The following is a 57,671-nucleotide window of genomic DNA, read 5'->3' as shown; positions in this document are numbered from 1 at the left end:
TAATCTTTAATGACTCAAACAACAATTTATCAATATCTTTAAAGTCTCCTTCCTTCATTTTTGAATAAGCCATATTGTCTAGTAACATTGCATATGATTTTGGATAGTTAAGTTTTAAATCCTGTAATGCCAAGCCTTTTTCATAGAAGAGTATTGCTTGTTTATAATTTTTTTGCTTTTCATAGACTCTTCCTATGTTATTGAAACATGATATTCTTGACTTTAGTAATTTATCCTTTGGATAATCTTCTTTTTCAAGCCTTTGCAATTGATTTAAAGCCAGATCAAAATATTTTAAAGATTCTTCAAAATTGTTTAATTCTTTTAATGAAAGAGCAAGTAAAGTGTAACTCTCGTAAACTAATCTGGTATTGTTCGTTTTTGAAAGAAATTTCAGAGCATTTATAGCTCCAATTTCGCTTTCTGTGAAGTTACCGGAGTCAAATAAAATACCAGCTTTGTATAATGCTGTTCTTCCTGAATTCAATGTGTCTTTTACGTTTCTGTAGAGTTTTTCAGACTGACTATAATAGCTAAATGAACTGTCTAATTGCGCTTTATCTTCATAGTATTCTCCCAAAAAATACAATGACTTAGCCATATGGAAGGTATCTTTTTGCTTTAAAGCAAACTCTTTAACTTTCAGCGTTAATTTTAGATATTTGTTATATTTATTTAACTCATAATACTTATTGGCAACTTTAAAAAGTAAATTTCTATTTATTGAATCATTTTTATGTTTTAGTAAATATAGAGATACAGTGTCTAATGTTTTTTCTTTATAATTGCCTATCGACGATGATAAATCGTAATTTTTTAAAAGTATTTTGACTCGATTTTCAGAGGCAATATTTTCTTTTTTCTTCTGGCAGGATATGATTAGTAAAAATAAATTTATAAAAAAGATTATTCTAAGTATTGTTTTCAATTTCTAAAAGGGATAATTGTTATTTATTTCATCAAAAATAAATATTAAAAGCCAGATAATTTTTATTATCTGGCTTTTAGCTAATAATTAGCCTTTAGTTTTATCTCGATCATCTATTAATGGAGGAGGAGGGGAAGCGATCTCATCAGTAGCCGATACAGAAATTTTATTGTAATTGTTTGAATTTTCTTTTTTATCAGATTCAAGACTGTCTGTTGTACATGATGACATTAAGATTATAGCCGAAATACAGCCCATTGCAATTAATAGCTTTTTCATAAAAAGTGTTTAAAAAATTAGAAAAATTTTATACTGGTACGAATCCAAAATGGAGTACCTTTTTTTAAGAAAAGCTGGGAAATAGCTGTTCTGAAATATTGAAAGTGACACTGCAAAAAAGCAGATTTTCCCCATTCTCAATATTTATTTAGAAGCTTCTGTTTAATGATAACGAGGGCAAATTAACAAGTAAAAACTTGTTTGTTTTTATAATTTCAAAGGGTTATAGTGAACCGATCTGCTAGAATAGTTTTAGTATGAATCTAAAGGGTGAAACCCTTTGTTTTGAATAATAATTTGAATATATTGCGTAGGGAAGAGTCTGGAAAGAGTGCTTTGAAGCGAACTAAATATTGATTTTCCGGATTATGGCATCCACATTATCCCTGTATGTTAGTGAGAAAGGGAGGATTTCATTATAATTGACATAACATTTTGATTTGCTAAAATGAATCCGTGAAACATGATTAATATTAACGATATAACTTTTATGAATTCTTAGAAAATAGAATGGTAAGGTCTCTTCAAAATGTTTTAATGTTTTATACGCATTTACTGTTTTATTGTTGAACAATTTAATATCTGTAGTATTATTGTCCGCTTTTAAAAACACAATATCTTGTAAAGCAACAAATTGATAGTCACTATATGATTTGAGACAAATAGTAGAATATAAAGTGGAAGGGTTTCTTTTCTCGAATTTAAAAAGACTTTTTCCTAATTCATGTAATTGTAAAGGTGCTATTATATAATCAGAGAATCCAGCCTGTAAGGCATTAAGCGCATAGTCGGGAGCTGAAGCTATGGCAATGAAATAGGGTATAGTTTCTGCGTACAGGAAAAAGTCATTTATAGTTTTAAGAAAAAAGTCAGTGTCAGTATTTTGAATGGGAATTTGTGTAATGACAAGTTGTGGTTTTAATTTTATAATTTGATTTATGGCAGTTTGACTATCTTTGACAATTCCCACACAAAAATAATTTGGAAAATTCTCGAAGAGTTCTAAAGTTTCCCTAATTTTAGTAGTATCATCATTAATAATGAGAAAAGGAAAACGCATATCGTAGATCTAAAGTAATAGTATTGCAAGCTAGACAAGTACCTTATTTTTTTGTTGCAGAAAAACTGCCTATTTTGTTAAAGTTAAATAATCCAATCCATGAATGTTTTTTTAGTAGATGATCATCCAATGACTGTAGAGGGCTATAGTAATGCTCTTTTAGCAATTCCTTTTGGATTGTGTAACCCCATTTTTACAAAAGCGTATAATTGTGAAGAGGCTTATGCTACTTTGTTAAGAAGACTATCTCTAAACGAATTATTTGATGTAGCCATTATTGATAAAGGCTTACCGGGTTATGATGCAAAATCTATCTTATCTGGCAGTGATTTAGCTATTTTTATACGAGAAAAAATGCCTAATTGTAAAATCATTATGATTACTGCCCACACTGAAGTTATCATAGTTTATGATATAGTTAAAAAAGTCCGCCCGGAAGGACTTATCATAAAAAATGATATTACACCTGAAAAGTTGCAGCAAGCAGTAATAGCTATCATTGCAGGAGAGCAATATTATAGCACAATTGTAAAAAAGTGCATCAATGAAATATGGAAAAAGGAATTAATGATTGAAGACTACAACCGTCAAATACTACTTTATTTGTCAAAAGGATTTAAAATAAAAGAGTTGGAAAGTATTATCCACCTTACTACAAGCACCATTCAAAAACGGATTATCCGCATGAAAAAGGCTTTTGATGTTGCGGACGATACTGGTCTGGTAAAAGAAGCCATAAAACAGGGATTTATTTAAAAGCTTTTCTTTTAATTTTTAACATATTTTACTCAAAAACAACCTTCTTTGTTAAAGGTCGTTGTCGTTGTAACTGTATTTCAATTCTAAGTTAGATTTTCGGCACGGAATTATCTTACATTCGTTTTCATAAATGAATCCAAGTGCACTTGGAAAATTTATCAAAAATGATTTGGGAGTGATTTTAAAAAAAATATTTATTAATTAACTAAAAAGAACAAGATGAAAAAAATTAGTTTAAAAGACGTTAAAAACAGTCTTAAAAGAGATGAAATGAGAGCTATAACTGGTGGTTGTGGTTATTCTTGCGGAGGAACAAGTAGTTGTAGACAATGGTCTAATGGCCAGGGAATACCTTATTGTTCTAGTGGCACATTGACTGCTTGTTAGGGTAAGATTTAAAAATTACTGTTAACTGACTAATATTTATTTTCAATGTAGGTAAAGCTATTTCCTCCGGTAGAAAAAATTAGTCGGTTAATAGTGATTATTATTTAAGAATATTAAAAAAAAATTGTTGATTCTAAGGGAAATTATCAATCTGTTAAAGAATAAATAAAGTTAATGAGTATGTTAAAAAATATATATTTTATGAAAAATAAAAATTTTTTGTTTGTAATTGCGCTTTTAGTTTCTACTATAGCTTTTGGTCAAAATGAATTGAAGGTGGGTTACAGGGCACCAAACATTAATATAACAGATTATATTTTAAATACTCCTATTGACAAAGATTTCTCAAACAAACTAATATTATTGGAGTTTTGGGCTACTTGGTGTGGACCATGTTTAGAAGAAGTTCCTAATTTGAATATTTTGCAAAAGAAATTTGAATTCAAAAAAGATTTTGTATTCATATCAATTACTGATGAAAAGCCTGATAAAGTATTAAGGACTTTAAAGAGAATTCCTTTTAATTCAATTGTGGTAAGTGATCAAACAGGAAAAACATTTAAAAATTTTATAGGAGATAAAGATGGTAGCTATAGTATTCCAGCTACCATTTTAATTGATACTAAAGGAATAGTTAAATGGATTGGTACCCCACATGACCTTAATGATTCGATTTTAGAGAAATTTATTAATAACAAAGAATTAAGTGGTTCCGATTATCCAAATATTGATGAACAGTCAGGCCCTATATTTATTAAATCAGGAGAAGAAAAAATCACAGATATCGCTTACAAAATGATATATGATGAAGCATCAATGTATTCCTTTACTTTATTAAATGGAAAAAAAAACGAATTTAGTATGAATGTAAATACTTTAAGAGAGCAAGGCTTGTATTTTGATTTAAACAAAAATTTGATTTCAATTATATCAAATTTATCTAATATTTCCGAGTCGCAAATCATATTACCGGAGAATTTAAAAGAACAAAACTATAGCTTGTTTTATAAAAACAAAAATTTTAACACTGAAAAAGAATCTAAACAAGACGTTAAAATGAACCTCATAAAATCTTTACACCTTACTGAAAACGTGATCCTTAAAAAAACTGATGTTTATGTTTTTAAAGTACAAAACAAAAATAAACTTGAAGAAATTATAAATGAAACAGAAGTAAAAAATGGGTTTAATGGTACCCATTTCCTTTTTTCAAATCTTGGTATGGATGATGCTATAAAAAGTATTGGTCTTTACTATAAAGTAATAGTAAAAAATAAAACTAACCTTAATGGGAAGTATGATTTTATCTTAAAAAATAATTCGTTAGAGGATATGAAAAAAGATTTAGAGATTTATGGTTTATCACTTGAAAAACTTACTGAAGATATTGAATTTTATAAATATGAATAATTTGCATCACTGTAAAATTTACAAAACTGTTGAATATTTTAGGTTTTAATTCCTAAAATCTTCAGGTTACTAATAATCAATAAATATTTACAAATAATATTAGCGTTTTAATTTCAAAAATCATTACTGTCAACTAGAAAAATGTGATCAATTTCTGTAATTTGACAATGCACAATTAGTGATTATGCTAAACAAGTTATTAATTTAAATTATTTTCTCTGAAATTTTTATTTATGATCGAAAATTATAATTACCTCTACCAATATTTGCATAAAGAAAAAATTAATATTGATAAAAAAGAATTTGAGTTTCAAATAAAATTTCATCCTGACTATCCATCTTTTTTGGCTCTTGTAGATACTTTGTCCTTCCTGAATATAGATAATGATGCTATCCGTTTACCTAGTTCCGAAATCGAATTGCTGCCCGAGCGTTTTATGGCTTTTCTTAAAGAAGAAAATAACATACCACGACTTTCGTTTATTGAAAAAAAGGGGAAGGAATATATTCAAATACAAGATAAAACAACTTTTATCATGTCTCAACAAGAAATTGAAGCAAGATGGGAAAGCATAGTACTTTTGGTCGAAAAATCAGAAGTAGAGAGAACTAAATCTAGCAATAAATTATCATGGATATTTGCTTTATCTTTTTTAATAACTTTTACATTGGTTTTGTTTGGGCTAGAGGGAAGCTTGCAAACCAAATTATTTTTTTTATTTCCTATATTAGGAATGTTGTTTTCTATTGCAGCTTTAAAAGATTTATTTGATACACAACAAAATGAATTATTAAATAGCTTTTGCAATATGACAAGCTCTACAAGTTGCTCTGCGGTAGTAGGCTCTGTTAAGTGGAAAATTTTTGAAATAATTAATTTTAGTGACCTGAGTTTAGTTTTTTTTACCTCTCAATTTCTGGGATTTCTAGTTTTCTTGTTTTCTGGAGATGTGATCGGTTACTTTATAATTCAGAAAATTGTGCTTTTATCGTCAATTCCTGTGTTGTTATTGTCAGTTTATTATCAAAGATTTATTGAGAATAAATGGTGTCCAATATGTTTGGCTATTATCGCAGTTATTTTTTTAGAATTGGGTTATGTAATTATTTTTCAAAATTCATATTTTGCTATTTCTTCCCAGATAATAGTTGTTTTTGCATTCATTTTTGTGTCAATTGTATTTACTTGGTTGGCTTTCAAGAAATTACTTATTAGGCAAAAAGATTTGAAAGAAGGTCAACTAAAAGCGATTCGTTTTGAACGAAATTATTCGATATTCAAAAATTCCTTATTGGCAAAACAAAAGGTTCAACTACCAAAAAGTTTAATACTACTTGGTAATAAAGAAAGTAATACTATAATTACACTTATTTCAAGTCCTTTTTGTGGACATTGTAAAGGTTCTCATGAAATTATTGAGGGAATTTTAGAAAAACATCACAACAATATTTTGATACAAGTAATTCTAAAAACAAATCTTGAAACAGAGAGTGAAGAAGGAAAAGAATTGTGCAGAAACTTGATGTTCATATATAAGTATCATGGCGAAGAAGCTTTTTTGACGGCTTTAAGAAGCTGGTTTGATAACATAAGTCTTAATGAATGGTTTGATTTGTATCGTACAAATTTAACATTGGAATTTGATATAATGTTTGATAATCAACACAAATGGTGTGAAGAAAATGAATATAATTTCACACCATCTATTTTTGTTAATGGATACGAATATCCAAAAGTTTACGATAGAAGTAATTTGCCTTTTTATATTAATGAATTGGTCGAAGATAAATTTTAAGATGAAAAAAATAATAATTCTTACGTTTTATTTTGGTGAATCGCCGTGGTACCTAGATTATTTTATTCAGTCGTGTATTGCCAATAAGGATGTTGATTTTGTTTTTTTTACAGATATAAAAGGAATAGCGGTAAATCATCAAAACATTAAAATTATTGAAATTAGTTTTAATGATTTTAAATTGATAATTGGGAATCATTTTAGTTTTGATCTAGATATTGAGCAGCCGATTAAATTATGTGACATACGCCCGTCTTTTGGCGAAGTTTTTCCTTCTCTAATGCAAAGTATTATAGATGTTAGGATTCAAAATCAGACATTCATTTTATCTATTTAGTCCTTTTTTATTAAGAAAATTATCTTTAAACTAATTATATGATGTAGCCATTATTGATTAAAGTTTTACTGGGTTATGGTGCAAAATCTATCTTATAAGGCAGTGATTTAACCATTTTGATACGAGAAATGATGCTTAATGTAAAATTATTATAATTAAGACGCATACCGTAGCTAAAATTGTTTTTGATATAGTTAAGAAAGTCCGACCTAAAGGACTTATAATAAAAAATGACATTACGCCTGAAAAATTACAGCAAGCTGTGTATGAAATACTGCTGGACAATCAATACCAAAGTCCAACAGTTAAAAGCTGTATAAATGAAATATGGAAAAAAGAAATAATGATTGAAGATGCCAATCGTCAAATTCTTTTGTATTTATCAAAAGGATTCAAAATAAAGGAGTTGGATGGTATCATATGTCTAACAACAAGCGCTATCCAAAAGCGCATTATCCGTATGAAAAAAGTCTTTGAGGTAACAGATGACACGGGTCTGGTTAAAGAAGCCATCTAACAAGGGTTTATTTAAAAATTCATTTTTTAACATAGTTTACTTAAAAAGAACACCTTTTGTTAAAGATTAATATATTTCTATTTTGCTTTATCATTTATACATAAATTCGCTTTCGAAAGACTTTTGCTTTTAATAAAAACAATTGCATAGATAAGTAGAAACTAGATTATGAATTAAAAGAAAAAACAATTAGCATATTTTGAAATCACAAATTACCAATAAATATTTAAAGTTATCAAACTATACCATTGATATAGAAAATTTTGAATTGCAACTCCAAACACACCCGGATTACCCAAGTATTAAGTCTATTACAGACACTTTTGATTATTTTAATATTGAAAATTTAGTTGCAAAAGTACCTAAGGAGGCGTTAGAAAAATTGCCTAAATATTTTATTGCACTATTAAAAAAAGATCATGATTCAAAACTGTTTTTAGCTGAAAAAAAGAAAAACAGGATGACAGTAACTGACGAAAATTTAAATAAGCAAACGTTGAATTTTGATGATTTTAAAGAAAGTTGGGACGGAACAATTATAGCCATTGAAGATAATAAACTGGAGAGTGATATATCGAGTTCATCTAATTTTAAAAAAATAGGTTTTTTAGTTTTTAGCATTATTACGTTAATCAATTTATTTAACTTTGATAAGATTGAAGTGTTTATTTACAATACCCTTTCATTAGTTGGATTTTTCATCAGTTATTTTATTGTTGAAGAAGCATTTGGCATTCACAATAAAACTGTAGCTAAAGTTTGCGAGACCGTTTCAAAAGCCAATGGTTGTAGCGGTGTTATCAATCATAAAAAGGGTAAATTATTCAATACAATTTCTTTAAGTGATGCTTCGATTGTTTATTTCATAATTAATCTTTTAACGCTCATTGGTACTGGATTTAGTTTTAGTGTGCTCTTCTGTATCTCAGTTTTTAGTATTCCAATTGTTTTAATTACACTTTATTATCAGGCATTTATTTTAAAACAATGGTGCGCTTTATGTTTGGGCATTTCAATTGTTTTGATAATGCAATTTCTTGTTTTGTGGGTAGCTTTTGAAGGATTATATTTTGACATTAATTTCCTATTGAAATACTTATTTACTACTTTTTTGGTTGTTACTGTTTGGTACAATCTAAAACGACTATGGGCCCAAAACTCAAAATTAGCTTCGGTGGAAATAGAATTTTTAAAGTTCAAACGCAATAAAGAGTTGTTTGATACTTTGCTAATAAAGCAAGAACTAATTAACAACAAATTAATTGCAAAAGAAAATAAAATTGTTTTTGGTTCAGACAATCCTTTATTGACTATAGATGCAGTTACTAACCCGTTATGTGGTTTTTGTGTTGCGTCATTTCAAACATATTTTAAACTACTAAAGACTCACAAAGATGTTCAAATAAATTTTGTATTTAACGTACCTTTTGAAGACATTAACAATACTGCCACTCAAATTGTAGTTACTGTATTGGATATATATTTGAACAACAGTAAAGAAAGAGCTTTAGATGCATTAAATGATTGGTATGAAGAAAGGTCATTCAATAAATGGCAAGGCTATTATAAAATATCGAAAAATATTGATGACAACATATTGACTATACTAAAAGAACATCAAAATTGGTTACAAATAAATAGCATAAAACATACCCCTGCTACTTTTGTAGATAATTACTATTTCCCAGCAGAATATAATATAAATGATTTGTTGCTGTTCGTGGACGATATGTTATTGGAACCGAAAGAAATCGTTTTAGAAACAATATAAAAAACACCAAACGCGCTAGCTACGTACAAAATATTCTTGCAAGAATAGACACAAACTCAAGTGTCTTTAAATGTTTGAGCAAAATTAATTACAAATTTTTTATTTTATGTTAAAAAACATTTTAAATTTAGAAGGTGTTGCTGTTTTAAGTAAAGTGCAACAAAAAAGCATTAACGGTGGAGTGGATGCTAGTTTAGAAGCAGATTCTGGAAGTTGCTGTGTTACGGTTGTTGGAAATGTATCTACAGATAGGCAATGCGGTATGAGTAAAAGTGAAGCCATTTCAGAGGCAAACACAGTTGCAAGTTGGGGTGGAGTTCGCGCATACTGGTGTTGTGCATCATGTTAATTAAATAAGGATTGAGCCTATCACATTGGTAGGCTCTATTAAAACCAAAATAATATGCGTAAAGTATCTGTATTGAATAAGGTAAAAATGATGGCAAATATATTCTTAAATATTAAATTGATACCCATACTTGTCTTTTTATCAGTCACTTCTTTAGATCTAGTATATAGTCAAAATATAGTCGTTAAATATGTCGGTTCTTCGAGTAATTCAATTAATCTAAGATATAATTACAGGGAATTAAGCGATAATTATACAGTTTTGAATAAGGACAATAGATATTTAGTTATAAAGTCTAATAAAGAACAAACCATAATGTGTGATGATGCAATAAGAAGCACATTAATATATGCACAGCCCAACGACACAATTGAAATAGATCTAAATAAAAAAGGCTTGATTACTTATAGCAGCAAAAATTCGGTTTATCGAAAAATCGAGTCTGAATTTATAAATTCCTGCTATGAAAAATACGGGCCAGCTAAAGATCTCTTGTCCAAAAAAAGATGGCTTCTGAACCATAAACAAATTAATCCAGGTGACTTTTTGGATGAAAATTATTATCAGGAAATACAATTATTAGATAAGTACCACAAAGACGATCTCATTTCAAATCAATTTTATAAGTATTTTAAGTCTTTATATTGGAGTTTATCAATTATAAATAAAATTCAAAATCCAAAAAAAGTACACGGTACATTTTTAGAAATAAACAACAGTTTGAAGAATTCGGACTATTTGACAAATATTCCCGAATACCGCATAGTTTTGTTAAACTACACACTTAGTTTGATGAAAAAATTAAAGATTAAGAATGATTTATTTAATACCCTTCAGTTTATTTCAGCAAAATTTTCTAATCAAAGTGTTATAGATTGTCTATTATATAACAGAATGAAATTTTGTTTGCTTTATCAGAATGTAAAAATTGATAAAAAGTCTATAGCGCTATTTCAAAATAAATGCAAAAACACGCTGTTCGTTGAAGAAATAAGTAAGGATCTAAGTACGGATAAAAAGTCTGTGATTTTGAATGATATTTTAAAAAAATACGATGGAAAGCTAGTTTTCGTAGATTTCTGGGCATCTTGGTGTGCGCCATGTAGAGCAGAGTTTCCTTATGAAAAAAAGCTCATGGAGATGTACCCTAAATTATCATTTGCATTTATTTCTACTGATAAAAGCAGGACCTCATGGGAAAAAGCTTCGCAAGAATATCCCGATATACTTAATCAGGATAATAATTTTTTTTTAGGGACAACATCAGGAGATGCATTGCTAAAAGAAATTAATGTTTCAAGTATACCTCGTTATATTTTGGTTAGCAAGGAAGGTAAAATTATTAACGCTGATGCACCACGCCCTTCAAATCCAAAGCTTAAAATTCTCATTGAGGAATCTTTAAACAAATAGTAAATTAAAAACACCTATCTTTTGGGCTACACAAATTAAAAAAAACAATTACAGATGTATATCTTTTAAATAATTTAAAACAAATTCAGTATCAATGATGTTCTGTCTCAATATAAAGGCAAAGTTTTTTATATTACTTTTTGGGCAAGCTGTCCCCCCATGTCTTTCTGCTATGCCTTCATGAAGAAAGTTAAGAGAAGAATATAAAAACAAAAATGTTGTTTTATATACTTATATATTGATAATGATTTCGAGAAATGGCAAATTACATCTAAAAAAGAAGAGTTGTCTTTTAGTAAAAAAAAAAATATTAGCCCTGAATTACCCATACGCATTATTTAATAAAGAACTCCAATTGAAAACAATTCCAATATATTTTATTTATTATAAAGAAGGAAAATTAACTCCTAAAAATGCATTTAGTCCAGATAGTAATGAAATTAGACTTGAATTAAACAAATATTTGAAAGAATAATTTATGTCTAAAATTTTCCCGAACTATAAACAAGCCGACTATAAAGACTGTGGTCCTACCTGCCTGAAAATTATTGCTAAGTATTACGGCAAAGCAATAAATATTCAAGCTCTAAGAGATTTCAGTGAAACCACTCGCGAAGGCAGTAATTTGTTATTTATAAGCGATGCAGCCGAAAAAATAGGATTCAGAACATTGGGCGTAAAACTTAATGCAGTAAGATTAAATGAAGTGCCATTGCCTTGCATATTGCATTGGAATAAAGAGCATTACGTGGTTTTGTATAAAATAAAAAAAGGCAGTTATTATATTTCAGATCCTGGATTTGGATTAATAGAATACAACCAGAAAGATTTTGTGAAATTCTGGATTGGAAATAATGCCAATGAAACTACCGAGGAAGGCATTGCTTTATTAATTGAAGCTACACCAAAATTCTTTCAATCTGAATTCGATGCAGCAGACAAAAAAGGATTAGGTTTTGGATTATTGTCTCAATATGTATTGCGATACAAATCATTTTTAATGCAGTTAAGTGTTGGTTTGCTTGCCAGTAGTCTGTTGCAGCTTATTTTTCCTTTTCTTACGCAGAGTATTGTAGATGTTGGGATTCAAAATCAAAATATTCATTTTATTTATTTAATTCTGTTTGCGCAATTATTTCTTTTTGCGGGAAGAACGGGATTGGAACTCATACGAAGCTGGATATTGCTCCATCTTTCGACACGAATCAACATCTCCCTGATTTCAGATTTCTTCATTAAATTAATGAACTTGCCCATTTCGTTCTTCGATGTGCGAATGACAGGCGATATCATGCAACGAATCAACGATCATCATCGTGTAGAACGCATACTTACCACTTCATCATTAAACGTATTGTTCTCGGTGATCAATATGTTTATTATGGGAGGAGTTTTAGCATATTACAACCTTCAGATTTTCTTCGTGTTTTTTACCGGAAGCTTATTGTATTTCGGTTGGATTACTATGTTTTTAAAAAGAAGAGAGGCACTGGATTACAAACGATTTTCCGAAGTTTCCCAAGAACAAAGCAAAGTTATGGAACTCATCAACGGGATGCAGGAAATAAAATTGCATAATGCCGAGAAGCAAAAACGTTGGGGATGGGAATACGTCCAAGCGAGATTATTCCGGGTTTCTATAAAAGGTCTGGTTCTGGAGCAGACACAAACCATTGGATCGTCTGTAATTAACGAACTAAAAAATATTTTCATAATTTTCCTTTCGGCAAAATTGGTTATCGATGGTCAAATTACTTTAGGTATGATGATGGCAATAAGTTCAATAGTTGGTAGTTTGAACGGTCCTATTGCACAACTTATCGAATTTGTTCGGGAGGTGCAAGATGCTAAAATATCACTAGCTAGACTATCTGAGATTCATGAAAAAGAAGATGAAGCACAGCAAGAAGTGCATCAAACTCATGAGATTCCAAAGGATAGTGATATTGTAATTGAAAATCTTTCTTATCGTTATTTGGGGTCAGATATTCCAGTACTGGAAAATTTGAATTTGACTATTCCTGCTCATAAAGTAACAGCAATTGTAGGAGTTAGTGGTAGCGGAAAAACTACCTTGATGAAACTGTTGCTTAAATTTTACGAGCCAGATAAAGGAGAAGTTAACATTGGCAATACACAACTTAAAAACATTGCCCAAAAGGCTTGGCGCGCTAATATTGGTGCAGTTATGCAAGAAGGTTTTATTTTTAATGATACCATTGCTAATAATATTGCCGTTGGAGTTGATAGTATCAATAAAGAGCGATTGGTTTATGCTGCCGATGTTGCTAATATAAAAGAATATATTTCGGGTGTGCCATTAGGCTACAACACAAAAATTGGTTCTGAAGGCTTGGGGATGAGTACGGGGCAAAAACAAAGACTATTGATTGCCAGAGCGGTGTATAAGAATCCTGAAATGTTATTTTTTGATGAAGCGACTTCCGCATTGGATGCAAATAATGAAAAAGAAATTATGGGGAAATTAGATATTTTCTTTAAAAATAAAACCGTGGTAGTGATTGCGCATCGATTAAGCACAGTAATGAATGCAGATCAAATTGTTGTTTTGGATAAAGGAAAGATTATTGAAATGGGAAGCCATTCTGCTTTAGTTGAACAAAAAGGAAATTATTTTGAATTGGTTAGAAATCAATTGCAATTAGGAAATTAATAATATGACTGAAAATAATACGACATTCGAATTGAGAAGCGAAGAGGTTCAAGATATTCTTACACGTGTTCCGCATTGGATGATCCGTTGGGGAACAGTTTTGATTTTTGGAATTATCTTGATGCTTTTTTTTGTTTCTTGGTTTGTTAAATATCCGGACGTTATAACAACACAAGTTACGATAACCACAAATATTCCCCCTGAAAAGTTGGTAGCGAAAACTTCTGGTAGAATTGAAGCAATTTTAATAACTGACAAGACCAAAGTCATAGCAAATACACCTTTGGCGATAATAGAAAATCCTGCTAATTATAAAGATGTTTATGTATTGAAAAATATCATGGATACAATAAATATTAATTCCAAAAAAAGTAATTTTCCTTTTGGGTTATTAAGAAATGCACAATTGGGTGATATTGAGAGTGCTTTTTCAACCTTTCATGCAGCCTACATTGCTGATGAACTTAATTCGGATTTGCATCCTTACCAAATTGAAAATAAGGCTAATAATTCAGAAAGTATTCAGATTAGAGTGCGTTTAGACCTTTTAAAACAGCAAAAGAACATAAACGAATCTGAATTGCAGCTTCAGATGAATGATGTGAATCGCTTTGAAATTTTATTTAATAAAGGAGTAGTGTCTGCACAAGATTTTGAAAATAAGAAATTAGGATATCTTCAAGCTGAGAAGAATTATAAAAGCCTTTTGAGTAGTATTTCACAATTAAAATCATCCTTAATTAGTAATAACAGAAATAGCGAAGGCACTAAAATTAGCGGAACTAAAGAGGAAGTTAATTTAAAAAATAACAAAATTCAATCTTTTTATCAACTAAAGAAAGTAATAAAAGACTGGGAATTGACTTATGTATTAAAGTCATCTGTCGCAGGTAAAGTTTCATTTTTACAAATTTGGACAGAGAATCAAACTATAAATGCGGGTGACAAGGTTTTTTCTATAATTCCTGCAATAGAAAAAGGATATGTTGGGAAATTGAAAGCACCTGCGTTGAATTCAGGAAAAATAAAAATAGGTCAAGATGTTAATATTCGATTGGCTAATTTTCCTGATAGCCAATTCGGTACGTTGAATGGTAAAATCGATAATATTTCATTAACGCCAGATAAGGATGGAAATCTACTAATTGATGTATCCTTGCCGCAAAAACTAGAAACTTCCTATCATAAAATAATTCCGTTTCAGCAAGAAATGAGTGGGAGTGCTGAAATTGTTACAGAAGATTTGCGTTTGGTCGAACGATTATTATATCAGTTTCGTGATGTTTTTAAGAGGTAGCTAACTCTATAATTTTAAATCTGATTTTTTTTTTGTATTTGGTTTATCTAGCAAAACTAATGTTTCTTTTCAATTTTAATAAGGACAGTATATTAAGATATTTTTATTACTACTATTCGAATTTAACATAGTTTACCTATAAAAGACATCATTTGTTAAAGGTTAGTGATGAAGTTTTTTTATTCTTTTTTGAGTCGCTATTTTCGAATAATTAATTTAAAATTAATTATTTATGAATAAAATTATCTTTCTTATAGCTATAATTATGGCATTTTTTTTTATTGAAGTTATCAAATTAAATATCACACAAACTAAAAGCCTTTCTCTATTTCAACAAGAATTTCGTAAGGGAAGAATAGCTTGCTGAATCAATAAATTTATTTTATTACAGAAGTGATTGTAAAAAGTTATCTAGAAATTGTAGATAGCTGGTTTTGTCTGAATATGTACAACCCTCGATGTAGCTGTCGGCGGTTTTTTTATGTTTAGTACTTTACATTTAAAATTTTAACATTTTTTACTGTAAAACTACCTCATTTGTTAAAGTAGATTGGAGTTGTTTTTTTATTGTTTTTCAAGTGGTTACTTTCGTTTCTGAATTCATAATACTTCATAGTAAAACATCACTAAAAATAACTTAAAATGAAAAAAATTATCTACATAATGCTATTGTTAAGTGTTACTTTCAGTAAAGCCCAAAACAACAAAATTACGTTTGATTATGATGCAGCCGGTAATCAAATAAAAAGGGATCTGTGTTTAAATTGTACAAACGCCAATTATAAAACCACAAACTCAAAAGAAGTAACTGCCCTCAAAGAAGAAGATTTACAAAAATTTTTTCCTGAAGATGTCATCTCCTATTATCCCAATCCCGTAAAAGAAGAATTGTATCTTAAATGGGAACTTATAGAAGGCAATCTAGTTACTTCTATACAGGTATATGGTTTGAGTGGGCAATTGCTAAAGTCATATTCTGGACTAGAGAAAAATAATGCTCAAAACATTCCTTTTCAAACATACCCATCAGGAACATATTTAATTGTTTTGTCTTACACCTACGGGGAACAAAAAAACATTAAAATCATTAAGCAATAGCATATCAAGAATTTTTACTTTAACCTACTATTTGTGGGATTCTCTTTTTTTGTTTCTGTACAAGATTTAGAAGGAACACCTGTGCAAGGTTTGAAGCCTATAAAAAGAACGACAAATCCACTAGAAAAAATATCGAATACTACGGGAGTCGAGTTAATCAAACCGCTAAAATACTGCCTGCTTCGGCTATAACTCCGACAGGAACATCTACTGAAGTAGGAATAACCGAAGGACAACTATCAGTTTCACTCACCGGAGGAGCCAGCTACAGCATTCCTAGTGCGGTGCCATCAGGAATCAGTGAGGTTGTTCCACAAGTAATTTTAACTTACAACAGTCAAGGAGGCATTTTGCTTTGAAACGTTAGTATATTAGGTCTCCATTTAAGAGAATTCTATTCTGTTTGTAATTATTTAATTTGAACCCTAGTTTAGGGCAGTTCTTTCTTAATTTTCCCTATAAAATAGGAGGTAGGCATCCCGGTTTTGGTCAAAAAAGCATTAGCAAAACGTTGTGTACTGCTGAAACCCGCTTCTTCAGCTAATGCCTTGTTAGTATAATTCCTTATTTTTTTATCTGTTTTTAGTAATGAAATTAGATATTCAATCTTTAGATCATTCAGATAATCTACAAATTTTTTTCCTCTATAATGGTAGATTATCTTCGATAGATATTTAGTGTTAGATTCAAAAGCTGCGGTAAGTTTTACTAATGTTAAATCTTTTTCCAGAAATTTTTTATCCTTTTCAAATTTTTCCAGTTGTTTCAAAAGTAATGACACGGTATCTTCATTGATATCGCGTAATCCTTTCTTTATATTTTTGTTTTCAACTTTAGGAACCTGGCTTTTTTTCATAAGCTCGTCAAATTTTTGTTTATACAAACGTTTGTTTCTAATATGTCTATAGATGAGTAAAAGGAGGACAAAAAATAAAATTGTGATGATTGTCATAAATATGTAGTCATTGTACTTTCTTTTATCGAGTTGGTTTGTAATATGTATTTTTTCCGAAAGAATTTCTTTAGTATCATATTCTTTATGAATTTTACCGGATAAGTATTCGTATTTATAGTCCAAAATACTGTCCGCTTTAAGTAACTTTTCAATGTAATGCAGTTGGGCGTTCAGATTATTTTGAGACTTATAATACTTTATTATTAATTCGTAGTTTTCCAGGAGATCAGGGCGAATATAACTTTTAGCATCAAAAATCCCATCTACTTTTCTAAAGTACGGTAAGGCTATTTTAGGTTTTTTAAGTGCCCAGTAACTTTTTCCAATATAAAAATAGCCTACAGATTCATTTGCGAAATCTTCGTTCTCCCGAATGGCAGGTAGCGAATAGGTTATTTTTTTAATAGCCGTTGCATAATTGTTTTTGAAATATTGATTTACCCCTTCTGAGTGAAAAAAATAGGACTCCATCTCAAGATTGTCCAGTCTTTTTCCTTCTGCAATACCTTCCTCATTTGCTTCTGAGCACAGACCATAGTTACCAATTTTGTTGTAACATAGCCCCAATAGATGGATGGAATTTAGGTATGCTCTACTATTTTTATCCTTAAAATAAGTGATGCACTCCTTAAAGAGTGATATCGCTTCATCATAAAATCTGAGATAGTATTTTATATTGGCAATATTATATTTCGCTTTATACAGTAAATAACTATCGTTAGTTTGAGAAATGAAAGTATTGGCAAGAAGGTAATTGTCTAATGCATAATTATGTTTTTTCTGAGCATAGTATACAATTCCTTTCGAAAGATACGAAGAGCCAATTAAAGCGTTATCCTTTGATTTTTTTGCTGTATAAATCATGCTGTCCGCATACACAAGTTTTAAATGATCAGGGGAGTAGTGAACGTAATTTTTATAACCGTTCACGATTTCTTCTGTATTCTTTTCAAATAGAGCTTTAGATAAAAATGATTTAAGATATAGTGATTGCTTCACCTTGTTTTTTTCTAAATCTTCAACGCGCTCAAATAGATAATCGTAACTTTTATTTCGAAGTGTATCGGGGATTATAAATGAATTTTGTTGCGCAAAAATCGCCTTCCCTAAGCATAGAAATAGGAGTAATAGATATTTTTTAATCATAGGTTAAGTAAAATGGAGAACAATTTTTCTCTACAAAATCATTTTTCGGCATGGGACAATGCTTTACAAAAATGTCTTGGATGCTTTTGCAAGAAATTACCTCAAATATAAGCTAAACAATTGATAATGATGAATTTTTAACAGAAAACAGGTTGTGGATTTCATGAAAATCCATACGGTAAATCGTGGAAACCCACAAGCAATGTGTTGCGAGGTCGAAATTCGACTTCTAGATTTGCCTTGAATTCAAAAGCAAAAATATTTAGCATCGTGCTAGATTAAAGTTCTGCTTACCCGGGTGAAATGAACTGACGAATAAAGTACTCAGTGCCATTTAACACATTTAAATCATGAAAAATATTTCATTATGCTTCGTTATTTTACCATTACTAATTATTTCCTGTACTTCTGACAGTATTGATGTTATTGACCGTTCAGAGAATAAAGTTATCACTAAGAAATCAGAGAAATCGGCCCGTAGAGAACAGAACGTGACCCCAGATAATCCAGCAAACGATTATGATATGGTCGGTAAGTTACACAATGAGCTATTGGATACTTATTTTGCGGGTAACTATCAGTACAGTACGATTCCTCAAATCAGTGAGCAGATAGAAGTTATAACTGCAGCGAATAATAATCCTGCTCTTTTAAATTTAGGAACAAATATACCCTTGAATCTTGAAGAGATGCAAGCGATTGTAAACAATCCCGAGGCTACACTGGAGCAAATTATTGCAAACTCATCTATGACAACTGATGCAAAAATTAGTCTTTCTAGTTTTATGGACGCTATAATTTTATGGAAAAATGAGGAATACGGAACAATTTACCAATCCATAATTTCTTTTGAATCAAGCGTGATTGATAATTCTCAATTTAACATCGAGGACAAGAGGATAATCTTAACGTCATCTTCCATAGTAAGGCATTCGCTTTACTATGCTAAGGAGCGTAAAGATAAAGATTGGGAAACCTCTGTAGGAAACCGTATCGGTGGAGTGAGCGGCGCTATTGATCAATCGCTTACGTCGGTTAAAAAGGCATTAATAATAGGTATTAGTCAAAATAATGTTGTAACAGATTAGTAATGGATAGAATGCTATTGATTGAAAAGAAAATAATAGACTCATTTTGTGTTTTCCTCATAATTTTCAATTTAGTAGACCTTTATTTCATCGTAGACTTATTGAGCTACGATGAAATAATTGGTTACCTCACAAACGGAGAGGAGAAAAGCTGCAGTCCACGGAATTTAGCATTTCTGTTTTTTTTGACTACTGTTTCAAATTTATTGTTTATAACAGTCGTGTTGTTAGTGAAACAATTTTCTAAAAATGCGATAAAATAGATGAAGTAAAATATAAGGTAATCGTAGCAATCTATATATAGTGTAATAATCTAGCAAAAATATTATTTTGGTATATAAAAATTCAAAATATAGACCCTCAGGATTGGATGTTCACATTGAAGAAATGCTGACCTCTAACATTCAATTTCAGGAATTACTTAAAGAGGACTGCTTTTCTATACTGATTGTAAACTCGGGTTCTTTAGGTATTCTGATAAGAGATGCAGCGATTCATCTAGACGTAAATGAACTTATTTTGATTCCACAAAAGAGTTATTGTAAAATTTTGAGTTCGAGTAATCAATTTCGGATTTCCTTGGTATCATTTAGTGCTGCATTTATTTTTGAAAATAGTATCAGACGACCATTTGTCGGGTATTTTGAATTTTTTGTTACAAAAGCGCCCACTAAGGTTTTTCTCAAAAGTAAAGATGTACTACTATTGCTTGATCTTTTTAAATTGATAGATAGTAAACGAAGAAGTTCAGACAAACATATTTTTAAAAATGAAGTACTGCTTTTTAGTTTTAATCTTTTGCTATATGAATTAGCAGCGCTGTATTTCAGGTACTCCCGAGAAATTAAAATAAAGTATTCCAGAAAAGAAATAATTGTCATGCAATTTTTTAGCAGTTTAGAAATTAATTGTAGGCAGCAACATAGTGTAAAATTCTATGCCGAATCTTTATTTATTACAACAGGTCACCTTACTAAAATGGTTAAGGAAGTAACTGAAAAAACTACTAAACAATTTATTGAGGAAGCTCTTGTTTTAGAGGCAAAGATCTTGCTCCAAAACGAAGATTTAACCATTTTACATATTATGGAAGAATTACAATTTAGCAATGTTTCATTTTTTAGCAATTTTTTTAAAAAATATACTTCCATTTCCCCAACAGAATATCGTTTAAAGTTCAATATCTATTGAATGGTATGAAATATAGGTTCTAAATATTTTATAGATATTAATTAGAGTGCTTTTGATAATAAGTCAAAAGTGCTATTTAGTAAATAAAAGTAAGAAGTATGAATCAGACATATCTTTTAGAATGGCTAGATTTACTGGTAACTTGTACCCTAAATCCAAGTAAAACGGATGTTAATGCATTAACAGAAGTACAGTCAAAAGCGATTATTGAAAAAACAATAGAGCAAACATTATTTATTCAGTCCCAATTCAAGATTAAAGTTTTCTCACTTAATAAGGAAAAACAAATTAAGATTATCGTTGAGAATTATCATTCCTCCTTAATAATTTTCTTAGATAATGCTATTGAAAGAAGTCATCATGTGGATTTTGAAAGATTTGATTTGAAGCAAGTAATACATACATTAATTTCATGTTTTGATGAATTGTTGTCATTTTTAGAAACACGATTCTCCAGTTATTTAAGCTTAGATATGCTAGTACCGGCGACCTATTTGGTTGTATCAAAAAAGAAACTCAGACATAAAATTGATAAATTGCAAAATAGTGCAACTTTTACAGTGAACAATCAAAAGGCTACGGGAATACTTTTTAATAATTTGTACTCTTTTGTGAACTCCAAAAGAAATAAAAAAGTCACCTTCCGACAAGTGCTTTACCGGAAGCAATTGATCAAAGAATTGGAGTTACTAAACTTTCTTGATAATAAAGACCTCAACAGTTCTAAATTAGATGAGATTCTAATTTATATGAACTTTAATAGCAGGTCATTCATAAACTATTTTACGCAGTGCGTGGTTGACAAAATAAACTGTTTCGACAGTCTAACCGGAAAAATGGAAAATCTGTTATTGTATTTTAAGGAATTCAATCAGATTCATGGAAAGGACGGGGTAATTTTAAATTCGCATCATCAAGATTTAAAAACAGTCCTCAGTGATTGGTTTAAACATGAAATAATTTATTTGGAGAAGAAGTTCCTTTTTCCGGCTGCTACGCTACGAGATATAGATAAGAATCAACATAACTATGTTGCAATTGATGCGACTAAAGACAAAGTTTTATGTAAGCTCTCCACAGACCAAACGGCATTGATATTACGGGCTTCTAATGAATTAAATATTCTCATTGCCAAATCAATGAATCATGTATTTAAAACAATAGTCCCTTTCTTATCAACGCCTCACAAGGTAGACCTTTCTTACGACGCTATGCGCAGTAAATCATATGTGGCAGAAGATCGAGATAAGAAAATCGTAATTGAAACATTAGAACGCATGATTACGCGAATAAAAGAATATTAATTGATACCAATACATTTAAAATTTACAAGATGAAAAAGCTTAGTTACATTTTAATTATTGCAATCATCACAGTGATTGGTTGTACTACTGAAACTTTAAAAGACAAAACGGTTATCGAACTTATTAGAAAAGAGTATCACTATCCTCGGATTATAGATTATGATATTTATTGTAGTGATCCGGAACATGCTCAAAAGGTACTCAAGTCTGGACTTGAAGAAAAAGGAATGGTCACCGTGAAGCGTACTCAAGAACTAAAGGATATTGGAAGCCCTCTAATCTACTTTACAGATGCAGCAAAGCCTTATTTCTTAATTACTTCTGAAGATGATAAAAAAAGTGACATTCAAAAAGTAAAGATTGCAGATGAGGAATTTGGTAAAATTGAGGATATTAAAATTTGGAATTCAGGCAAAATGGCAATTGTAACGTTTAGTTCGGTGCGAAAGAATACTATTTTTGGGGAATTATTGAGGAAAGCTTCACCAATTATAAAGCAACATAAAGCCTATTTTTTGTTAACACAAAACGGATGGCAGATTATGGATCAGTCGGATGTTGATTTATTGCTCCTTAACTACTGATTTAGATTATTTCTAGAAGATGGAGTAGACGAAGATAAGTTTTCTTTTTCGTTGCATATTTGTTTCCATTAAATTAGTTCTTAAACCTCCATATCGGAGGTTTTTTTTATTTCATGTATTTTTTTATTTTTTTTTACTTGATTTTGCTGAGGGTACAGTGGGAACAACAGGGGTACAACAAAAAGTTGGACTTGTGAGGTTTTGTATCCTATCGTTTCTTTGGACTGTAATGATGAACATCCCGGATTTGGAATACGTTTCAATTATCCGAGTAGTAAGAACTAATGTAGAACGATAAAAATGAAGAGCGTATGTTTACAAACATTTCATGGGGCAATTATGTATTTGTAGTTTTACTATTAATAGCAAGTTGGTATTTATTTGTTGGATTGCAATTTTACTTTGCAGAAGTTAAAAGTATCGTAGCAGGCAAACGGAAGTTTCAATTCCGAATTTTTTCGGAGGTTCCATCTAATTTCGGATATCAGGATTCTTATGATAGCCTTCCATCGCAATCTCAAGCAACAGAATTCGACCAAACGTTTCAGGATGTAGAGAATCTAGTAGAAAAATTGAAAAACCTTGCAGGAGATGCATTGCGAAGAAAACTACCCAAAAAGGAATTCATGTATTATCTGAGTTTGGTTTTCAATGAATTTCCGACTGTAAAAAACTCGCCTTTTCGATCTTCAATATGCGAACTAGTAGTCTCGGAATGTGACAAACTGGAATTGATTCATGTAACGCAACAGGAAGTGGAAGTGTTATGGGATACATAAATTAAAATTCTATTGCGGAGGAATTACCCCTGTTTGCTCTTATGCGGTATGGCTTTATGTGACAGGAAAAAGAGTTCATTAACAGCGGTATTCCTCTGCTTTTTAGTACTTAAAATAAAACTTTAAAAATGATATCTTATGAAAAATCGAGGGAGGGAATTAAAGAAGTTTAGAGTAGCAAAAATACGATTTGTTTTTGTTGTGCTGCTATTGTTTGTTGGTTATGCTGCTGCTCATGCTCAAGATGGGGTTGCTGGTATTAACGAAGCCAATGAAAAGGTAAGAAGCTATTTTGATGCAGGAACAGAACTAATGTATGCCGTTGGTGCGCTACTGGGTTTAATTGGCGCTGTAAAGGTCTATCAAAAATGGAATGCTGGTGATCCTGACACTGGAAAAGTGGCCGCCGCCTGGTTTGGAAGTTGTGTTTTTTTAGTAGTGGTAGCTACGGTTATCAAATCTTTCTTTGGGGTTTAGTAGAATGAGTATGTTACCTCAATGTATTAAAGAAGGAACTATTTAACGAAATAACAGCATGGAAAACAGTGTATATCAAATCAATAAAGGCATTAATCAGAGCATTGAATTCAAAGGTCTTAAAGCACAATATATCTGGTATTTAGGCGGGGGTGTTATTGCTTTACTGTGCCTGTTTGCTGTGTTGTACATCATTGGTTTACCATCGTTGCTCTGTGTCGGTATCGTTGGTACTTCAGGAACAGTATTGGTTCTCAAAGTGTATAGGATGAGTCATAAATACGGTGAACATGGAATGATGAAAGCTTTAGCTAAAAGGCAGGTGCCAAAAGTGGTCAGAACGCAAAGCAGGAAAATTTTCAAAATGGAAAAATAAAATTATTTCAAAAATTACGAATTGGTAAATAGAGATGAAGATGGAAAAGAGGATAGATGATATTTTACCGATTATGGATGTGGAACACGATTGTATTCTATCCAAACAGGGTGATGTAACCGTTGTGTTTAAGGCTGAGTTACCAGAGATATTCACCTTGTCCAACCAAGAGTATGAGGCGTTTCACCAAGCTTGGCTTAAGGCTGTCAAATTGCTTCCAAAGTTTTGCGTGTTTCATAAGCAAGACTGGTTTATTGATAGCAAGTATCAAGCAGATTTTACAAATGAGGACACAAGTTTCCTTACTCGTAGTAGTGAGCGGTTTTTTAACGAGCGCCCTTTTTTGGATCATTCGTGCTACATTTTACTGACTAAAAAACCAGCAGGAAGGAAAACATCCAGTTCTTTATTCTCTAATTTAGTTAGGAGTTCGATTGTTCCTGAAGTAACATTAAAAGCGCAGTTGCGACAGGAGTTTATAGATAATACGGGACAATTTAGACGAATCTTAGAAGATAGTGGTTTCATAAAATTAACCCGTCTGGGAAATGACGAACTCAGAAGTCAGCGCCGAAAGATTGGCGTGATCGAGCGTTACTGTTCGCTTTCTGAAAAGGAAGACTCTTTTGTTTATAAAGATATCGTTTTCCATGACGGTCTGCAGGTTGGTGATAAACATTGTCAAATGTATACGCTAGGAGATGCAGCGGATCTTCCGGCTCTCTGTGGTTCGAGAATCAACTACGATCGATACTCTACAGACAAGACCAAATTCAGTATCGGCTTTGCATCCACATTAGGACAGTTGCTTTCCTGCAATCATATCTACAACCAGTATATTTTCATTGAGAATGCTCAAAAAACACTGCAGAAGCTAGAGAGTAAAAGATTGCGCTTGCAGTCCTTATCGGCATACAGCAGGGAAAATTTGATTGCTCGCGATGCGACCAATGATTTTTTAAATGAAGCAATCGGTCAGCAACGCTTACCCGTTAAGGCGCACTTTAATGTCTTAGCATGGACAGCGGATAGAGAAGAACTGAAGACTATAAAAAATAAAGTTTCATCAGCATTGGCGCAAATAGACTCCGCCGCTAAGCAGGAAACAGTTGGAGCCGCTCAAATATATTGGGCAGGAATTCCGGGTAATGCAGCTGATTTTCCAATGAATGACACTTTTGATACGTTTGCGGAACAGGCGGTGTGCTTCCTGAATATGGAAACCGGATACCGTTCCTCACTCAGCCCAACTGGAATTCGTTTGGGCGACCGTTTGACTGGGAAGCCAGTACATGTTGATATCAGCGATGAGCCCATACAAATGGGAATTTGCACCAATAGAAACAAGTTTATACTTGGACCTTCGGGAAGTGGAAAATCATTTTTCACCAACCATATGGTGAGAAGTTATTACGAACAAGGAACTCATATTGTAATCGTGGATGTTGGACACAGTTATAAGGGATTGTGTGACATGGTGGATGGGTATTATTTCACTTATGATGAAAAGAATCCTATCCGTTTCAATCCTTTTTACATTAGTGAAGGCGATACGCTGGATACAGAGAAAAAGGAAAGTATTAAAACCTTATTGCTGGCGCTGTGGAAAAAAGACAATGAAACTTTTAACCGAAGCGAATATGTAGCCCTGTCCAATGCGTTACAATTGTATTATGAAAAATTGGAGGCAGACAAAGCACTTTTTCCGTGTTTTGATAGTTTTTACGAATTCTTAAAAACTGATTTTGTTACAGTACTAGAAGTAGATAAGGTGAAGGAAAAAGATTTTGATGTAACTAATTTTCTATATGTGTTGCGTCCGTATTACAAAGGCGGAGAGTTTGATTACCTGCTCAATGCCACTGAAAATTTGGAGCTAATGAAAGAGCGTTTTATTGTGTTCGAATTAGATAACATCAAGGATCATCCGATACTATTTCCAGTGGTTACCATTATTATCATGGAGGTGTTTATCAGTAAAATGCGCAAGCTTAAGGGGATTCGAAAAATGATATTAATAGAAGAAGCTTGGAAAGCTATTGCTAAAGAAGGTATGGCTGAGTATATAAAGTATTTATTTAAGACCGTTAGAAAATTTTACGGAGAAGCTATAGTGGTTACACAGGAAGTAGAGGACATTATTTCATCGCCGGTGGTCAAGCAGGCAATCATTAATAACAGCGATTGCAAAATATTGCTGGACCAAAGTAAATACCAAAATAAATTCGACCAAATTCAGGAACTTTTGGGACTTACGGAGAAAGAAAAAGCATTAGTACTTTCGGTCAACAAAGCAAATGATCCAGATAAAAAATACAAAGAAGTTTTTATTTCGTTGGGAGGCATGCTCTCTAAAGTCTATCGGACAGAAGTATCCCTTGAAGAGTATTTAGCGTATACAACTGAAGAAACAGAAAAAATGAAAGTGCAAGCTTATGCCAAGAAATTCGATGGTGATATAAAAAAAGGGATTGCGGCACTGGCGAATGATTTGCGTCAAAGACAATGACAGAAAAAACGAAGTTGCAGTTTTAAATACTTGACAAACACTAAAATTACTACTTATGAAAGCAAAGAAAAATATGATGGTGGGTTTACTTTGTCTATTGCTCCTTAGTACTCCTGCTAGACCAGCAACAACGTTGGCAGCTATTCCAATAATTGGAATAATAAAAGATGCCGTAGCCATAGTGATAAAAGCAATTGATCTCCGCATCCAGCGCTTACAAAACAAAACGATTTGGTTGCAGAATGCCCAAAAGAAATTGGAAAATGTCTTGTCCAAAGTGAAACTGGATGAGATTTCCAATTGGACACAAAAACAAAAAGAGTTGTATAAAGAGTACTACGATGAACTCGCAAAGGTCAAATCTATTATTACTTACTATCAGCGAATAAGAGACATCACCCAAAAGCAGATCCGACTTGTTGCTGAATATGAAAGAGCTTGGAAACTGTTTCAGCAGGACAATCATTTTACGACCGATGAATTGGCATACATACAAAAAGTATATTCTGGGATTTTGAATGAAAGTATGAATAATATTGATCAGATATTTTCAGTTGTAGACTCTTTTACCTTGCAAATGAGTGATGCTAAAAGACTTGAAATCATCAATACAGCATCCGATCAGATTGATGGGACTTATGATGACCTATCTCGGTTTAACAGGCAAAACATACAATTGAGCCTTCAAAGAGCAAAATCAAATAACGATGTGAATGCCATTAGGAAATTCTACGGTATTCACAATTAAAAAACTAAAGTCATGAAAAAGATAACGGTTTTGATATTCCTTATGGGACTTTTTAATGGAAACTTGCAGGCACAGGCAAAACAAAGAGAAGAACTTTTAAAGCAAATTGCAGCCTTTAAAGTGTATATCGAATATGCTCAAAAAGGGTATTCCATCGCAAAGAAAGGGCTTAACGTGATAGGTGATTTCAAACGAGGGGAACTGGATCTTCATCTTAATTATTTCAATTCTCTAAAGGCAATTAATCCAAAGATAAATAACTATGCCAGAGTTGCTCAGATCATTTCACTTCAAGTAAAGATTCTGAAGAGTTATGGTCGCACCATGAGCTATGTGAATCAAAACGATTTATTTCACGGTGACGAAGTGGCGTATGTTAAGAGGGTATTGGATGGACTGCTTAAAGACTGCAATGCGACAGTGGATGAACTTACAGCAGTACTGACAAAAGGTAAGCTGGAGCTGAAAGATGATGAGCGATTGGAGCGGATTGATGTACTGTATCGCAACATGCTGGACAGTCAAAGCTTTTGTGAGGATTTCAGCAATCAAACCAGAATGATGGGTTTCTCCAGGAGCGCTGAATATAAAGATGTAAAAACCAGCCATGCGTTGCAGGGCGTAAAAGACAATATACCATGAAACGACAACTGATCGTACTGATCATACTGGCGGGACTGCTGTTTCCCAGTCGAGCTGCTGCTCAATCTCAAGAAATGCAACAGCTAATTCTGAATATCGAAAAGCTAGCTCAATTCAAACAGATTCTGACTGATATGAAAAAAGGCTATCAAATTCTGAACGGAGGCTATAACATTGTTAAGGATTTGTCGAAAGGAAACTTTAGTCTGCATGAAACATTCCTTGATGCGCTGATGCAGGTCAGTCCTACCGTTCGAAAGTATAAGCGGGTAGGAGATATCATCCTATATCAAGTGCTGTTAGTAAAAGAATACAAAGCTGCATTTAACCGATTCAGGAATAGTGGTAATTTCAATCCAGAAGAGATTGCTTATCTCGAAAAGGTCTATTCTAAGCTATTCAAAGAGAGCATAAGAAATCTGGATGAGTTGACCTCGGTCATTTCTGCCAATACCCTGCGAATGTCAGATGATGAAAGACTTGCCACTATTGACAAGGTATATGCAGACATGCAGGAGAAGCTCTCTTTTCTACGAAATTTTAACAACAGTACTTCCGTATTAGGCATTCAACGAACTAAAGAGCGCAATGACATCAATGCAATGCGTAGCATCTACAAAGTAAATAATTAAATACAAATTGTTATGATGAAGAGGAGCAAGGTTATACTATCTGTAGCCGCAGGGTTGGTGTTGCCAGTAACCAGCCATGCACAAGGAATGGCGGATGACATGAGCAGCTTGCATAGTGTACTGGACCAATTGTATGACGAAATGGTGCCTCTCTACAGCAACCTTATCGGAGTCGGGCAGGGAATAGCAGGATTTGGAGCCATTTGGTACATCGCCTCCCGGGTTTGGAGGCATATTGCAAGTGCTGAACCCATCGATTTTTATCCGCTTTTCCGTCCATTTGTGATCGGATTCTGCATAATGATTTTTCCTTCGGTGTTGGATTTGATTAATGGAGTGATGAAACCCACGGTTACAGCAACCGCATCTATGGTGGAAGGCTCTAATAAGGCTATTGGGCTGCTGCTTAGAAAAAAAGAAGAAGCGATCAGAGAAACGGACTCCTGGAAAATGTATGTGGGAGCAGATGGCAGTGGCGATCGAGACACATGGTACAAATACACGTATGATGATGCCAATCCTTCTGAGGAAGGAATTATGGAAGGAATTGGAAATGATATGAAATTTGCTATGTCTAAGGCCTCGTTCAATTTTCGTAATTCAGTAAAGGAATGGATGAGTGAAGTATTAATGGTGCTTTTTGTAGCTGCTTCACTTTGTATTGACACCCTTAGAACGTTTCAGCTTGTGGTACTCTCTATTTTGGGACCGTTGGTTTTTGGTATATCCGTTTTTGATGGTTTTCAGCACACACTGACGGTTTGGCTGGCTCGGTATATAAATATCTATTTGTGGCTTCCCGTGGCGAATATTTTTGGCAGTATCATAGGAAAAATTCAAGAAAAGATGCTTCAACTGGATATTACACAAGCGAGCGAGTATGGAGATACTTTTTTTAGTAAAACAGATATGGCCTATCTGGTGTTTATGATTATTGGCATTATCGGGTATTTCACCGTTCCCTCCGTAGCTAATTATATAGTGCATGCAGGTGGTGGCGGGGCATTAGGTCAAAAAGTGACCAGTATGTTCAACAACTCGGCAAATTCTGCAGTTAACAGCGCGTCTTCAGGTGCGGGAATGGTGATGGATGCTATGGGTAATGCTGCTGGACGAACGTCTCAAAGTCTATCTGAATCTAGTGGCTCCTCACCGTACTTCAAAGATAAAGACAGTTATATGGGAAATAAATTAAAAGGCAATTCCTAACCTCTAAAAAACGGATTATGTTTAGCAAAATGAAAAATATTGATACCGCCTTTCGGCATGTTCGAGGCTTTACTATCGTGGTGGTAGTCGGAAGTATTATAATGAGCTGTTTTGCTCTGTATAAGAGTTTCGGTATGGTGGCTCAAATGCAGGGTAAAGTTTATATACTGGCCAATGGTAAAGCATTAGAAGCGTATGCTTCGGATAGAAAAGACAATATACCGGTAGAGGCAAAAGATCATGTAACAACCTTTCACAAGTTATTCTTCACCCTAGATCCCGATGACAAAGTCATAAAAATCAATGTAACCAAAGCGCTGTACCTCGCAGATGACAGCGCAAAACGGATTTACGATGATCTAAAAGAGAATGGGTATTATTCCGGTATTATTTCCGGAAATATCAGTCAAACATTGCACGTGGATAGTGTTACTGTAGACATCAATAAGTATCCCTATTATTTCCGATGTTATGCTACTCAGAATATCATTAGAACAACCAGTATTGCACACCGTAGTCTTATTACAGAAGGGAATCTTCGGAATGTATCGAGGAGTGACAATAATCCGCATGGCTTTTTAGTCGAGCGATGGAATACAATTGAAAATCGAGATTTGAGTACTGAGAACCGAAAATAAAAACAGTTCTGCTATGCGTTACAAATTTAAAAATGGGACTACAAAAGACCCTCTTCAAAAGGATCGTGTTACAAGCAAACTACTGCAACAATTTGATGAGGCCAATCTTCGACTTCAATATAGGTTTGCTCATTGGTTGGAACGCAAGACTGTGACCTGGTCCCGTAAAAGTTGGATTTTAATTTTAATTCTTTTTACAATATTAACCAGTGGAAGCAGTGTTTATGTAGTTATAAAAAGCCTTTCACAAAGTGAGGTTAAAGCCATCCGTGTTATACCAATTACAAAATTGGTAAATAGTAGGCAAGCCGATAGTAAAAGGGACCTGCTAAAAGGGTCAATCAGTTCATCTGAATTTGAAAAGATAGTTCGCTTTCGCAGGTATTTGGACAGTTTGTTGCGCAGCCCAACTGGACAAAAAATAAAGGATAGCGTCATCCAATACCGACCGGGCTTACTGGACAGTCTAACAATCGTAGAAAAGTATTATCAATCACAATTTAAAAAATAATAGCATGGAAGCAAAAATGAAATCGGCAAAAATGTTGAGACAGCGCAAAATACTCTTAGTAATGCCATTACTGGTATTACCCTTTATCACTATTATTTTTTGGGTATGCGGTGGCGGGAAAATGGATGCTGCTAACTCTGTAGCGGTTGAAAAAGAAGGCTTTAATATCAAGCTTCCTGATGCAAACTTAAAGGAAGGTCTGAATTTGGACAAAATGCATTACTATGATCAGGCAACGCTTGACTCGATAAAGCTCGACGAGCTGATCAGCAAAGATCCTAACTATCTCAGCGGGGATTTTCCGATGGATTCAACTAAAGAGAGAGGCACTACTAATAATCGCAACCGTCTAGAAAAAGGCGGTAAGGGACTAAATTCTCTGATGTACCGTGATCCAAACGAAGCAAAGGTGCATGAAAAGTTGGAAGCGTTGCAAAGAGTTATTAATACGCCTGTTACTGCTTCAAGAACAGGACGAAACTATGCAAATAGCAACGGAAGTGTGTTGCATTCTGAAGAGGTTATCAAGCTGGAGGAAATGATGCAGTCCATGAATACTCAAAATAACGAGCCAGATCCTGAATTGAAACAACTTAGCGGCATGCTGGAAAGTATTCTGGATATACAGCATCCTAATAGGGTTCAAGATAAATTAAGAAAGGCTTCTCAAGCACAAAGAGGACAGGTGTTTAGCATTGCAGCTACAAGTGAGGAGAACCATATTTCTTCCTTGAATACTAAACTAAGGAATCAGGCAGATTCTGACGAATGGTCTAAAGGAAATTCATTTTATTCCTTAGAAGAACCTGCAAGTACAGATTTTCTTAAAAATGCAATAGCCGCAGTTATTCATAATACACAAACAATTGTGAATGGTTCTACAGTAAAATTGAGGCTTGTTGGTGCTGTTTTTATTAACGGAGTTCAGATTCCGAAGAATACCTTTCTATTTGGATTAGCATCCCTAAAGGGAGAAAGACTCCTAGTAAAGATTAATAGCATTCAATATAACAACTCGTTGTTTCCGGTGGACTTAAACGTTTTCGATTTAGACGGAATCAGCGGAATTTATATTCCGGGAGCTATTAACCGTGATGTGGCCAAAGCAACTGCGGATCGTTCAGTACAGACCTTAGGTGTTGCATCTTTAGATGATTCTTGGGGAGCACAAGCCGCGGGGGTAGGTATTGAGGCCGCTAAAACCCTTCTTAGCAAAAAAGCCAAGCTCATTAAAGTAGTGGTAAAGGCAGGTTACCAAGTTTTGCTTCACGATGAACAGCAAAAGCAAAATAATTCTAATCAAAACTAAAAATTATAAATTATGAAAAAAGTAAGAACAGTGGTTATGATGTATGTAATACTCTTTACCATCGGCGCATTTGCGCAGCACACAAGTAAAAACTATTTTGTGAACATCGAATCGGATTCTGTATCGATTGGGTATTCAAAAACAACAAATATTGTATTCCCATATGCAATTAAAAGTGTCGATCTCGGCAGTCAGGATATATTGGTTCAAAAAGCGAAAGGGCTTGAAAACATATTGCAGATTAAGGCCGCAAAAAGGGAGTTTATCCAAACAAATCTTACAGTAGTAACAGCTGATGGCAAATTGTATTCTTTTGTTCTGAGTTATAATGAGCAATCACCCCAATTGAATCTTTCTATCAATAAAACAAAGGCGGAAGGACAGGAAATTTATTTTTCAGATGAAAGTAGGAACGGAGAGGAGATCGAGGAGTATTCCAAGTTGGCTTTTTATGATAAGAAGAAAATAAGAGGTGAAAACGAAAATAAACATGACATCAAATTGCAGCTGAATGGAATTTTTATTCAGAAGAATATGATGTATTTCAGGATAGCAGTCCGAAACAACTCTACTATAACGTATGATATTGACCAACTCCGTTTTTTTATTCGGGACACTAAAAAAGTTAAACGAACCGCTTCACAGGAAATTGAAATTTTACCATTTTATATTCTTAATGATGTAGCAGCAATTGATGAAGAATCGGAAAATACATTCGTGTTTGCTCTGCCTAAATTTACCATTCCAGAGGAAAAGTATTTGGCAATACAGCTATTGGAAAAGAATGGAGGGAGGCATTTAGAATTGGATGTAAAGAACAAAAAAATTGAAAAGGTTACAGTTTTACCTACACTGTAGAAATTAATCACTTAAATTAAAAAGTCATGAACGAGAAAAATTTTGAATACCTGCGCGATCAGGTAAAGTACACCGGTTTCGGTGAAGGATTAGAAAGCGAATTAAAGGAAAAAATGCAACAGCAAGAACCTAGTTTCAGTTTGTCACACAATGCTCATTATGGCACTGATACTGCTACCGTAACTTTGAATTTTAAGAAATCGGATCAGAGTGATATGTATTTCTTTAATTCTTATAAGGTGGATTTGCAAAAGGACAATTCTAAAGAATCGCTGGAGCAGACTTTCTATATCAATAAGGGTAGTAATATTACCATGAAGGAAGCCTACAACCTTATGGAAGGACGGGCGGTGAATAAGGATTTGACCAGTAAAGAAGGTCAGGTTTATAATTCCTGGGTACAAATGGATTTTAAAGAAGCTGACAGCAATGGTAATTTTAAGCTGAACCAGTACCACCAGAATTATGGATATGATCTGGAGGCTGCACTATCTAAACATCCCATCAAGGAACTCGATACTGCTAAATTTAAAGATGACTTAATGGATTCCCTAAAAAAAGGAAACGTACAATCAGTCACTTTCATGAAAGACGGTCAAGAGGTGAAGCATTATATTGAGGCAAATCCTCAGTTCAAAACCATCAAAGCGTATGATGGAAATCTGAAACGTATTGACAACCGTCAGACCAAAGATGAGAAGCAATCTGAAGGACAAAATACATCAATGAAGCAGGAGAATAAAAGACAGAATCAAAGTGCCGAGGAAGATGGACCTGCCGCTCCCCAAGAGGCCAAAAAAAGAAAAAAAAAGCAGTTTAATTCAATGTAGCTTCTGATGGAACTAATGAAACCCTTATCTGATTTCTTCAGAGCAATAACAACTGATTATCGAATAAGCATTACGCATATTGGTATTTATGTCGCACTGTTGCAGTTTAGATTAGATTAGATAAAGGTTTTATCAATCCTATACAAGTGTATCGGTATCAGATTATGGATATAGCCAAGATTTCTTCACCTAAAACATATTACAAATGCATGCGGGAATTAAGCGAGTACGGTTATATTAAGTACGTTTCAACTCGCAAGCGAAATCAGGGGAGTACCATTTATTTTCTAGATAAAGGAAGTTAAGTTAGTATACTAATAATTTGTAAAAGCCCCTTAGTGGGCTTTTTTTATTTTAAAATTATGAAATTATGAAAAATGTAAAAGAGAAATGTAAGAATGTCGATGAATTAATTTCTAAAAACTTTGTATCAATGGAAGAAGAAAAAGAACAAAAAATTGTAAATTTATTTATTGAAATAATAGTGTCAATTACCTTAAAAGAATATTATGAAAAGAGCGATACGATATTTGAGATTCAGTCAATTGGGTCAGAGTAATGGGTCGATTGAAAGGCAAGAGCTTTATACTGATCAATGGATAAAATCAAACAACATTGAGTTAGTAGATACTTTTATTGATAGAGGTAAGAGTGCTAAAACGTTTGACCGACCTGACTTTATAAAGTTGCAGGAATTTATATCCATCCATTTCAAAAATGTAGATTATCTTTTAGTAGATCAATTGGATAGATTTAGTAGGAATGCGGGGGAAGCAATGAGCATGGTAAAAACACTGCAAAGGAAATATGGAATACAAATAGTAAGTGTGACTGAGGGAATAACATTTGACTACGAGACTCCAGGAAGCTTTTTTAGAGCAGGGTTGCAATTACTTCTAGCGGAAGAGGACAATATAAATAGAAGTGTCAAAATTAGAGGGGGGTTATATACAGCAAGAGCCAAAGAAGGAAGATTTGTTCATAATTCACCACCATTTGGATATCGGAAGGAGGGTGAAAGAAAAGAACGTGGTCTGGTGGTAGAGGAGAAAGAAGCAAAAATAGTAAAATTCATTTTTGATATTTATTTAAGAGATACACCGCTTTATATAATTAAAGAAAAAGCAAGAGAATTAGGTTTTAATAGGAGTGGAAATAGCGCAATCGAAAGAGTACTTACTAACCCTACTTATGCAGGGCTATTAAACGTTGAGGCTTTTAAAGAACATCCAGGAGGGCTTTTTCCTGGGATACATGAACCTATAATTGATATTACAACATGGCAGATGGTGCAACGTAAAATGAAAAAGCCAGAAAAAGTAAAATCAATAATAGATGACCAAATTCCTTTAAGAGGAATATTAAAATGCCATTGTGGCAATATTTTAACTGGTGCTCCTTCTCGTGGTAAATCGGGTAAATATTTTTATTATTATAAATGTAGGTGTCCTAAGCACAATAATATAAGTGCTCTTAAAGCACATACTCAATTATTAAATGCTTTGCACTTGATGAGTATTTCAGAAAAAATGCTACTGGATATAAAAAAAGGTTGCACGGCAGCAGTAGATAAAGAGATTAAAAATAATAGCGAAAAATTGATTCTAAGAAAGGATGAGTTATTAGATGTAGAGGCAAAATTATATACACTTGAGGAAAAGTGGATCAGTAATGAAATTTCAAGAGAAACATACAATAGATGGTACGCAAACTATAATTACTCTTCCTTAAACTTAAAAGGGGCTATAGAACGGTTGAGTTCCAATGTAGGAGACGTATATAAAATCTTGCGAAAAAATATGGATTTACTTACCGATATACCCTATGTCTACAGTAAAGCATCAACTCTTCAAAAAAGAGAATTTATTAGTATGGTGTTCGACACTAACTTATACTATGAAGATGGGGTGTATCGAACACCTACTATGTTAAGTATTTTTTCTCATAATCACTTGTTAATGAAGGATAAAGGATGTCTTGTTTACGAAAAAAGACGGGATGATTTGTTAATCATCCCGTCCAGTGGAGTCGCCGGGAATCGAACCCGGGTCCAAACAAGCAACTAAAAAGCTTTCTACGCGTTTATTTCCTGATTGGGTTTTCGATAATGTGCTAGGCCAGAAACAGCCACACAATACTTATCTTCTTAATTTCGAAATCCACCCGAAGCTTATGGAAATCTAGGTTTAAATTTACGATTCACCTTTATCGACCGCTATAAACCAAAGCTTTCGAGGTAAATCCTGCTTCCCTATCTGATAGGGACGAGGCTAATCTTACTATGATTCAGATTATGCAGCAAGAGCGTAGTTTCCTTCGCCGTGTATGTGTTTTGAAACCTTTTATTAACGAGAATTGTCCCAGTTCTCGACGTGCTTACTTCTCAATTCGACTTGCTGTCAAAACCAGTCGACCCCTTTTTTATTTCAAAATCCAAACTTGAATTTTGAATTTGCAAATGTACACTTTTAAACTTGAATTAGTAGTGCTAAACTACCAACTCTATTTCAAAAATCATTCCTTTATTTATTCGTCTTTTAATTTGAACGGATAGTCCCCAAATAAAACGGCTAACTTCCTAACGTCATATGTTTTTCGGGTAAATTTATTGGATAGTGCAATAATGGTAACGCTTTCTTTTCTTAAAGTAATATAAGCCGATGTGTTACCATGCCACCAACCGTTGTGGAAATAAAAATTTTGCCCTGTCTCCCAATTGACCATTCTAATGCCAAGACCATAGTTTTTAGTGCCTTTGCGCTCATTGCTATATCCTTTGTATACTTGACTTTGCAGCTCAGGTGTTAAAAAATCAGAACTATTTCTCGCTCTGTCAAATTTTAGTAAATCACGCGGTGTAGAGTAGATATTCTTATCTCCATAAACCGCATCTAAATAATCTTTCCCTATCTCTACTTTATTTCCTTTATAGGAAGTAACAGCAGTATCTTTATCCCTTTCATAGTCAAAAACATACGTATTTTTCATGCCTAATGGTTCAAAAATAATCTGTTTCATAGCCTCTTTGTAAGGGAGTTTTGTGGTTTTTTCAATTATTAATGCCAACATGGCATAATTAGTATTGCAATAACTAAAACGAGTATCGGTTTTAAATTCTAAACCAATGTCCTTTGTAGCCATGATAGTCAGGATATCTTGATTGGTAAGTATGTTGTGCCTATCCCAAATAGTTTTGTCACGATCCGTAAAATAGGCATAATTACGCATACCACTTCTGTGATTCAACAATGTTTTTATCGTAACATCCGGATAAGGAAACTCTTTCAAGATGGTATTCACCTTTTGATCTAAGTCAAGTCTTTTAGCATTTATTAATTTTAAAATAGCGGTTGCCGTAATTACTTTACTCACAGAGGCAATGTGTAAAGGAGTGGATTTAGTAATTAATGTTTTATCTCTGAAATTAGCGTAGCCTTCGTACTTTTCATAAATAATTTGACCATTCTTAGCAACTAGAAAGCTTCCGTTTGCACTATTGTTAGGCCAGTTTTTTTTATAAAAAGAGTCAATGGATGTCTTTTTTGAATTAATGTATTCAGCAGTTAATTTTGTCTCTGGTTTGCTTAACGGCTTCATCTTAGGTAATGTACTCTTTGGGAGTTGGGCATCATTTAATTCTATTTTCTTTTTCTCCTTATTGCATGAACTCAAAACCAAAAAGAGGAGGAATATATGTAGTATATTTGTTTTTTTTATAAAATTCATTTCTGTGGTGCTAGAAAGGCAAATATATAGAATCAATGTCTTTTTGGACGCTGTTTTTTCCAAACCTTAACACTATTTTATCAGTAGATAGGAATCACAATTTTTGTATCATTTTGTACATCAGTGAATAGTAGTTTACAGCCTGCAGATTTTAATAAAAAAATAAATGCAATTTAGTTTAAATTGTTATATTTGTAACAAATAAACCAAATAAAGTTATAATAAAAACAAATCAAAAGCATAAAAAAATATGAAATTCGGAATATTAAAAGAAAGAAAGAACCCGCCTGACAGAAGAGTTATTTTCTCACCAGATGAATTGGCCAGATTAAAACAGCTATTTCAAGGCGCTACTATAAAAGTAGAAAGCTCTGATATTCGGGTGTTTACTGATATACAATATAAAGAATCAGGAATTGAAGTGACCAATGATATCAGTGATTGTGATGTTTTATTTGGAGTAAAAGAAGTTCCTGTAGAAAATTTAATTCCTAATAAAGCGTATTTCTTTTTCTCTCATACCATAAAAAAACAGCCTTACAATAGAAAGTTATTGCAGGCCATTTTAGAAAAAAATATTGATTTATACGATCATGAAACTATTGTAGACTCTCATAATCGCAGGTTAATTGGTTTTGGACGTTATGCCGGAATAGTAGGTGCATATAATAGCATAAGAGCTTTTGGAATAAAATTCGAATTATTTAAATTGCCAAAAGCAGAAACACTTTCTGGTAAAGAAGCCTTAATCACACATTTAAAAAGATTGGTATTGCCACCGTTAAAATTCGTGATTACGGGTACAGGAAAAGTTGGTAATGGGGCAAAAGAGATTCTGGATGCCATAAAAATAAAAGAAGTTTCAGTCGAAAATTATTTAACAAAAAACTACACACAACCCGTTTACACCCAAATTGATGTATTGGAATATAACAAACGTAAAGACGGCCAAATATTAGACTTCACTGATTTTTATGATAATCCACAGGAATATGTTTCTAATTTTGAACGATTCACTAAAGTTTCGGATATTTATATTACGGGACATTTTCATGCCAATGAGGCTCCGGTGATTCTTTCACGTGAAATGCTACAGTCCAAAGATTGCAAAATCAAAGTAGTTGCAGATGTTTCCTGTGATGTCAATGGTCCAATAGCATGCACGCTAAGATCATCAACAATTGCGGAACCTTTATATGGGTATTTGCCAAATGAAGATAAAGAAGTTGATGTTTTTCATCCTGCGGCAATTGTAGTTATGGCGGTTGATAATTTACCCTGTGAATTGCCAAAAGATGCCAGTGAAGGATTTGGAGAAATGTTTATGGAGCATGTAATTCCTGCATTTTTCAATGGAGATATAGAAGGGATTTTACAAAGAGCTAAAATTACCGAAAAAGGAAAACTGACTCCAAGATTTAGTTATTTACAAGATTATGTAGATGGGAAGTAAATGCTGTTTCTTTAATATAATAGACAAACCTGCAATGTAATGTTGCAGGTTTTTTTTATGGAAATTTATAGGTTAATAAATTGGCTTGGTTTTGAAATATTATAAATCAATTAACACCTCAGAATTTAATGAGTTTGTCTAAATGCCTAATTTTGTTCAAAATTAAAAATTTATAATGACTAAAAATATTCCAATTTCCCTATTAGAATTAGCGATAATTACCGAAGATAGCAATGCAAGCGAAACATTACAAAAAACAAAAGAACTGGCGCAACTGGCAGATAGTTTAGATTACAAACGATTTTGGTTAGCCGAACATCATAATATGGCGCACGTAGCGAGTTCTGCCACGGTTGTTTTGATTGGTTATATTGCCAGTCAAACCCAAAATATCCGTGTAGGTTCAGGCGGTATCATGTTGCCTAATCATGCTCCGCTAATTATTGCTGAACAATTTGGTACGCTTGAAACACTATATCCCAACCGGATTGATTTAGGATTAGGAAGAGCGCCCGGAACAGATAGTTTAACAGCACAAGCCATTCGGAAAGACTTCTTCGAGCAATCGCAGCGATTTCCTCAAAATGTTGCCGCTCTTCAGGATTTTTTTTCAGTGGATAATGCTACTGCAAAAGTGAGAGCTTTTCCTGCTGAAGGGACTAAAGTTCCCATTTGGATTTTAGGTTCCAGTATGGATAGCGCTGCTTTGGCAGCTGCCAATGGATTGCCGTATGCCTTTGCGGGACATTTTGCACCAAAACAAATGCAACAGGCATTTCAATTTTACCGAGATAATTTCGAACCTTCGCAATATTTAGACCAACCCAAAACGATGGCATGTGTAAACGCGATAGCTGCCGATACCGACAAAGATGCCGAAAAATTATCGACCAGTTTGACTCAAATGTTTCTGAATTTGATTCGGAATGATAGAAAACCATTGCAGGCACCAGTTGATTCCCTTGATGGAATTATGAGTGAAGAAGAACATTTTCATGTAAACCAAATGACTTCTTGTTCATTTGTGGGAAGTAAGAAGAAATTGAAAACAGAATTGAAGCAGTTTATCGAATATACGCAAATTGATGAATTGATGATTACCAGCCCAATTTTTAATCATGAAGATAAATTGAAAAGCATTCGAATTATGAAAGAAGTTATTGACACTATTAAATAACGTTTGATAGTTTGATAGCTTTAAAAGTTAAAAACCCTGCAATTTTATATTGCAGGGTTTTTAATTTAGTAAAGATGCACTGCAGTGCATCTCTACAATATAAAAAATTATTTCAGGCTTCCCACCATGTCTTCTGGTTTAACCCAAGCATCAAAATCTTCCGGAGTTACATACCCCAAACGAACGGCTTCTTCTTTAAGCGTTGTTCCGTTTTTATGTGCTGTTTGAGCAATTTCAGCTGATTTGTAGTACCCAATTTTAGTATTCAAAGCCGTAACTAACATCAATGAATTGTCAACCAATTCTTTAATACGTTTGTAGTTAGGTTCAATACCTTGTGCGCAATGTTCGTCAAAAGACATACAAGCATCACCAAGTAATCTCGCTGATTGCAAGAAATTTGCAGCCATCAATGGTTTGAAAACATTCAATTCATAATGACCTTGCATTCCACCAACAGAAATGGCAACATCATTCCCCATAACTTGTGCGCAAACCATCGTTAATGCTTCACATTGTGTTGGGTTTACTTTTCCTGGCATGATTGAAGAGCCTGGCTCATTTTCTGGAATAAGGATTTCTCCAATTCCTGAACGTGGTCCTGAAGCTAACATACGTACATCATTGGCAATTTTATTCAATGAAACCGCCAGTTGTTTTAATGCTCCGTGTGTTTCTACGATTGCATCGTGTGCAGCTAAAGCTTCAAATTTATTTTCGGCAGTTACAAATGGATGTCCGGTAAATTCAGCGATATATTCAGCCACTTTTACATCGTATCCATCAGGAGTATTTAATCCTGTTCCTACCGCTGTTCCTCCTAAAGCTACTTCTGATAAGTGTGCCAAGGTATTTTTAACTGCTTTCAAACCGTAGTTCAATTGCGCTACATATCCTGAAATTTCTTGTCCTAATGTAAGTGGTGTAGCATCCATTAAATGCGTACGACCTATTTTAACCACATTATTAAATTCAACCGCTTTCGCATGAAGTGTATCTCTCAATTTTTCAACACCTGGAATCGTGATTTCTACAACCGCTTTGTAAGCTGCAATGTGCATTCCGGTAGGGAAGGTGTCGTTTGAAGATTGTGATTTATTTACATCATCATTGGCTTTGATAAATTGCTCGCCTTCGCCAATGTTGAATCCTTTTAATACTTGCGCACGATTTGCAACAACTTCATTTACGTTCATGTTACTTTGCGTACCTGAACCAGTTTGCCAAATCACCAATGGAAATTCGTTATCTAATTTTCCAGCTAGAATTTCGTCACAAACAGCTCCAATAGCGTCACGTTTATCGACTGGTAAAACACCTAAATCACAATTGGCATAAGCCGCCGCTTTTTTAAGATAAGCAAAACCTTCAATAATTTCTTTTGGCATGGAAGCCGATGGACCTATTTTGAAGTTATTTCTGGAACGTTCTGTTTGTGCGCCCCAATACTTGTCAGCAGGAACCTGCACTTCACCCATGGTGTCTTTTTCTATTCTGAATTTCATTTGTTGTTATTTATAAGTAATTATGTAGTTTAATTCGTTTTTAGCCCCGATGGCAACGGAAATCCTTTTCTTTTTGCTGCCAAAAAGAAAAGATTAGAGTGTACAGCGGGAAACATCTCCAAATTCTGAGCTCAAAAATACGGATAATTCCTTTTTTATAAAAATTGATTGGTAGTTTTTATGTTTTTTTATTGGTGCGAAAAAGAATTAAACTTACATTTGTGGCTACATTCAAAAATTCCGGAAAACATGTTTGAATTTTCACAGTACTTAGGCTTTTTACTTTTCTTAACCATTCTTACTATAGGATTTTGGTTAATGTTTTTTCTTGTAGGTTTCGTTCAATATTGGATTGGCGGTGCTCTATGGGAAATGTATAAAGAAAGAAAAGCAAAGAAAGAACAATCAGTTTAATCTGTTTGTTAAATAAAAAAAGGACTCGTGAAAATGAGTCCTTTTTTTATGCTTAATATTTTACTTTTTGTATAAAAAGAGAAAGGACCCGTTTTCACGAGTCCTTATTTTTTTATCCCTGAAAGTCACCTTCATTTTCATTTTGATTTCGCTTAGGTTGTTCTTTTTCGTTTTTCGGTTTGTTAAAACGATACGTGAACGATAAGCTAAACTGTCTTTCTCTCCATTGCATTTCGCTGTAAGAGCTTACAATTCCAGGAAGATTACTTTCCATCATTCTTTTTCTGGAATTGAATACATCACTAACGTTAAATGAAAGTGTTCCTTTATCTTTTAAGACATCTTTACTGAATGCTATATTTGCTGCAAAAATCCCTAAGCTTCTTCCTTGTGCATTATTTTGCGGACCATTATAGGATGCATTTGTCTGCCAGTCAATTTTATAGGGTAACGAAATTTTAGAGGTTAGTCTTGTGGACCATGAAGTGGCTACGTTATCAAAATTTTGTACAATCACATTATTGTTAAAATCTGTATAGGTAAAATCGCCTTGAGTTTCGTTTCTGAAGAAATTGAAATTACTGTTTAATTTCCACCATTTGTATGGAGAATAGTTTAATGTAAATTCAAATCCTGTTCTATATTCAGTTGCCAAGTTGATTGGTGAACTGATTAAGATAGGTGTTCCGTTAACGAAATCTCCTGATTCTCTTCTTGCAAATTGAAAAACATCAGTAGTTTTATTCACATATAAAGAAGTATTGAAGGTCAATTTTTCCCATCTTTTGATGTAACCAAAATCAATTGCATCTGAAAATGCAGGATCTAAATCTGGATTTCCAACAAAAATATTAATGTTACTCGACAAGTTACTGAATGGGTTCAACATTCTTCCTCTAGGTCTTTGAATTCTTCGGCTATAGCTTACAGAAGCGCTGCTTTTATCGGAGATTTCATAAGTGAAGAAAGCACTTGGAAAGAAATTATTGTATTTTTTATTGTTGAAATCATTGGTTGCTAATTGATTGATTTCAATATTGGAATCCTCAAAACGCAATCCGAAAAGGGCTGAGAATTTATTGATTTTTACACCATATTGTGTATAAATCGCATTAACTTTCTCCTTGTATTCTAATGTATTTGTGAAGTTATTATTGATTATGCCATCATTTTCAACGCTATAATCGGTAAGTAATTCTGAGAAATCACCTCGGTATCCTGCTTCAAACTGGCTTCCTTTTCCAAAAGGCAATACATAATCCATTTGAAGTAAATTTCTGCTTTGAGTTTGATTGTTGATTGTATTGTCAAATTTCACCACACTTGTATTAGTGGCTGTGTCTGTAATTATAGCATCGTTGATGTCATCATTTGTAGAGAAGGAACCGTCAATTGTTAATTTATGACCGTCTTTTTTAAATTTCTTAGTGAAGTTTGTTGCAAATTCTACATTTTCACTATCGCTATTTTCTAAATTGATACGATTACGGGTATAGTCATAATTAAAACCTGCATCATAATTATTTTGGAAAACGTTATCAACGTTGATTCCATTACTTTTTCTGTAGTTGAAGGTATTGGTCCAGGAAAGACTCTCGCTTAGATACCACTCCATACCAAAGTTTCCATTATATCCTTTATTGTCTCTTTCGTTTTCTCGAGTTTCATTTACATAATTACGAGTTGTATTATCAGCATTTAAATATCTTGAATCTGTAAATGCATTTCCGGGGTTACTACGATCATTGTATCCTTGAGTAGTAAAAAGATTAAAGTTTTTTGATTTATAGTTTAATGTACCGCTTAAACCATACGTTTCAGGGTAGCCAGTTGAAGCTATAAAAGTTCCGTTTAAACCTTGATTTTTTCCTTTTTTCAAGATGATATTTAATAAACCACCACCACCTTCGGCATCATATCTTGCAGATGGATTGGTAATAACTTCTACTTTGTCAATCGCATCGGCTGGAATTAATCGCAAGGCTTCAGCAATATTAATAGCATTTGATGGTTTTCCGTCAATAAGTACTCTTACGTTTTCGTTTCCACGAAGACTTACATTTCCTTCAACATCAACAGCAACTGAAGGAATGTTATCTAAAACATCACTAACAGTTCCTCCTTTTACCATAAGGTCGTTTCCTACGTTGTATACTTTTTTGTCTAATTTTATTTCAACGGTTGTTTTTTCGGAACGAATAATAACCTCATTCAATTGATTGGCATCTTCTTCTAAACTAATTACCCCTAAATTAGTACTTGCTTTAAGATTTTTCTGTTTGATTTCATTTAGTTTGAAAGAGATGAATTCAATTTTTATATCGTAAATACCGGGCTTAATCTCAATATCAAACTCTCCTTTTGGATTTGTAATACCTCCAGCAACTGGTTTTGGATTATTGGGAATCAAAAAAGTTATTGTTGCGTATTCAAGGGGTTGCTTGCTTATTTTTTCAAGCACTTTTCCAGTAATTTTAATTTTTGAACTTGGACCTTGTTGAGCAAAACCGAACAGGGTAGTAAAAAAGAGAACAAGAATTAAAACGGATTTCATTTTTTTCATTTTTAAAAACTTTGGTTACAAACTTTAGATTGTAAAAGTAGAATTTGGTTTAATACTAGAAATCACAAAAAAATGTTAATTATAAAATTCGAGGTTTTACAAAATAAAAGCTGCTACTTTGTCTAATTCACGGCCTATAATTGCTGTATTTCCATTGATTACAATTGGTCTTTCAATTAGAATTGGATTAGAAATCAGGGCTTGAATAATTTGTTTATCATTCATTTCTTGGTCTTTAAAATTTTCTATCCAAATTTTTTCTTTTTGACGAACTAATTCAATAGGTTTTATATTTAGTTTTTGAATGATAGCAGACAACTCTTCAAATGAAGGAGGGTTTGTCAAATAATTGATGACTTCAAACTCTTTTTCTGATTTTTCTATAAATGCCAGACAATTTCTAGATTTTCCGCAGCGTGAATTATGGTATATTTGTATCATATTTTATTTATATTGGGTTATTGTAAATTGGCATATCAAGGGTTATCATTGATGTAACAAAAGTAACATTTGCCAAACTAATTCAGTATAAAAACTAAACGAAAAATAGATGTTCATAGAACAAGGAATAAAAGCAGAAAATAAGTTTTGGAAATATATTTTAGGATCGTTATTAATAATTTTCGCTTCATTTGTGGGTCAGGTGCCACTTTTGATTGGGGTCTTATATGAAGCATTTTTCAATGGAAAGCCTTATCCAACGAGTAATGAAGCTGTAATGCGTTTTTTTGACCCTAATTTGACTTTGTTTTTAATACTGATTTCATTCGTTTTTATTATGGTTGGCATTGTGCTAGTAGTACGTTATTTGCACGGACAAACGATGCTTTCGATAACAACATCGAGAGATAAAATAGATTGGAAAAGAGTTGGATTTTCTTTTATGATTTGGTCCATTTTTACAATTGTCTCCACATTGCTATTTTATTTTTCTAATCCCAGCGATTTCGTAGTCAATTTTAAACCAATTCCATTTGCAATTTTAGTTGTAATAGGTGTACTTTTAATTCCTATTCAAACCAGTTCCGAAGAATATATTTTCAGGGGATACTTGATGCAGGGATTTGCCAATCTTGCCAAGAATAAATGGTTTCCTTTATTAATGACTTCGGTTATCTTTGGAGGAATGCATATTTTTAATCCTGAAGTATCCAAAATTGGTCATATTGTTTTAGTGTATTACATCGGGACCGGTTTGTTTCTGGGTATTATTACGTTGATGGATGAAGGAATGGAGCTGGCTTTAGGATTTCATGCAGCCAATAATTTAGTTGGTGCTTTACTCGTTACATCAGATTGGTCAGCGTTCCAAACTAATTCTATTTTTAAGGACATTTCGGATCCTTCAGCGGGATTAGATGTAATAGTACCGGTAGTTCTTATTTACCCAATACTTTTATTTATCTTTAGTAAAAAATACAATTGGACTAATTGGAAAGAAAAATTAACAGGAACTATTTAAACATTAAAACGCTTCAATAATTTAAAATAACCGGAATCATGATCGATACAATAAAGTACCATAATGTCCACAACCTCTTTAAACTAAATGGATATCATCTGAATCGAAATGATTTATGCAGAGTAGCGTACAGTTTTATAAAAGAAGGAGAGGAGTTCGAAAAATCAGTGGGAGATTTTATACTCGATTGGTTTGATAACAAATCGTATATTGAAATGAATACTTCCGGGACAACTGGAACTCCTAAATTGATTCGTGTCGATAAACAAGCTATGGTCAATTCGGCAATTGCTACGGGTGATTTTTTCGATTTAAAACCTGGAGATAAGGTATTACATTGCTTACCCACAAAATATATAGCTGGAAAAATGATGTTTGTGAGGAGCTTTATTCTTGGTCTCGATATTGATTTTGTTGCGCCAAGTTCTCATCCGATGTTGCAAAATGATACCAAATATGATTTTGTAGCGATGGTCCCTTTACAAGCTCAAAACTCTTTGTCGGCATTAAAGAATGTGAAAAAGTTGATTATTGGAGGAGCTAAAATGAGCAAAACACTAGAAAAAGGACTTTCTAAATTAAAAACGGAAGTCTATGAAACCTATGGTATGACTGAAACTATTACTCATATTGCAGCCAAAAAGATAGGGGAGGAGGCTTTTTCAATTTTGCCAAATATTAAAATTAGCCAAGATGATAGAAATTGTCTGGTGATTGATGCTTTAAAAATTTCAGATGAGCCCATTGTCACAAATGATTTAGTGGAACTGGTGGGCGAAAATCAATTTGTATTTTTAGGACGTATTGATAACGTAATAAATAGTGGTGGAATCAAATTAATTCCGGAGAAAATTGAAGATAAGCTATCCGATAAAATTAACTCAAGATTTTTTGTAACTGGAAAACAAGATGCTGTTTTAGGAGAAAAATTAGTTATCGTTATAGAAGGTGAAAAACAAATACTAGACGAGACTATTTTTGATGGTTTAGACAAATATGAAAAGCCTAAAGAGGTGTTTTATGTTTCTAAATTTATTGAAACCGAAAACGGGAAGATAAAACGCAAAGAAATTGTAGAAAGTATATAAATTGTTTTTAAATAAAAAGCATCCTCTAAATGGATGCTTTTTTATTTAATTATTGTTGCATTTTAAAATAATAATCAGCTGAATTTTTTCCACTTCCGTAGAATAAGAAAAACACACATAATCCTAATACCAGTAATGCCAAAAGTAAATTTTGTGAATGCATTTCTCCCATGAAATTTACTATAATAGCACCTATTAGTATCGGTAGTTGCGCCATTATCGCCCATCTTGTCAATAAACCAAATGCAATCATTATACCACCTACCATATGTGCTGGAGCAATGTAATGAATGAGGAACATTCCACCTCCAATTCTGTCAATTGGGGATATTAGATCATTTAAATATTGGATGTTCGTTATAAAAGAGATTCCTTTCATAAACAAAAATACACCAAGTGCTATTCGTACCAAATCTACGGTTAAATATGTGTGCGCATTCGCCCATTTGTTTAAATTTTTTACGTTGCTCATAATACTATAGTTTAAAATATGTAGTACTAAGTTACTGATTTTTAATTAAATAATTTAAAATTGTTAAAGAAAACTAAATTTCGAATATTTTTCTTATTCAAATGAATAGTAATCTAGCTTTTGTAAATAAATCACTACTAATACCAACTTAATTTATAATTGCAGCGTAAGTAAAGATGTTAAATTTTAAAAAATGATTTCGTAATTTTAATAATAAAGTAAGCCTTACTTAATTTAGGAATCGATAATTTATTCTTAAACCAAGGCTGTTTTCAGCATGTCCATGAGCCAAAAACTGAGTCAAATCCATAGATAAGTTTACTTTGGTTTTTTTAGCACCAATGATAAATGACTTCCCAAAATACAGACCCGAACATAATCCAAATTGTTGGTCACTGGCATATTCAGATACAAAACCCAATCCAATTTTACCGTCTTCGTCTGAAAGTGCGTACCCTACGCCGGTTTCGACTCCCCAATACCAATTTGAATTTAAATTAAATTGAACATTTGGTTTGATGCTGAACAAGCTAAAGTTACTGTGTAAAGCTCTTTCTTCCAATGTGCTTTCGGGAGTAAGTATTCGACTATTTTTTTTAATGAATCTGTAATCATAATCGAATCGAATTCCGAGTTCTAATTTTCTGGAAATTATTTTTCCAGCTCTTACATTTACGCCTACAGCAAGTCTGTGACTTCGATACATTTCTATATGTACGGGCAGTGATAAGTTTAAACCTGATTCTAGATAAAAAGGTTTCTTATCCATTGACAAAATAGCATTTTCGGTTTTATTTTGTGCATATATAAACTGCCCCACTAACAATAATACTGTTGTTAGTAAAACCAAAATCTTTTTCATTTTCTTTTAATTTTAAATAATTAAAACGAATTAGGTTAAGACTTTTTATGGCACTGTAAATGCTTTTAGGAACTATATTAATAGTTTCTAAAAGCATTATAAATATACAAAATAAAGAGTTAAGTGTTTGTAAATGAGTAATTAAACTTGAATTACACCCAGGTTAAATTTCTTCTCAATAGGCGAGTGGTTTGCCGCTTCAATACCCATAGAAATCCAGGTTCTGGTGTCTAAAGGATCGATGATTGCATCTGTCCATAATCGTGAAGCCGCATAATAAGGCGAAACTTGTTCGTCATATCTTGCTTTTATTTTATCGAATAATTCTTTTTCTTTAGCTTCATCTACCAGTTCGCCTTTTGCTTTAAGCGAAGAAGCTTCGATTTGCGCCAATACTTTCGCTGCTTGTGTTCCACCCATAACGGCTAATTCTGCACTTGGCCAAGCAAAAATTAATCTTGGGTCATACGCTTTTCCACACATGGCATAATTTCCGGCTCCATAGGAATTCCCTACGATAACTGTGAATTTAGGTACAACTGAATTAGATACAGCATTTACCATCTTAGCACCGTCTTTTATAATTCCGCCATGTTCAGATTTGGATCCCACCATAAAACCGGTAACATCTTGTACGAAAACTAAAGGAATTTTCTTTTGGTTGCAATTAGCGATGAAACGGGTGGCTTTGTCCGCACTATCGGAGTAGATTACACCGCCAAATTGCATTTCGCCATTTTTGGTTTTCACCACTTTTCGTTGGTTGGCAACAATTCCCACTGCCCAACCGTCAATTCTGGCATAGCCGGTAATAATGGTTTGACCGTAACCGTCTTTATAGGCTTCAAACTCGGAATTATCTACCAGACGATTGATGATTTCCATCATATCATACTGTTCATTTCTGGCTTTTGGTAAAACACCGTAGATTTCTTTTTCATCCAATGCTGGTTTTTCTGCTTTAATTCGGCTGTAGCCGGCTTTGTCAAAATCACCTATTTTGTCAACTATATTTTTTATTTTGTCTAATGCGTCTTTGTCATCTTTGGCCTTGTAATCTGTAACTCCCGAAATTTCACAATGTGTAGTTGCTCCACCTAACGTTTCGTTATCAATGCTTTCGCCAATGGCAGCTTTGACCAAATAACTTCCGGCTAAGAAAATACTTCCCGTTTTATCCACAATCATAGCTTCATCGCTCATGATTGGCAAATAGGCACCACCGGCAACGCAACTTCCCATTACAGCAGCAATTTGGGTGATTCCCATGCTGCTCATTTGTGCATTATTTCTAAAAATACGGCCAAAATGTTCTTTATCAGGGAAAATCTCATCTTGCAAAGGCAAATAAACGCCTGCACTATCCACTAAATATATGATTGGCAGACGATTTTCCATTGCAATTTCTTGCGCACGTAGATTTTTCTTTGCGGTTATAGGAAACCAAGCTCCCGCTTTTACGGTAGCATCATTGGCCACAACAATACATTGTTTTCCTTTGATATACCCTATTTTTACCACAACTCCGCCAGATGGGCAGCCACCATGTTCTGCATACATTCCTTCACCAACAAATGCTCCAATTTCTATACATTTTGCTTTTGGATCCAATAAATAATCGATACGTTCGCGTGCCGTCATTTTGCCTTCGCCATGTAATTTTTGGATGCGTTTTTCACCACCTCCAAGTTTGACTATGCTTAATTTTTGTCGTAATGCTGAAAGTAAAAGTTTATTGTGGTCTTCGTTTTTGTTGAAGTTCAAATCCATGATGAAATAGTGTTAAAAAAAGTTTGCGCTAAAATACAAAATCCAACTAAATAAATTTTATTATTTTAATTGGTTTGTGAAGAAAATCGAATATATGTTTACTATTAAAACAAAAAAACAGAAGTTTATCTCTGTTTTTTTATGAATTTAATAAAAAAAGAGAGTATTTATTTGTAGGACTGTACGCTAAACGAACCATCATTATTTTTTTTACTATCATCAACAATGAGATTAAGAGATTAAGAGTCAATGTTATCAAAAAAATCTTAAAAAAAATACTGAATATCTTGAACCCCACTTGCTATCTTTATTTCTTTGTTTTAAAAAAAAAGCTAAACCTTCCGCTGCGGCGGTTTAAAACAGAACAAAGCCAGCATCTCTTAACCTCTAAACCTCACTGTTTAAAAATTATAATGTTTTTCTCCGCCGTGGCGGATTGAATATTTACAGGGGTTTACAAAGTATTTTTGTAAGCTCGAATCCGCCACGGCGGAGAGATTGATTTTTTTTGTATTAATAACGGATAGTCATATTTATTTTTTAGACTCATTTACCAGTCTTTTCAAAATTGCCCATTGTTTTAATGCGTCACGAGCTTCTACTGCAGGATATCCTAACATAGTTTTTCCTGCCGGAATATCTCCTGTGACACCGGAACCAGCACCTACAATGGCACCATCGCCAATAGTGGTGTGGTCTTTTATAGAAGCACTTCCACCAATAATCACGCCGTTTCCTAAAGTTACGGATCCTGCCAGTCCACTGTTTCCAGCCATAATACAAAATTTACCCAATTTACTATTATGACCTATTTGAACTAAATTATCAATTTTACAACCATCTCCTAAAACGGTCGAACTGAATTTTCCTCGGTCAACACAAGTATTGGCACCAATTTCAACACTGTTACCAATAATCACATTTCCAATTTGAGGAATTTTGACTAAACCTCTTTGTGGGTCAGGACGAAAACCAAAACCATCGGCACCAATTGTTGCGTTAGGATGCAAAATACAATCATTCCCAATATGACAGCGCTCTCTAATGACAGTTCCTGACCAAATCACGGTGTTTTTTCCTATAGTACATTCATCAAGAATAGTCACATTTGGATAAATGGTCGTGTTATCTCCAATAATAACTTTAGGTCCTATATAACAACCTGCACCAATTCTGGCGCCATTACAAATAGTTGCACTTGGGTCAATTACTGCGGTTGGGTGAATGTCAATAGTAAATAATGGAGTTGGAGGTGCAAAAAGTTCCAATACTTGAGACATTGCCAAATCAGCATTTTTTACTTTTATAAAAGCCCTGTCTTCTCCTGGTTCTATAGATATGTCTTCGTTAACGACTGCTACACAAGCTTTGGATGCAGACCAAAATTTCTCATATTTTTTGTTTCCAATAAATGAAATTTCAGATTCATTAGCGACTTCAAGTTGTTCAGGTGCAGTAATATTTTGGGAAGTATTCCCGACTATTACTCCTTTTAGAATCTCATTTATTTCTTGAATTGTGTAGGATTTCATTAAGTATGGATTGAATTTGGTTTTGTTATCGTTTCCAAATAAAATCATTTAACGTTGAAATTGCAAATGTTTTTTTTGCATTGTAAAAAAAGGACTCTTTAATAGATGCAAAAAAAATCCCCTCAAACCTTTCGATAAACGAATGTTGAGGGGATTTTGTTATTTATTTCACCTTGTTAGAGTATGTACAGACCACTGCAAACTGATAACTATTCCTCTTCTTTTTGTCCCATCATCATTAGATATGCTTTTAGGAATTCGTCAATTTCACCATTCATAACGCCATCAACATTACTGGTTTCATGACCGGTTCTAACATCTTTGACTAATTTATAGGGTTGCATCACATAATTTCTGATTTGTGATCCCCATTCTATTTTCATTTTCCCGGCTTCAATATCAGCGCGTTGTGCTTGTTTCTTTTTTAACTCAATTTCGTATAATTGTGATCGTAACATTTGCATCGCACGTTGTCTGTTATCTTGTTGCGACCGCGTTTCGGAACATTGTATTTGAATTCCGGTTGGTTTATGAAACAATTGTACTTTGGTTTCTACTTTATTTACATTTTGCCCACCCGCACCACTGGATCGCGAAGTTGTAATCTCGATATCAGCAGGATTAATATCAATTTCGATACTATCATCTACAAGCGGATACACATAAACGGATGCAAACGAAGTGTGGCGCTTGGCATTACTGTCAAAAGGAGATATTCGAACCAATCGATGTACGCCGTTTTCACCTTTTAAATAACCAAATGAATAATCGCCTTCAAATTCGAGCGTTACTGTTTTTATACCTGCAGCTTCTCCTTTCTGGAAATTCAGTTCTTTGATTTTATAGCCGTATTTTTCGCCCCACATCATGTACATGCGCATCAGCATTTCGGCCCAATCACAACTTTCGGTTCCACCTGCGCCAGCCGTTATTTGTACAACAGCACTCAAAGTATCGCCTTCGTCCGAAAGCATGTTTTTGAATTCAATCGCTTCTATATGATTGGCAGTAGTCAAATATTGTTCGTCTAATTCTTCAGATGTAAGTTCTCCTTCTTTGTAAAAATCATAGGCGAGTTGCAATTCGTCCGTCATTTCGACAGCTTTATTGTAATCTTCAATCCATTTTTTTTTGTTTCTAAGATTTTTTACAATGATTTCAGCATCTTTTGCATTGTTCCAAAAGTCGGGTGCAAAAGTCTTCTCCTCTTCATTTGAAATCTCAATTAGTTTGGCATCAACGTCAAAGATACCTCCTCAACGCACCAAGGCGCTCTACAATACCTTTAATTTGTTCGGTAGTTGTCATAAATTCTATTAATTAAATAAGTCTATTTTCAAATATTTATAAAAAATTCCGTTGTGTAATATATTTAGTTTAGTTTTAACTGAACTAGTTTGAATTAACAAATGGTATTATGTAAATTTGTGGCACAAAAATAGAAAAATTTTACGAAGGTACAATTCACGAATTGTCCGTACTGATAAAAAAAAAATATGGAAATAAATTTAATTAGCGATACAATCACAAAGCCTTCTAACGAAATGTTGCAATACATGTTCAAAGCAGTTGTGGGTGATGATGTATATAAACAAGACCCGACTGTTATTGAATTAGAAGCTAAAGTTGCAGCTATGTTTGGTATGGAGGCAGGGCTTTTTTTCCCTTCAGGAACAATGGCGAATCAAACGGCTATAAAATTACATACACAACCTGGAGAACAATTAATAGCTGACAAATACGCACACGTTTATCATTATGAAGGTGGTGGTGTTTCTTTTAACAGTGGAGTTTCGTGCTGTTTATTAGACGGAAATCGCGGAATGATAACTGCTGAACAAGTGGCGGGAGCGATTAATGATCCTGAATTTTATCACAGTCCTTTGACGAGTTTAGTTTGTGTGGAAAACACAACCAATAAAGGCGGAGGAGCTTGTTATGAACTGGAAGATTTACAAAAAATAAAGCAGGTTTGCGATGCCAATAATTTAAAATTTCACATGGATGGCGCCCGAATTTGGAATGCGTTGGTAGCCAAAAATCAAGATCCAAAAGCATTTGGGAAATTATTCGATACTATTTCTGTTTGTTTGTCTAAAGGTTTGGGAGCGCCAATTGGATCGGTTTTATTGGCTGATAAAGCTACTATTCACAGAGCGTTGCGAATCCGAAAAATATTAGGTGGAGGGATGCGTCAAGTAGGATATTTGGCAGCAGCCGGAATTTATGCTTTAGATAACAACATAGAACGCCTTTCTGAAGACCATCGAAGAGCTAAAGAAATTGCCGAAGTATTAAAAAAGCTAAGTTGGGTAGCATCAGTAGAACCTGTTGAGACTAATATTTTGATTTTTTCATTGGTTCCAAATTGCATTGAAAAGAATTTAATTGAATTATTAAAACAGAAAAATATTTCAATCAGTTCTATGGGACATGGAAAATTGAGGATTGTAACACATCTTGATTATCGTGAAGTGATGCATACGTATGTTCTGGAAACCCTGCAAAAATTGGTTTAAAAAAAGTTATGAGTTATGAATTATGAGTTTTTCAAGTTGTCAGAGCTCATAATTCATAACTTATAATTCATAATTACTTGAACAAATTATCCATTCCCGGAATCATTGGCATATCCATTTTTGCAACAGCATCAAGTTCAGCTTCATTTACTTTAGTAGCTTTTTCGATAGCTTTGTTTAATACCAAAATCATATAATCTTCTAATTGCTCTTTGTCTTCCAATAAGGAGTCATCAATAGTAATTGATTTAATAGATCTATTGGCAGTTAGTGTCACTTTCAATAAACCATCGGTACTTTGTTCGTCTATAAGAACGGTGTCTAAACGTTTTTTAGTGTCTTCTATCTTTTGTTGGGTTTCTTTAAGTTTACCCATCATTCCCATTAAATCCATGTTTTAATTTTTTTAAATTAATTGAATTGCAAAATTACTATATTGCATAGTTATATTCAATAAAATATTCATGAAAAACAAACTCATCATAAGTTCTCTTTGTGTTATTTTTGCAACTTCATTTACTAATACAAAAGCACAACAAATGTTAAAAAATAGTCCAATTCCAGTAGCTAAAATAATTCCTAAAACATTAGAAAAACATAATGACACAAGAATTGATAATTACTTCTGGTTAAATGACAGAGAAAATCCTGAAGTTATTGATTACCTGGATAAAGAGAATGAGTATTATCATAAAATGACGGATCATACCAAAGATTTTCAAAAAGAATTGTTTGAGGAAATGAAAGGAAGAATTAAGGAAGATGATCAATCAGTTCCTTATTTATACAATGGCTATTACTATATCACTCGTTTTGAAAAAGGGAAAGATTATCCTATTTATTCTCGAAAGAAAGAAAGCCTTTCGGCAAAAGAAGAGATTATGTTTGATTGTAATGAAATGGCCAAAGGGCATTCGTACTTTCAATTAGGAGGTTTGAGTGTGAGTCCAGATAACAAATTGGCAGTTTATAGCTTTGATATTGTTGGAAGAAGAATTTACACCATTCAGGTAAAAAGTTTAGAAACCAATGAAATTTTAGAAGATAAAATAGAAAAAGTTACCGGAACTGCGGTTTGGGCAAATGATAATAAAACCATTTTTTATTCCAGTCAAGACGAAGTTACTTTACGATCAGATAAGATTTTCAAACATAAATTAGGTACAAAATCTGCAGAAGATGTTTTAGTTTATTTTGAAAAAGACGATACCTATAATGTTGAAATTGCTAAATCTAAGTCTAGAAAATATTTGGCAATTGAATCTGGAAGCACACTGACAACAGAATATAGAATTCTAAATGCAGACAATCCTGATGGAGAATTTGAAATTTTTCAAAAACGAATTCGTGGTGTAGAATATAGCATTAATCATTACAAGGATAGTTTTTATATAATGACTAATGCGGACAAGGCTGAAAATTTCAAGTTGATGAAAACCCTTGAAACGGCCACTTCAAAAGAGAATTGGACAGAAGTAATTGGGCATAGAGAACAGGTTTTATTGGAAGATATCGAAATTTTTGCCAACTATTTAGTAGTCGAAGAACGTTCTAATGGATTGAATAAAATCAGGATTATGCCTTGGAGTGGAGAAGGGGAATATTATTTGCCTTTTGAAAGTGAAACCTATACAGCATATACGACAACCAATGTAGATTTTGAAACAGAAATCTTGCGTTACGGATATCAATCCATGACAACTCCCTCTTCGGTTATTGATTTCAATATGAGGACCAAAGAGAAAGAAATTAAAAAAGAGCAGCAGGTTCTTGGAGGCAAATTCGATAAAAATAATTATACCGAAGAACGAGTTTGGGCAACTGCCAAAGATGGTACCAAAGTACCAATTTCTATGGTGTATAGAAAAGAATTAAAAAAAGACGGAAATAATCCCTTATTGCAGTATGCTTATGGGTCTTATGGACACTCCATGGACGCTACTTTTTCTTCTACGAGACTGACATTATTAGACAGAGGCTTTATATATGCGATAGCACACATTCGCGGTGGCGAAGATTTAGGAAGGCAATGGTATGACGATGGAAAATTATTAAAAAAGAAAAATACGTTTACTGATTTTATTGATTGTTCTAAATTTTTAATAGATCAAAAATACACTTCACCTGAACATTTATATGCCGAAGGTGGTTCAGCGGGAGGGTTATTGATGGGAGTTGTCGTGAATATTGCGCCTGAATTATATCATGGAATTATTGCGCAAGTTCCTTTTGTGGATGTAATGACCACCATGCTTGATGATAGTATCCCACTTACTACAGGTGAATATGATGAGTGGGGAAATCCTAACAAAAAGAAATATTACGATTACATGCTGTCTTATTCCCCTTACGATAACGTAAAAAAGCAAAATTATCCTAATATGTATGTTTCTACAGGTCTTCATGATTCACAAGTTCAGTATTGGGAACCAGCTAAGTGGGTCGCAAAATTAAGAACTTTGAAAACAAATAATGATACTGTTTTATATTTAGATACAAACATGGACGCAGGTCACGGTGGAGCTTCTGGAAGGTTTGAAGCCATTAAGGAATTAGCAAAGGAATTTAGTTTTTTATTAGATTTAGAAGAAATTAAAAAGTAATTAGATTTTTTTTGTTAAATTTGCAACATTCGTGGTTAAATTAAAAATTGCCCACGACTAACTATTTTTTTATGAAAAAAGAAATAAACGCTTACAATAATGTCTTAGAATTAATAGGTAATACTCCACTTATTAAGCTAAATAAAATCACAGAAGAGTTAGAAGGTAATTTCTACGCAAAAGTAGAAGCTTTTAATCCGGGACATTCCTCAAAAGACAGAATAGCATTATATATTATAGAAGAAGCCGAAAAGAGAGGAATTTTATCTCCAGGTGATACCATTATAGAAACTACATCTGGGAATACTGGTTTTAGTTTAGCGATGGTAAGTATCATAAAAGGATATAATTGTATTCTTGCGGTTAGTTCTAAATCATCTAAAGATAAAATAGACATGTTACGCAGTTTAGGAGCAAAAGTTTATGTTTGTCCTGCACATGTATCCGCTGATGATGAACGTTCGTATTATAATGTTGCCAAACGTTTGCACGAAGAAACAAAAGGTTCTGTTTATATCAATCAATATTTTAACCAATTGAATATTGATGCACATTATAAATCTACAGGACCGGAAATTTGGAAACAAACTAATGGTAACATAACACATCTTATTGCTTGTAGTGGAACTGGAGGAACAATTTCCGGAACTGCAAAATTCTTGAA

Annotated in this window: 52 protein-coding genes and 1 other RNA gene (2 of these 53 running past the window's edge); 38 read left to right on the top strand and 15 right to left on the bottom strand. The window is 33.2% G+C overall.

Translation table 11 applies throughout. The annotated features are described in order from the left end of the window. From E0H99_RS11345 to E0H99_RS11335, 3 genes are all read right to left on the bottom strand, one after another. Window positions 1-928, bottom strand: the 5' end (the start) of a protein-coding gene (locus E0H99_RS11345; protein WP_131995416.1) for a tetratricopeptide repeat protein. Its footprint begins 1,085 nt before the window's first position; only the first 928 of its 2,013 coding nucleotides appear in the window; the start codon lies at window positions 926-928; the stop codon falls past the left edge of the window. An 87-nt stretch (window positions 929-1,015) separates the two neighbouring features. Next, a complete protein-coding gene (locus E0H99_RS11340; protein WP_131995413.1) occupies window positions 1,016-1,207 on the bottom strand; it encodes a hypothetical protein in 192 nt (63 codons plus the stop codon). A gap of 346 nt (window positions 1,208-1,553) precedes the next feature. Beyond that, a complete protein-coding gene (locus E0H99_RS11335) occupies window positions 1,554-2,267 on the bottom strand; it encodes a LytR/AlgR family response regulator transcription factor (RefSeq protein ID WP_131995410.1) in 714 nt (237 codons plus the stop codon). A gap of 99 nt (window positions 2,268-2,366) precedes the next feature. Here E0H99_RS11335 and E0H99_RS11330 point away from each other — a divergent pair, with 99 nt between their 5' ends. From E0H99_RS11330 to E0H99_RS11275, 12 genes are all read left to right on the top strand, one after another. Further along, entirely contained in the window at window positions 2,367-3,023 is a 657-nt protein-coding gene (locus E0H99_RS11330) for a response regulator transcription factor (RefSeq protein WP_131995407.1), read from the top strand. Between the two features lie 222 nt (window positions 3,024-3,245). Beyond that, window positions 3,246-3,413: a TIGR04149 family rSAM-modified RiPP gene (locus E0H99_RS17560; RefSeq protein ID WP_131995404.1), complete on the top strand. Its 168-nt coding sequence runs from the start codon at window positions 3,246-3,248 to the stop codon at window positions 3,411-3,413. Window positions 3,414-3,614: 201 nt separating this feature from the next. Next, window positions 3,615-4,823 (top strand): TlpA family protein disulfide reductase, encoded by a 1,209-nt coding sequence (locus tag E0H99_RS11320; protein ID WP_165930291.1) that lies wholly within the window; start codon window positions 3,615-3,617, stop codon window positions 4,821-4,823. 233 nt (window positions 4,824-5,056) lie between these two features. Beyond that, window positions 5,057-6,619, top strand: a complete 1,563-nt coding sequence (locus E0H99_RS11315; RefSeq protein WP_131995398.1) for a vitamin K epoxide reductase family protein — start codon at window positions 5,057-5,059, stop codon at window positions 6,617-6,619. A 1-nt stretch (window position 6,620) separates the two neighbouring features. Next, window positions 6,621-6,956 carry a DUF6625 family protein gene (locus E0H99_RS11310; RefSeq protein ID WP_131995395.1) on the top strand — a complete coding sequence of 112 codons (336 nt, stop codon included), beginning with the start codon at window positions 6,621-6,623 and terminating at the stop codon, window positions 6,954-6,956. A 262-nt stretch (window positions 6,957-7,218) separates the two neighbouring features. After that, on the top strand, window positions 7,219-7,473 hold the full coding sequence (locus tag E0H99_RS11305) for a hypothetical protein (protein WP_131995392.1): 255 nt from the start codon (window positions 7,219-7,221) through the stop codon (window positions 7,471-7,473). Window positions 7,474-7,672: 199 nt separating this feature from the next. Beyond that, window positions 7,673-9,244: a vitamin K epoxide reductase family protein gene (locus tag E0H99_RS11300; protein WP_131995389.1), complete on the top strand. Its 1,572-nt coding sequence runs from the start codon at window positions 7,673-7,675 to the stop codon at window positions 9,242-9,244. Between the two features lie 106 nt (window positions 9,245-9,350). Next, window positions 9,351-9,593, top strand: a complete 243-nt coding sequence (locus E0H99_RS11295) for a hypothetical protein (RefSeq protein ID WP_131995386.1) — start codon at window positions 9,351-9,353, stop codon at window positions 9,591-9,593. 54 nt (window positions 9,594-9,647) lie between these two features. After that, a complete protein-coding gene (locus E0H99_RS11290; RefSeq protein WP_131995383.1) occupies window positions 9,648-11,006 on the top strand; it encodes a TlpA family protein disulfide reductase in 1,359 nt (452 codons plus the stop codon). Window positions 11,007-11,484: 478 nt separating this feature from the next. Then, complete coding sequence (locus E0H99_RS11285) at window positions 11,485-13,680, top strand: peptidase domain-containing ABC transporter (RefSeq protein ID WP_131995380.1); 2,196 nt, start codon at window positions 11,485-11,487, stop codon at window positions 13,678-13,680. A gap of 4 nt (window positions 13,681-13,684) precedes the next feature. Continuing rightward, window positions 13,685-14,977 (top strand): HlyD family secretion protein, encoded by a 1,293-nt coding sequence (locus tag E0H99_RS11280; protein WP_131995377.1) that lies wholly within the window; start codon window positions 13,685-13,687, stop codon window positions 14,975-14,977. A 642-nt stretch (window positions 14,978-15,619) separates the two neighbouring features. Then, the gene (locus E0H99_RS11275) at window positions 15,620-16,075 is read left to right on the top strand and encodes a T9SS type A sorting domain-containing protein (RefSeq protein WP_131995374.1); all 456 of its coding nucleotides are present in this window, start codon (window positions 15,620-15,622) and stop codon (window positions 16,073-16,075) included. Between the two features lie 430 nt (window positions 16,076-16,505). Here the strand turns inward: E0H99_RS11275 and E0H99_RS11270 are convergent, their stop codons facing one another. Then, window positions 16,506-18,176, bottom strand: a complete 1,671-nt coding sequence (locus E0H99_RS11270; RefSeq protein ID WP_131995371.1) for an AraC family transcriptional regulator — start codon at window positions 18,174-18,176, stop codon at window positions 16,506-16,508. Window positions 18,177-18,526: 350 nt separating this feature from the next. Here E0H99_RS11270 and E0H99_RS11265 point away from each other — a divergent pair, with 350 nt between their 5' ends. The 19 genes from E0H99_RS11265 to E0H99_RS17235 all read left to right on the top strand — a co-directional run bounded on the left by E0H99_RS11265 (window position 18,527) and on the right by E0H99_RS17235 (window position 35,927). Then, complete coding sequence (locus tag E0H99_RS11265; RefSeq protein ID WP_131995368.1) at window positions 18,527-19,264, top strand: hypothetical protein; 738 nt, start codon at window positions 18,527-18,529, stop codon at window positions 19,262-19,264. A 330-nt stretch (window positions 19,265-19,594) separates the two neighbouring features. Further along, on the top strand, window positions 19,595-20,455 hold the full coding sequence (locus E0H99_RS11260) for a helix-turn-helix domain-containing protein (RefSeq protein WP_131995365.1): 861 nt from the start codon (window positions 19,595-19,597) through the stop codon (window positions 20,453-20,455). A 98-nt stretch (window positions 20,456-20,553) separates the two neighbouring features. Next, complete coding sequence (locus E0H99_RS11255) at window positions 20,554-21,759, top strand: hypothetical protein (protein WP_131995362.1); 1,206 nt, start codon at window positions 20,554-20,556, stop codon at window positions 21,757-21,759. 29 nt (window positions 21,760-21,788) lie between these two features. Continuing rightward, window positions 21,789-22,343 (top strand): hypothetical protein, encoded by a 555-nt coding sequence (locus tag E0H99_RS11250; RefSeq protein ID WP_131995359.1) that lies wholly within the window; start codon window positions 21,789-21,791, stop codon window positions 22,341-22,343. A 311-nt stretch (window positions 22,344-22,654) separates the two neighbouring features. Next, window positions 22,655-23,122 (top strand): hypothetical protein, encoded by a 468-nt coding sequence (locus E0H99_RS11245; RefSeq protein WP_131995356.1) that lies wholly within the window; start codon window positions 22,655-22,657, stop codon window positions 23,120-23,122. A 138-nt stretch (window positions 23,123-23,260) separates the two neighbouring features. After that, window positions 23,261-23,599: a DUF4134 domain-containing protein gene (locus E0H99_RS11240; RefSeq protein WP_131995353.1), complete on the top strand. Its 339-nt coding sequence runs from the start codon at window positions 23,261-23,263 to the stop codon at window positions 23,597-23,599. Between the two features lie 58 nt (window positions 23,600-23,657). Further along, the gene (locus E0H99_RS11235; RefSeq protein WP_131995350.1) at window positions 23,658-23,975 is read left to right on the top strand and encodes a DUF4133 domain-containing protein; all 318 of its coding nucleotides are present in this window, start codon (window positions 23,658-23,660) and stop codon (window positions 23,973-23,975) included. 40 nt (window positions 23,976-24,015) lie between these two features. Next, the gene (locus tag E0H99_RS11230; RefSeq protein WP_131995347.1) at window positions 24,016-26,484 is read left to right on the top strand and encodes a TraG family conjugative transposon ATPase; all 2,469 of its coding nucleotides are present in this window, start codon (window positions 24,016-24,018) and stop codon (window positions 26,482-26,484) included. Window positions 26,485-26,539: 55 nt separating this feature from the next. Beyond that, on the top strand, window positions 26,540-27,232 hold the full coding sequence (locus E0H99_RS11225; protein WP_131995344.1) for a conjugal transfer protein TraI: 693 nt from the start codon (window positions 26,540-26,542) through the stop codon (window positions 27,230-27,232). 12 nt (window positions 27,233-27,244) lie between these two features. Next, window positions 27,245-27,874: a hypothetical protein gene (locus E0H99_RS11220; RefSeq protein ID WP_131995341.1), complete on the top strand. Its 630-nt coding sequence runs from the start codon at window positions 27,245-27,247 to the stop codon at window positions 27,872-27,874. Beyond that, window positions 27,871-28,506: a TerB family tellurite resistance protein gene (locus E0H99_RS11215; protein WP_131995338.1), complete on the top strand. Its 636-nt coding sequence runs from the start codon at window positions 27,871-27,873 to the stop codon at window positions 28,504-28,506. The genes E0H99_RS11220 and E0H99_RS11215 overlap by 4 nt, the downstream gene beginning before the upstream one ends. A 12-nt stretch (window positions 28,507-28,518) precedes the next feature. Then, a complete protein-coding gene (traJ, locus tag E0H99_RS11210) occupies window positions 28,519-29,715 on the top strand; it encodes a conjugative transposon protein TraJ (protein ID WP_131995335.1) in 1,197 nt (398 codons plus the stop codon). Window positions 29,716-29,732: 17 nt separating this feature from the next. Continuing rightward, complete coding sequence (traK, locus tag E0H99_RS11205) at window positions 29,733-30,353, top strand: conjugative transposon protein TraK (RefSeq protein ID WP_131995332.1); 621 nt, start codon at window positions 29,733-29,735, stop codon at window positions 30,351-30,353. Between the two features lie 13 nt (window positions 30,354-30,366). Further along, window positions 30,367-30,864 carry a hypothetical protein gene (locus tag E0H99_RS11200; RefSeq protein ID WP_131995330.1) on the top strand — a complete coding sequence of 166 codons (498 nt, stop codon included), beginning with the start codon at window positions 30,367-30,369 and terminating at the stop codon, window positions 30,862-30,864. A gap of 4 nt (window positions 30,865-30,868) precedes the next feature. After that, complete coding sequence (gene traM / locus E0H99_RS11195) at window positions 30,869-32,173, top strand: conjugative transposon protein TraM (RefSeq protein WP_131995327.1); 1,305 nt, start codon at window positions 30,869-30,871, stop codon at window positions 32,171-32,173. Between the two features lie 12 nt (window positions 32,174-32,185). Continuing rightward, on the top strand, window positions 32,186-33,031 hold the full coding sequence (gene traN, locus E0H99_RS11190) for a conjugative transposon protein TraN (RefSeq protein ID WP_131995324.1): 846 nt from the start codon (window positions 32,186-32,188) through the stop codon (window positions 33,029-33,031). A 26-nt stretch (window positions 33,032-33,057) separates the two neighbouring features. Further along, window positions 33,058-33,861 carry a hypothetical protein gene (locus E0H99_RS11185; RefSeq protein WP_131995321.1) on the top strand — a complete coding sequence of 268 codons (804 nt, stop codon included), beginning with the start codon at window positions 33,058-33,060 and terminating at the stop codon, window positions 33,859-33,861. A gap of 370 nt (window positions 33,862-34,231) precedes the next feature. Next, a complete protein-coding gene (locus E0H99_RS11175; protein WP_131995318.1) occupies window positions 34,232-34,420 on the top strand; it encodes a hypothetical protein in 189 nt (62 codons plus the stop codon). Beyond that, window positions 34,371-35,927 (top strand): recombinase family protein, encoded by a 1,557-nt coding sequence (locus E0H99_RS17235; protein WP_165930290.1) that lies wholly within the window; start codon window positions 34,371-34,373, stop codon window positions 35,925-35,927. Before E0H99_RS11175 ends, E0H99_RS17235 begins: the two co-directional genes overlap by 50 nt. On the opposite strand, the gene ssrA is transcribed toward E0H99_RS17235, so the two are convergent. Then, window positions 35,882-36,278: a transfer-messenger RNA gene (gene ssrA, locus E0H99_RS11165) on the bottom strand. The two genes, E0H99_RS17235 and ssrA, sit on opposite strands and share 46 nt — an antisense overlap. Window positions 36,279-36,387: 109 nt before the next feature. Then, window positions 36,388-37,587, bottom strand: a complete 1,200-nt coding sequence (locus tag E0H99_RS11160; RefSeq protein ID WP_131995315.1) for a serine hydrolase domain-containing protein — start codon at window positions 37,585-37,587, stop codon at window positions 36,388-36,390. Window positions 37,588-37,837: 250 nt separating this feature from the next. Between E0H99_RS11160 and E0H99_RS11155 the strand changes: the two genes are divergently transcribed. Both E0H99_RS11155 and E0H99_RS11150 read left to right on the top strand, forming a co-directional pair. Further along, window positions 37,838-39,040, top strand: a complete 1,203-nt coding sequence (locus tag E0H99_RS11155; protein WP_131995312.1) for an NAD(P)-dependent oxidoreductase — start codon at window positions 37,838-37,840, stop codon at window positions 39,038-39,040. Window positions 39,041-39,215: 175 nt separating this feature from the next. Continuing rightward, window positions 39,216-40,217 (top strand): LLM class flavin-dependent oxidoreductase, encoded by a 1,002-nt coding sequence (locus E0H99_RS11150; protein WP_131995309.1) that lies wholly within the window; start codon window positions 39,216-39,218, stop codon window positions 40,215-40,217. A 107-nt stretch (window positions 40,218-40,324) separates the two neighbouring features. Here E0H99_RS11150 and fumC read toward each other — a convergent pair whose 3' ends face one another. The 3 genes from fumC to arsC form a co-directional block, all read right to left on the bottom strand. Beyond that, a complete protein-coding gene (gene fumC / locus E0H99_RS11145; protein ID WP_131995306.1) occupies window positions 40,325-41,722 on the bottom strand; it encodes a class II fumarate hydratase in 1,398 nt (465 codons plus the stop codon). A 526-nt stretch (window positions 41,723-42,248) separates the two neighbouring features. Beyond that, a complete protein-coding gene (locus E0H99_RS11135; RefSeq protein ID WP_131995303.1) occupies window positions 42,249-44,699 on the bottom strand; it encodes an outer membrane beta-barrel family protein in 2,451 nt (816 codons plus the stop codon). Between the two features lie 96 nt (window positions 44,700-44,795). Continuing rightward, the gene (gene arsC, locus E0H99_RS11130; RefSeq protein ID WP_131995300.1) at window positions 44,796-45,140 is read right to left on the bottom strand and encodes an arsenate reductase (glutaredoxin); all 345 of its coding nucleotides are present in this window, start codon (window positions 45,138-45,140) and stop codon (window positions 44,796-44,798) included. A 109-nt stretch (window positions 45,141-45,249) separates the two neighbouring features. On the opposite strand from arsC, the gene E0H99_RS11125 reads away from it, so the two are divergent. Both E0H99_RS11125 and E0H99_RS11120 read left to right on the top strand, forming a co-directional pair. Beyond that, window positions 45,250-46,161 carry a CPBP family intramembrane glutamic endopeptidase gene (locus E0H99_RS11125; protein ID WP_131995297.1) on the top strand — a complete coding sequence of 304 codons (912 nt, stop codon included), beginning with the start codon at window positions 45,250-45,252 and terminating at the stop codon, window positions 46,159-46,161. 38 nt (window positions 46,162-46,199) lie between these two features. Further along, the gene (locus tag E0H99_RS11120) at window positions 46,200-47,249 is read left to right on the top strand and encodes an AMP-binding protein (protein WP_410503709.1); all 1,050 of its coding nucleotides are present in this window, start codon (window positions 46,200-46,202) and stop codon (window positions 47,247-47,249) included. 49 nt (window positions 47,250-47,298) lie between these two features. On the opposite strand, the gene E0H99_RS11115 is transcribed toward E0H99_RS11120, so the two are convergent. The 5 genes from E0H99_RS11115 to prfB all read right to left on the bottom strand — a co-directional run bounded on the left by E0H99_RS11115 (window position 47,299) and on the right by prfB (window position 53,193). Beyond that, window positions 47,299-47,721, bottom strand: a complete 423-nt coding sequence (locus E0H99_RS11115; protein WP_131995294.1) for a DoxX family protein — start codon at window positions 47,719-47,721, stop codon at window positions 47,299-47,301. Between the two features lie 229 nt (window positions 47,722-47,950). Then, window positions 47,951-48,583 (bottom strand): hypothetical protein, encoded by a 633-nt coding sequence (locus E0H99_RS11110; protein WP_131995291.1) that lies wholly within the window; start codon window positions 48,581-48,583, stop codon window positions 47,951-47,953. Between the two features lie 141 nt (window positions 48,584-48,724). Beyond that, complete coding sequence (locus tag E0H99_RS11105; RefSeq protein ID WP_131995288.1) at window positions 48,725-50,353, bottom strand: acyl-CoA carboxylase subunit beta; 1,629 nt, start codon at window positions 50,351-50,353, stop codon at window positions 48,725-48,727. A gap of 533 nt (window positions 50,354-50,886) precedes the next feature. Continuing rightward, window positions 50,887-51,885 carry a UDP-3-O-(3-hydroxymyristoyl)glucosamine N-acyltransferase gene (gene lpxD, locus E0H99_RS11100; protein ID WP_131995285.1) on the bottom strand — a complete coding sequence of 333 codons (999 nt, stop codon included), beginning with the start codon at window positions 51,883-51,885 and terminating at the stop codon, window positions 50,887-50,889. 209 nt (window positions 51,886-52,094) lie between these two features. Continuing rightward, window positions 52,095-53,193 (bottom strand): peptide chain release factor 2 gene (gene prfB / locus E0H99_RS11095; protein WP_131995282.1). Its coding sequence is split into 2 segments (ribosomal slippage): window positions 52,095-53,129 and window positions 53,131-53,193, totalling 1,098 coding nucleotides; the frame shifts between segments, so codons are not numbered across the junction. Between the two features lie 188 nt (window positions 53,194-53,381). On the opposite strand from prfB, the gene E0H99_RS11090 reads away from it, so the two are divergent. Further along, on the top strand, window positions 53,382-54,404 hold the full coding sequence (locus E0H99_RS11090) for a threonine aldolase family protein (protein WP_131995279.1): 1,023 nt from the start codon (window positions 53,382-53,384) through the stop codon (window positions 54,402-54,404). A gap of 73 nt (window positions 54,405-54,477) precedes the next feature. Here the strand turns inward: E0H99_RS11090 and E0H99_RS11085 are convergent, their stop codons facing one another. Beyond that, entirely contained in the window at window positions 54,478-54,798 is a 321-nt protein-coding gene (locus tag E0H99_RS11085) for a YbaB/EbfC family nucleoid-associated protein (protein WP_099715715.1), read from the bottom strand. A gap of 70 nt (window positions 54,799-54,868) precedes the next feature. On the opposite strand from E0H99_RS11085, the gene E0H99_RS11080 reads away from it, so the two are divergent. Both E0H99_RS11080 and E0H99_RS11075 read left to right on the top strand, forming a co-directional pair. Further along, entirely contained in the window at window positions 54,869-57,007 is a 2,139-nt protein-coding gene (locus tag E0H99_RS11080) for a S9 family peptidase (protein WP_131995276.1), read from the top strand. 71 nt (window positions 57,008-57,078) lie between these two features. After that, window positions 57,079-57,671, top strand: the 5' portion of a protein-coding gene (locus E0H99_RS11075) for a PLP-dependent cysteine synthase family protein (protein ID WP_131995273.1). 448 nt of this gene lie beyond the right edge of the window; 593 of the gene's 1,041 nt are visible here — the first part of the coding sequence; the start codon lies at window positions 57,079-57,081; the stop codon falls past the right edge of the window.

Origin of the sequence: Flavobacterium sp. GT3P67, from assembly GCF_004349155.1 — a bacterium.
Lineage (GTDB): Bacteria > Bacteroidota > Bacteroidia > Flavobacteriales > Flavobacteriaceae > Flavobacterium > Flavobacterium ranwuense.
The sequence above is the reverse complement of the archived record's forward strand: the minus strand, read 5'-3'. Positions and strand labels throughout refer to the sequence as shown.

What these genes read in the sequence shown, in the direction of transcription:
- E0H99_RS11340 (WP_131995413.1), bottom strand. Translation starts at nt 1,207, where the DNA reads ATGAAAAAGCTATTAATTGCAATGGGCTGTATTTCGGCTATAATCTTA.
- E0H99_RS11335 (WP_131995410.1), bottom strand. Translation starts at nt 2,267, where the DNA reads ATGCGTTTTCCTTTTCTCATTATTAATGATGATACTACTAAAATTAGG.
- E0H99_RS11330 (WP_131995407.1), top strand. Translation starts at nt 2,367, where the DNA reads ATGAATGTTTTTTTAGTAGATGATCATCCAATGACTGTAGAGGGCTAT.
- E0H99_RS17560 (WP_131995404.1), top strand. Translation starts at nt 3,246, where the DNA reads ATGAAAAAAATTAGTTTAAAAGACGTTAAAAACAGTCTTAAAAGAGAT.
- E0H99_RS11320 (WP_165930291.1), top strand. Translation starts at nt 3,615, where the DNA reads ATGAAAAATAAAAATTTTTTGTTTGTAATTGCGCTTTTAGTTTCTACT.
- E0H99_RS11315 (WP_131995398.1), top strand. Translation starts at nt 5,057, where the DNA reads ATGATCGAAAATTATAATTACCTCTACCAATATTTGCATAAAGAAAAA.
- E0H99_RS11310 (WP_131995395.1), top strand. Translation starts at nt 6,621, where the DNA reads ATGAAAAAAATAATAATTCTTACGTTTTATTTTGGTGAATCGCCGTGG.
- E0H99_RS11295 (WP_131995386.1), top strand. Translation starts at nt 9,351, where the DNA reads ATGTTAAAAAACATTTTAAATTTAGAAGGTGTTGCTGTTTTAAGTAAA.
- E0H99_RS11290 (WP_131995383.1), top strand. Translation starts at nt 9,648, where the DNA reads ATGCGTAAAGTATCTGTATTGAATAAGGTAAAAATGATGGCAAATATA.
- E0H99_RS11285 (WP_131995380.1), top strand. Translation starts at nt 11,485, where the DNA reads ATGTCTAAAATTTTCCCGAACTATAAACAAGCCGACTATAAAGACTGT.
- E0H99_RS11280 (WP_131995377.1), top strand. Translation starts at nt 13,685, where the DNA reads ATGACTGAAAATAATACGACATTCGAATTGAGAAGCGAAGAGGTTCAA.
- E0H99_RS11275 (WP_131995374.1), top strand. Translation starts at nt 15,620, where the DNA reads ATGAAAAAAATTATCTACATAATGCTATTGTTAAGTGTTACTTTCAGT.
- E0H99_RS11270 (WP_131995371.1), bottom strand. Translation starts at nt 18,176, where the DNA reads ATGATTAAAAAATATCTATTACTCCTATTTCTATGCTTAGGGAAGGCG.
- E0H99_RS11265 (WP_131995368.1), top strand. Translation starts at nt 18,527, where the DNA reads ATGAAAAATATTTCATTATGCTTCGTTATTTTACCATTACTAATTATT.
- E0H99_RS11255 (WP_131995362.1), top strand. Translation starts at nt 20,554, where the DNA reads ATGAATCAGACATATCTTTTAGAATGGCTAGATTTACTGGTAACTTGT.
- E0H99_RS11250 (WP_131995359.1), top strand. Translation starts at nt 21,789, where the DNA reads ATGAAAAAGCTTAGTTACATTTTAATTATTGCAATCATCACAGTGATT.
- E0H99_RS11245 (WP_131995356.1), top strand. Translation starts at nt 22,655, where the DNA reads ATGTTTACAAACATTTCATGGGGCAATTATGTATTTGTAGTTTTACTA.
- E0H99_RS11240 (WP_131995353.1), top strand. Translation starts at nt 23,261, where the DNA reads ATGAAAAATCGAGGGAGGGAATTAAAGAAGTTTAGAGTAGCAAAAATA.
- E0H99_RS11235 (WP_131995350.1), top strand. Translation starts at nt 23,658, where the DNA reads ATGGAAAACAGTGTATATCAAATCAATAAAGGCATTAATCAGAGCATT.
- E0H99_RS11230 (WP_131995347.1), top strand. Translation starts at nt 24,016, where the DNA reads ATGGAAAAGAGGATAGATGATATTTTACCGATTATGGATGTGGAACAC.
- E0H99_RS11225 (WP_131995344.1), top strand. Translation starts at nt 26,540, where the DNA reads ATGAAAGCAAAGAAAAATATGATGGTGGGTTTACTTTGTCTATTGCTC.
- E0H99_RS11220 (WP_131995341.1), top strand. Translation starts at nt 27,245, where the DNA reads ATGAAAAAGATAACGGTTTTGATATTCCTTATGGGACTTTTTAATGGA.
- E0H99_RS11215 (WP_131995338.1), top strand. Translation starts at nt 27,871, where the DNA reads ATGAAACGACAACTGATCGTACTGATCATACTGGCGGGACTGCTGTTT.
- traJ (WP_131995335.1), top strand. Translation starts at nt 28,519, where the DNA reads ATGATGAAGAGGAGCAAGGTTATACTATCTGTAGCCGCAGGGTTGGTG.
- traK (WP_131995332.1), top strand. Translation starts at nt 29,733, where the DNA reads ATGTTTAGCAAAATGAAAAATATTGATACCGCCTTTCGGCATGTTCGA.
- E0H99_RS11200 (WP_131995330.1), top strand. Translation starts at nt 30,367, where the DNA reads ATGCGTTACAAATTTAAAAATGGGACTACAAAAGACCCTCTTCAAAAG.
- traM (WP_131995327.1), top strand. Translation starts at nt 30,869, where the DNA reads ATGGAAGCAAAAATGAAATCGGCAAAAATGTTGAGACAGCGCAAAATA.
- traN (WP_131995324.1), top strand. Translation starts at nt 32,186, where the DNA reads ATGAAAAAAGTAAGAACAGTGGTTATGATGTATGTAATACTCTTTACC.
- E0H99_RS11185 (WP_131995321.1), top strand. Translation starts at nt 33,058, where the DNA reads ATGAACGAGAAAAATTTTGAATACCTGCGCGATCAGGTAAAGTACACC.
- E0H99_RS11175 (WP_131995318.1), top strand. Translation starts at nt 34,232, where the DNA reads ATGAAAAATGTAAAAGAGAAATGTAAGAATGTCGATGAATTAATTTCT.
- E0H99_RS17235 (WP_165930290.1), top strand. Translation starts at nt 34,371, where the DNA reads ATGAAAAGAGCGATACGATATTTGAGATTCAGTCAATTGGGTCAGAGT.
- E0H99_RS11160 (WP_131995315.1), bottom strand. Translation starts at nt 37,587, where the DNA reads ATGAATTTTATAAAAAAAACAAATATACTACATATATTCCTCCTCTTT.
- E0H99_RS11155 (WP_131995312.1), top strand. Translation starts at nt 37,838, where the DNA reads ATGAAATTCGGAATATTAAAAGAAAGAAAGAACCCGCCTGACAGAAGA.
- E0H99_RS11150 (WP_131995309.1), top strand. Translation starts at nt 39,216, where the DNA reads ATGACTAAAAATATTCCAATTTCCCTATTAGAATTAGCGATAATTACC.
- fumC (WP_131995306.1), bottom strand. Translation starts at nt 41,722, where the DNA reads ATGAAATTCAGAATAGAAAAAGACACCATGGGTGAAGTGCAGGTTCCT.
- E0H99_RS11135 (WP_131995303.1), bottom strand. Translation starts at nt 44,699, where the DNA reads ATGAAAAAAATGAAATCCGTTTTAATTCTTGTTCTCTTTTTTACTACC.
- arsC (WP_131995300.1), bottom strand. Translation starts at nt 45,140, where the DNA reads ATGATACAAATATACCATAATTCACGCTGCGGAAAATCTAGAAATTGT.
- E0H99_RS11125 (WP_131995297.1), top strand. Translation starts at nt 45,250, where the DNA reads ATGTTCATAGAACAAGGAATAAAAGCAGAAAATAAGTTTTGGAAATAT.
- E0H99_RS11120 (WP_410503709.1), top strand. Translation starts at nt 46,200, where the DNA reads ATGATCGATACAATAAAGTACCATAATGTCCACAACCTCTTTAAACTA.
- E0H99_RS11115 (WP_131995294.1), bottom strand. Translation starts at nt 47,721, where the DNA reads ATGAGCAACGTAAAAAATTTAAACAAATGGGCGAATGCGCACACATAT.
- E0H99_RS11110 (WP_131995291.1), bottom strand. Translation starts at nt 48,583, where the DNA reads ATGAAAAAGATTTTGGTTTTACTAACAACAGTATTATTGTTAGTGGGG.
- E0H99_RS11105 (WP_131995288.1), bottom strand. Translation starts at nt 50,353, where the DNA reads ATGGATTTGAACTTCAACAAAAACGAAGACCACAATAAACTTTTACTT.
- lpxD (WP_131995285.1), bottom strand. Translation starts at nt 51,885, where the DNA reads ATGAAATCCTACACAATTCAAGAAATAAATGAGATTCTAAAAGGAGTA.
- E0H99_RS11090 (WP_131995279.1), top strand. Translation starts at nt 53,382, where the DNA reads ATGGAAATAAATTTAATTAGCGATACAATCACAAAGCCTTCTAACGAA.
- E0H99_RS11085 (WP_099715715.1), bottom strand. Translation starts at nt 54,798, where the DNA reads ATGGATTTAATGGGAATGATGGGTAAACTTAAAGAAACCCAACAAAAG.
- E0H99_RS11080 (WP_131995276.1), top strand. Translation starts at nt 54,869, where the DNA reads ATGAAAAACAAACTCATCATAAGTTCTCTTTGTGTTATTTTTGCAACT.